Below are 53,951 nucleotides of genomic sequence, written 5' to 3'. Positions count from 1 at the left end.
ATCTCAACATCGACGTACAGATCGTCGGAGTTCCCATCGTCCGCGAATCCGACGGACTGGCGATGTCGTCGCGGAATCGATACCTGGACGCCGATGAACGTGAGCAGGCCGGGGCGTTGTCGGCGGCTCTGCTGGCCGGTAAGTACGCCGCGGCCGGCGGCGCGTCGGCCACCATCGATGCGGCCCGGGCCGTGCTCGACGAGGTACCCGCGATCGACGTCGACTACCTGGAGGTGCGGGACCCGATGCTGGGCCCCGCGCCGGGCGAGGGCCAGGCGCGGCTGCTGGTGGCGGCCCGGCTGGGCCGAACCAGGCTGCTGGACAACATCTCTGTCGACATCGGGGCGTCCGCCGGAATCGACGGACACCCTCGCGTCGGCGACGGCGACAATCACGAACTGCCCTGGAGGAACTGATGCAGCGCACCATGCTGAAATCCAAGATCCACCGTGCCACGGTGACGCAGGCCGACCTGCACTACGTGGGCTCGGTGACCATCGACGCCGACTTGATGGAGGCGGCCGACCTGCTCGAAGGCGAGCAGGTGACCATCGTCGACATCGACAACGGTGCCCGGCTGGTGACCTACGCCATCACCGGTGAGCGCGGCACGGGGGTGATCGGGATCAACGGTGCCGCAGCACATCTCATCCACCCCGGCGACCTGGTCATTCTCATCGCCTACGGGGTGATGGAGGACGCCGAAGCTCGCACCTACCAGCCGCGGATCGTGTTCGTGGACGCCGACAACAAGCACATCGACCTCGGTGAACACAGCCACGACCCCGCGTACGTCCCCGCAGATGCGTCCGAACTGATGTCGCCGCGATAATGCTGCTCGCCATCGACGTCCGCAACACCCACACCATGGTCGGACTGATCTCCGGTTCCGGAGACCACGCGAAAGTGGTGCAGCAGTGGCGGATCCGGACCGAATCCGAGGTGACCGCCGATGAGTTGGCGCTCACCATCGACGGCCTGATCGGTGACGACTCCGAGCACCTGACCGGGGCCGCGGGGCTGTCCACCGTGCCTTCGGTGCTGCATGAGGTGCGCTTGATGCTCGAGCAGTACTGGCCCTCTGTGCCGCATGTGCTGATCGAGCCCGGCGTGCGTACCGGTATCCCGTTGCTGGTCGACAACCCCAAGGAAGTCGGCGCCGATCGGATCGTGAATTGCCTTGCCGCCTACCACAAATACGGCACCGCGGCGATCATCGTCGACTTCGGCTCGTCGATCTGCGTCGACGTGGTGTCAGCCAAAGGTGAGTTCCTCGGCGGGGCGATCGCACCCGGTGTACAGGTGTCCTCCGACGCCGCGGCCGCCCGCTCGGCCGCGCTGCGCCGGGTCGAGTTGACCCGTCCGCGGTCGGTGATCGGCAAGAACACCGTGGAATGCATGCAGGCCGGTGCGGTTTTCGGGTTCGCCGGGCTGGTCGACGGACTGGTCAGCCGGATCCGCGAGGACGTCGACGGGTTCTCCGGCAGCGACGTCGCGGTGGTGGCCACCGGCTACACCGCTCCCTTGGTGCTGCCGGACCTGCGCACAGTCGAGCATTACGACCGCCACCTCACCCTCGACGGCCTGCGCCTGGTGTTCGAGCGCAACCGCGACAGCCAGCGGGGCAGGCTCAAGCCGGCCCGGTGACCGGTGTGAGGTTGTGCACACCTGGAGGGCGGTCTGACCCCCACCGGGGAGCGGGTATGCCCTTGAACCGCCAGTCCAGCGGCTCATGGTCGAGTGCCGCCACCTCGTCGGCGTGCAATTGAGCGCCCACGTGTTCATTTAAGCTGGCATTTTGTGAGCCCAGCCGATCGCGACGACGCGTCCCAGTCCCAGGCCGACCTTCCTGAACAATTCCGGATTCGTCAGGCCAAGCGGGAGCGCCTGCTGGCAGAAGGCCGCGAGCCCTATCCGGTGACCGTTCCGCGGACCCATTCGCTGGCCGAACTGCGCGCCGCCTATCCGGATCTGGCCGTCGACACCCAGACCGGCCAGATGGTCGGTGTCTCGGGTCGGGTGGTGTTCGCCCGGAATTCCGGCAAGTTGTGCTTCGCGACCCTGCAGGAGGGCGACGGCACGCAGTTGCAGGCGATGATCAGCCTGGCCCAGGTGGGGCAGGAGTCGCTGGATGCGTGGAAGGCCGACGTCGATCTGGGCGACATCGTGTTCGTCCACGGCGAGGTGATCAGCTCCAAGCGCGGTGAGCTGTCGGTGCTGGCCGATTCGTGGCAGATGGCGGCCAAGGCCTTGCGACCGCTCCCCGTTGCTCACAAGGAAATGAGCGAAGAGGCCCGCGTGCGTCAGCGCTATGTCGATCTCATCGTGCGTCCGGAGGCGCGCAGCATCGCGCGTCAGCGGGTGGCAGTGGTGCGCGCGGTGCGGGCGGCGCTGGAACGGCGCGGTTTCCTCGAGGTCGAGACGCCGATGCTGCAAACGCTGGCCGGCGGGGCGGCGGCACGGCCGTTCATCACCCATTCCAATGCGCTCGACGTTGATCTGTACCTTCGGATTGCACCGGAATTGTTCCTCAAACGCTGCATCGTCGGTGGTTTTGACCGGGTTTTCGAGTTGAATCGGAACTTTCGTAACGAAGGCGTCGATTCCACACACTCGCCGGAATTCTCGATGTTGGAGACATATCAGGCCTACGGTGACTACAACGATTCGGCGCAAGTCACGCGGGAACTCATTCAAGAGGTTGCCGACGAGGCGATCGGCACGCGTCAAGTGCCATTGCCTGATGGCACTGTCTACGATCTCGACGGCCAATGGGACACATTGGAAATGTATCCCTCGCTGTCTGAGGCGCTCGGTGAGGAGATCACGCCCGACACCTCAGTTGAGTACTTGTGGCGTATTGCCGAGGGACTCGAGTTGGAGATTCCGCGGGACCGTGGCTACGGGCACGGAAAATTGGTCGAGGAACTGTGGGAACACACCGTGGGAGAGAAGTTGTGGGCTCCCACGTTCGTGCGCGACTTCCCGGTCGAGACCTCGCCGCTTACCCGGGCTCACCGCAGCATCCCCGGAGTGACCGAGAAATGGGATCTCTACGTGCGGCGTTTCGAACTCGCCACCGGATATTCCGAACTCATCGACCCGGTAATCCAGCGGGAACGATTCGAAGCCCAGGCCCGTGCCGCCGCCGCCGGCGACGACGAGGCAATGGTTCTCGATGACGATTTCCTTGCCGCATTGGAGTACGCGATGCCGCCCACAACGGGTACCGGAATGGGTATCGATCGCTTGTTGATGGCGTTGACGGGGTTGTCTATTCGGGAGACGGTTTTGTTCCCGATTGTTCGCCGTCACAGTAACTAGCCAGTGCAACCGATCCGACTTGATCGACAGGTCGTTGGAAATGTTTGCGTTTTTGTGGCACATTGGGTCGCGGGTGCAGGATACTCAGGTGTAGTCACCAATGCGTATGCAGAAGGGTTCGGTGCGGGGTAATGGCGAAAAAAGTGACCGTCACGTTGGTCGATGATTTCGACGGTGAGGCCACCGCCGATGAGACGGTCGAATTCGGCCTCGACGGTGTTACCTATGAGATCGACCTTTCCTCCAAGAATGCCGCCAAGCTCCGTAACGATCTGAAGCAGTGGGTGGAGGCCGGACGCCGGGTCGGTGGGCGTCGACGCGGACGGGCGGCAGGCCCGGTCCGTGGCCGTGGCGCCATCGATCGAGAGCAGAGTGCCGCCATCCGCGAATGGGCCCGCCGCAACGGGCACAACGTGTCCACCCGTGGCCGGATCCCCGCCGACGTCATCGACGCTTTCCACGCCGCAACATAAACGACTGCAACTTAACCGATAGTTGCCAGCTCCGGACCGGTGAGAATTCCCGGTCCGGAGTTTTTCGCTAGTGGCGAACCGGAAAGCCGTGGATTTCGGAAACGATTCGCCGACCGGCGGCGTTGCTCATCTGCAGAACTACATGTGGACAGCTCGTACCGGGTGATCGCTCTGCGGAACGGACCGCCAACCTCCGCGCCCGGGACGGCCGCCCATTAGAGTGGACGGTAGGTACTACGTGCGGGCTACTGGAAAACCGATAGAACGTGGCCGTACGCGGGTATCGCTAGCGATGGAGAGCAGGTAACCACCGATGTTTGAGAGATTCACCGACCGTGCCCGCAGGGTCGTCGTCCTGGCGCAAGAAGAGGCCCGGATGCTCAACCACAACTACATCGGGACCGAGCACATCCTGTTGGGTCTTATTCACGAGGGCGAGGGCGTAGCCGCCAAGTCGCTGGAGTCGTTGGGCATCTCGCTGGAAGGCGTGCGCAGCCAGGTCGAGGAGATCATCGGCCAGGGCCAGCAGGCCCCGTCCGGGCACATCCCGTTCACGCCGCGCGCCAAGAAGGTGCTGGAGCTGTCCCTGCGCGAGGCGCTGCAGCTTGGCCACAACTACATCGGCACGGAGCACATTCTGCTCGGCCTGATTCGTGAGGGCGAGGGCGTCGCGGCCCAGGTGCTGGTCAAGCTCGGCGCCGAGCTGACCCGCGTGCGCCAGCAGGTCATCCAGCTGCTGAGCGGTTACCAGGGCAAGGAAGCCGCCGAGGCCGGCACCGGTGGTCGTGGTGGCGAGTCTGGCAACCCGTCGACCTCGCTGGTCCTCGACCAGTTCGGCCGTAACCTGACCGCCGCCGCCATGGAGGGCAAGCTCGATCCGGTCATCGGCCGTGAGAAGGAAATCGAGCGGGTCATGCAGGTGCTGAGCCGCCGCACCAAGAACAACCCGGTGCTGATCGGCGAGCCCGGCGTCGGCAAGACCGCCGTCGTCGAGGGCCTGGCGCAGGCCATCGTGCACGGCGAGGTTCCCGAGACGCTCAAGGACAAGCAGCTCTACACCCTGGACCTCGGTTCGCTGGTGGCCGGCAGCCGTTACCGCGGTGACTTCGAGGAGCGCCTCAAGAAGGTGCTGAAGGAGATCAACACCCGCGGCGACATCATCCTGTTCATCGACGAGCTGCACACGCTCGTGGGTGCGGGTGCTGCCGAGGGCGCGATCGACGCCGCGTCGATCCTGAAGCCGAAGCTGGCCCGTGGCGAGCTGCAGACCATCGGTGCCACCACGCTCGACGAGTACCGCAAGTACATCGAGAAGGACGCCGCCCTGGAGCGTCGTTTCCAGCCGGTGCAGGTGGGTGAGCCGACCGTCGAGCACACCATCGAGATCCTCAAGGGTCTGCGTGACCGCTACGAGGCGCACCACCGCGTCTCGATCACCGACGGCGCGCTGGTGGCCGCGGCCACCCTGGCCGACCGGTACATCAACGACCGGTTCCTGCCGGACAAGGCGATCGACCTGATCGACGAGGCCGGCGCCAGGATGCGCATCCGCCGGATGACCGCTCCGCCAGACCTGCGGGAGTTCGACGAGAAGATCGCCGACGCGCGCCGGGAGAAGGAGTCCGCGATCGACGCGCAGGACTTCGAGAAGGCCGCGAGCCTGCGTGATCGCGAGAAGCAGCTGGTCGCCCAGCGCGGTGAGCGTGAGAAGCAGTGGCGCTCAGGCGATCTCGACGTTGTCGCCGAGGTCGATGACGAGCAGATCGCCGAGGTGCTCGGCAACTGGACCGGTATCCCGGTGTTCAAGCTGACCGAGGCCGAGACCACGCGCCTGCTGCGCATGGAGGACGAGCTGCACAAGCGGATCATCGGCCAGGAGGACGCCGTCAAGGCCGTCTCCAAGGCGATCCGGCGTACCCGCGCCGGCCTGAAGGACCCGAAGCGTCCCTCCGGTTCGTTCATCTTCGCCGGCCCGTCCGGTGTCGGTAAGACCGAGCTGTCCAAGGCGCTGGCCAACTTCCTGTTCGGCGACGACGATGCGCTCATCCAGATCGACATGGGCGAGTTCCACGACCGCTTCACCGCGTCGCGGCTGTTCGGTGCCCCTCCGGGCTACGTCGGCTACGAAGAGGGCGGCCAGCTCACCGAGAAGGTGCGCCGCAAGCCGTTCTCGGTCGTGCTGTTCGACGAGATCGAGAAGGCCCACCAGGAGATCTACAACAGCCTGTTGCAGGTCCTGGAAGACGGTCGTCTCACCGACGGTCAGGGCCGCACGGTCGACTTCAAGAACACGGTGTTGATCTTCACCTCGAACCTGGGCACGTCCGACATCTCCAAGGCGGTCGGACTGGGCTTCAGCCAGGGCGGCGGGGAGAACAACTACGAGCGGATGAAGCAGAAGGTCAACGACGAGCTGAAGAAGCACTTCCGGCCTGAGTTCCTCAACCGTATCGATGACATCATCGTGTTCCACCAGCTGACACAGGACGAGATCATCCAGATGGTCGACCTGATGATCGGCCGGGTCGGAAACCAGCTCAAGGCCAAGGACATGGCCATGGAGCTGACCGACAAGGCCAAGTCCCTGCTGGCCAAGCGCGGCTTCGATCCGGTGCTGGGTGCCCGCCCGCTGCGGCGCACCATCCAGCGCGAGATCGAGGACCAGCTCTCCGAGAAGATCCTCTTCGAAGAGCTCGGCCCGGGCCAGTTGGTGACGGTCGACGTCGAGGGTTGGGACGGCGAAGGTGCAGGCGAGAACGCGAAGTTCACGTTCGCCGGCGCGCCCAAGGCGGCCGGCTCCGACGGTCCGGATCTGGCGAAGGCCGGAGCGACCGCCGAATAAGGTCCAAGACGAAAAATGCCCCCGCCGCAACGGCGGGGGCATTTTTCATGCCGGTTTCATACCTGCCGATGCGGAGAACTCCTGCGCGGTGTTTAGGATGCTGGTGTAATCGACAGGCAGAGGAACCTGGTGAGAATCCAGGACGGCCGCGCCACTGTTAACAGTCAGACCCTTACCTGTCACGACACGGACTGGGACGCGAATTCCCGGAAAGGACCGGTATGACTCCCACTGAGGCACGCAAGAGCCACGCCCCCGCGATCGAGCTGTCGGCCACCAAGGCGGTGCTCTGGCTGACCCTGACGGCGTTCATCGCGCTGCTGGCCCTCTACTTCGTCGGGATGGACCAAGGCGCAACCTCGGTTCTGGGCAATAACACCTACGTGCACGAGTTCGTGCACGACGCCCGGCACCTGCTCGGTTTCCCCTGCCACTGATACGCAGCGGAGATCCCGAACAAAATGGAAAAACAGATCATCGGGCGCGGCCTTCTGGCCGGCGCCCTAGCTGGCGTGTTCGCCTTCATCTGGGCCAAGCTGCTGATCGAGCCGATCATCGGTCGGGCAATCGACTTCGAGAACGGTGTCGGTGCAGCGCATGAAGCGGCAGAGCATTCACATGGCGCCGGGGGACATTCCCACGGCGGCGGCGAGAGCGCCGAGGTGTTCACCCGCGGCGTGCAGTCCAACATCGGCATGGGTCTTGGCGTACTGATCTTCAGCGTGGCGATGGGAGCGCTGCTGGCCGTCGTGTTCTGCGCGGTGTACGGCAGGGCCAACCTGTCCGCGCGGGCGTTGGCGGCGCTGACCGCCGGCGGCATGCTGGTCTCGCTGTGGATCGTCCCGGCGCTCAAATACCCGCCGAACCCACCTGCGGTCAGCCTCGAGGAGACCATCCAGCAGCGGACCCTGCTGTACCTGCTGTTGGTGGTGCTCTCGGCCGGGCTGTTCGTGGGCTCGGTCCTGCTGGCGCGTCGACTGACGCCGAGGCTAGGGGTGTGGAATGCCACCCTGGTCGGCGCCGCGGACTACGTGGTGTCGATGGCCGTGGTCTTCCTGATCCTGCCGGGCATCCATGAGACCCCGTCGACGTTCCCTGCCGATGACCTCTACCAGTTCCGGCTGTACTCGCTGGGCACCCAGGTGGTGATCTGGGCGACGATCGGACTGGTGTTTGGGGCGCTGGTGTCGAAGGTGCTCGAGGGCAAGCGACAGGAGCAACTGAACGCGTGAGTGAAGTCGTCCGGCTGACGTTGGTGTCTCATGCCATGACCGACGCCACGGCGGCCGGACGATTTCCCACCGATGAGCCGCTGAATGCGTTGGGCCATCGGCAGGCCGATGCGACCGTCGAACTCGGGGTCGTCGACGCCGCGCACTGCGGCCCCGAGAAGCGGGCCCGCCAGACCGCCGAACTGCTCGGCCTGTCGGCGGCGGTCGAACCCCAACTGGCGGATCTGGACTTCGGGAGCTGGCGCGGAGCTGTACTGAGCGGCGTACAGCCCGCAGACCTGGCGGTCTGGCTGACCGATCCGACCCGGGCGCCCCACGGCGGCGAGTCGGTGGTCGACCTCGTCAACCGGGTGCACGGTTGGATGGACAGCCTGGCCTCGGCGCGGGGACGGCTGGTCGCCGTCACTCACCCCGCGGTGATCCGGGCGGCTATCCTGGTGGCCCTGGATGCCCCGCCAAAATCGTTCTGGCGCATCGATATCGCGCCGATGAGCCGGACCGTGATGAATTTCCGTGGTCAGGCCTGGACGCTGCGGTGCAGCGCTACCTCGTGAGGCCGGTCAGGTCACTGGGGATCGAAACTGTCGATGCGCCACTGTCCGTCGACTTTCTTCAGGCCCACCCGCACGGCGCTCTGACTGGTGGAGGGGTCTGGGTTGTCCGTGCTGGTGGTGACTTGATTGAGGAACACCAAAGCCGCTGCTGTGACGGGGTTGTCGATGGAGATGACGCCGGACTGCACAACGGTTGTCGTGGTCTTGACGTTCTTCTGGCGCGCGGCAGGAAGGACGGTCTGCTGGGTGAAATTCTTGTAGTAGTCGGCGAATGCGCCCGTGGTGACCGCAAGTCCCGCAGCCAGGTCCTGCTCGATGGTGTCGGAGGAGTACGTCATGATCTTGACGGTGTTGGTCGCCGCGGCATCGGTGACGGCCTGCCGTAGGTCAGCCTGATCGGCGAGTGCGGTCGGTGCTGGGCGACTTTTCACGATCAGCTGGATGCCGCCGAGCGCAGTCACGGTGGCGACACCGATGATCAATGCGGCGTTGATGATCCACAGAACCGTCTGGCGGCCCGTCACGATGCGAACTCAACTTTCGAAGTCTTGAAGGTGCCGTCGACTTTCTCGATGGTCATGATCAGTCGCCAGCTTCGAGGGGTCTGGTCAGGGGCGGCGTTGCTCGCTGTCTGTGCGACTGCGGCAACGAGAATCATCGCGCTCTCGGCGCGATCGTCGAAGGACTTCAGCGCCACGGATTTGGTGGTCGCGGTCGTTGTGACACCGCTTCCTTTCAATGTCTGGACGAAAGTGTCACGCTGTGAGGCGAAGTCGTCGCGAAATGCTCCGGTCGAGTTGTCCAAGATCCAATCGACGTCGGTGTCACTGTTCTTTGCACTCACCGACATCATCCGTTCGGTGAAAGACTTGGCGAAATCGGTATACGGCTGCCACTGTGTCGACGTCGCGGCATGAGGGGTGGGGCGCGACCACTGCCACGCCGTGAACACGCCCGCGCCGGTGAGCAACACGAGGAGCGCCAGCATGACGGCCACCGCCGCGGCGGTCCCGCGAGGTGATGCCGCTGGGACGGCGAACTGCGTCGGTGCCTGCGCCATCGGCGCGATCGCGGCCGGCATCGTCATCTGCTGATGGATCGATTGCGGCGCACCGAACACGGCACCGCCGCCGACACTGGCAAGTGCCTGCGCAAGATCTGAGCACTTCGGGTAGCGGTCGGCGGGCGACTTCGCCAATGCTCGCGCGAAAACCGGGTCCAGCCGGGCCAGTTCGGGCCGGAACTGCGACAGGGGAGGCGGCGCCGCACTGAGGTGCTTGCCGATCACGACGGCAGGATTGGAATCGACGAACGGAGGTGTGCCGGCCAGAAGGTGAAACATCGTGGCGGCCAACGCATATTGATCGGCCCGGCCATCCAGTTGGTTACCCAACAGCTGCTCGGGGGCGGCGTAGGCGACGGTGCCCACGGTGGTGTTGGTTGCGGTCAGTCCGCTGATGTCCCCGGTGCGGCGGGCAATGCCGAAGTCGGCGAGCAGGATGCGTTGGTCGGCGTGGTCGCTCTCGCCGAGCAGAATGTTGGCGGGCTTGACGTCGCGGTGCAACATCCCGTGGCCGTGCGCGTAGTCCAGTGCTGAGGCGACCGCGGTGGCGATCGCCGTCGCCTGGGGCAGCGGCAGCCCCGCCGGATACGCCCGCGCCAGAACCGCAGCGTCCTGGCCGCGGACATAGTCCATCGAGATCCACAGTTGGCCGTCGGCCTCGCCGCGGTCGTGCAGGGCGACGATGTTGGGATGCCACAAACTCGAGGCCAGTTCGGCTTCTCGGGTGAACCGGTCGCGGTAGTCGGGATCCTGGGAGGCGCTGGCCGGCAGAATCTTGATGGCCTCCTGGCGGGGCAGGCGCGGGTGCTCGACCAGATAGACCTCGCCCATCCCGCCGGAGCCCAGCGGCTGTATCACCGTGAACCCAGCAAAATTCGACCCCGTCTGCAGCGGCATGCAGCGGATCGTACCGAGCTAACCCACAGGCGCCATGGCGAATGCCCGCTTGGCAATCTGCAACAACCAGCCCGCAGCGGTGGGGCTACGGAACTTCGGCCAGTTCAGCTGGAAACTGAACACCCACGGCTGCCCGGTGTAGTCCACCGCGTACCAGCTGAACGTCAGGTCGCCGGGCAGGTTGCCGCCCTTGGCGCCGATGTACTTCCACTTCGCCGGGTCGGGGTCGATGCCTGGCAGTGCGGAGAGGATGTCCTTCACCGGCGCGGCGGGCCCGTATGCCGAGGCCTGCAGTGCGGCATGCACCCGGCAGATGTCGGCGGCACTGGCGAACCACTCCAGGCCGTCGTTGGAGGCCGGGGTGTGGGTGCGGTACGGATCCGGTTCGTAGGGGCGGGAATTGGTCTGCTGCAGCAGTGCCACCCGGTCAGCGGGGGAGGCGGTCTTCCACTGGTCGCGAAGATTCGGCTCGCCCCAACCAACGGAGAACACCTCGTGCATGGTCGGGAACGGGGTCATGCTGGCCGGATCGTGATGACCTGCGGTCACCAGTGCGTGTTCCACCGCAGCCGGGCCCATCCGCCCGATCAGCAGATCGGTGGCCATGTTGTCGCTGGCCGAGATCATCTGCTGGGCGGCGGTCCGCACGGTGATCTGGGCGCCGGGGGGAAGCTTGTCCAGCCCGGCGGAACCGAGCTTCTTGCCTTCCTTGGTGATCGTGAGGTGGTCGTCCCAGCTCAGCGTCCCGGCCTTGACCGCGTCCGAAACCGCAAGCAGTACATACAGTTTGAAGATGGAGGCCAGAGGCAGCGACATATCGGTGTTGGTGCCCGCGACCTGCTCGCACTTACCGTTGTTGACCTTCGAGACCCGGTAGGAGTACCGCGCCCCCGACTTGGTCAGTTCGGCGTCGATGTCAGACCACTTGTCGATCTTCGGAGGCACGAGCGTGACCTCGAAGCGGTCGACGAGGCCCACGTCGTTGGTCCGCAGCTCGATGTCCTGGGCGACGTTGTAGGACGTCTGCACGTGCAACGTCGCCTGCGCGGCCCCGATGTCCACCGAGTTGACCGTGAACGGGCGGTCCCACCAGATGGAGTCCATCTTGGTGCCGACCAGATCGACCTTCTCGGGTACGGCGAGGGTGCGCACGCCGATGGGGCCGATCGGCCAGTCGGAGTTGAGCATGTCCATGGTCTGCTTGGCCCGCAGACCGGGCGGGGTGATGGTGTCGATGCGCGCGCCGTAGGACACTTCTGCCGCGGGCGCAACGCTCTGCGAACAGCCACAAGCCAGGGCCGCGACGACCGCGGTGATGGCCGTCAGGCCAACCGTGCGGTGCAGCGTCCGGCCGCGGCTACGCCTGGGCAGCGGGCCCTGCAACGTCCAGCACAACCTCGAACTCCAGCAGCGATGCGCCGGTGGCCACAGGGTTGGCGTGCTCGCCCTTGTGTGCCTCGGCGGCGCGGCCCGTGGCCCAGGCCTGGAAGGCCTCCTCGGTTTCCCACTGCGTGACCACGAAGTAACGGTCTTCGCCCTTGACCGGACGCAACAGTTGGAAGCCGAGGAACCCGGGCTGGTTGTCGACGGAGTGTGCACGGTTGGCGAACCGCTTCTCCAGTTCCGGGCCTGCGTTAGGCGGTACCTCAATGGCGTTGATCTTCACGACAGGCATGCCGTTCAGGCTACCGTGAGTGCCCGGCAAGATAACGGGATGGTCACAGATCTGCTCACCCACAGAGGGGGCCGCGGCGAGCCCATAGTCCTGGTGCACGGCTTGATGGGCCGCGGCAGCACATGGTCACGCCAATCGCCGTGGTTGACGGAGCTGGGTGAGGTGTACACCTACGACGCGCCGTGGCACCGCGGGCGCGATGTGGTCGACCCGTATCCGATCAGCACCGAGCGGTTCGTCGCAGATCTCGGCGATGCCGTGGCCGGGCTCGGGCGGCCGGTGATGTTCGTGGGACATTCCATGGGGGCGTTGCATTCCTGGTGTCTGGCAGCGGCCCGCCCGGAACTGGCTCGCGCGGTGGTGGTCGAGGACATGGCCCCCGATTTCCGGGGCCGCACCACCGGCCCGTGGGAGCCGTGGGTGCACGCTCTCCCGGTCGAGTTCGGTTCGGCACAGGAGGTTTACGACGAGTTCGGGCCCGTCGCGGGTCAGTACTTCCTGGAGGCGTTCGATCGGACGGCCACCGGTTGGCGGCTGCACGGGTATCCGCAGTGGTGGCTGGACATCGCTGCCCAGTGGGGGACGCGGGACTACTGGCAGCAGTGGCGGGACGTGCGCGTTCCGACCCTTCTCATGGAGGCGGGCAATTCAGTGGCGCCGCCCGGGCAGATGCGCCGGATGGCCGAGATCGGTCAGGACGCAAGGTATCTGCACGTTCCCGGTGCGGGTCATCTGATCCACGACGACGCGCCCCAGGTGTACCGCGAAGCTGTCACCGGGTTTCTAACGGCGCTCGCCTAGGACGCCTGCGCTCGGCCAGGCCGGCTGGTGTTCGAACCGGCTGCGTATCGCGTCGAGGTCATGGCCAGCGCGATACGTCTCGTAGTCGGGTTGGTCGATGTCGAACAGATCGAGGCGGAACCGCAGGATCTTGCTGCGCCGTGCCGCCCAGCCCACTGCCGCGGCGACCGCGAAGGGCGAGATCAGGATGATCAGAGCGAGTGCAACAGTCATGGCAGTAATGCTTGTCGGGGAAATATCCCGCCAACAGTGGCAGCGCTGACACCTTACGATAAAATGCTGCCATGCTGAGAAGCGTCTCCACGCTGGTGCTCGACGGTCTGGCTGTTTTCGAGTTCGGAGTCATCTGTGAGGTCTTCGGGATCGACCGATCCGCTGACGGCGTACCGAACTTCGACTTCAAGGTGTGTGGTCCCGAGCCGGGCAGGCCGGTGCGGACGTCGGTCGGCGCTACGTTGACGCCCGAACACGGCCTCGACGCCCTGCATGGCGCCGACCTGGTGGCGATCCCGGCGATCGGCACCTCCGATTACCTGCCCGAGGCGTTGGACGCCGTGCGGGCCGCCGCCGATGCGGGCTCGATCATCTTGACCGTGTGCTCGGGCGCGTTCCTGGCGGGTGCGGCGGGTCTGTTGGACGGCAGGCCGTGCACCACGCACTGGATGCACGCCGATGCCTTGGCCCGCAAATATCCCACCGCCAATGTGGATCGCAACGTCCTGTTCGTCGACGACGGCAATCTGATCACCAGCGCAGGCACCGCGGCGGGCATCGACGCGTGCCTGCATCTGGTACGCCGCGAACTCGGCAGTGAGGTGACCAACAAGATCGCCCGGCGAATGGTGGTCCCACCGCAGCGCGATGGCGGGCAGCGTCAGTTCATCGATCAGCCGATTCCGGTCAGGTGTTCGGAAGGCTTTGCGCCGCACCTGGATTGGATCATGGGCAACCTGGACAAGCCGCATACGGTGACGACGTTGGCCAGGCGATCGGCGATGTCCACCCGCACCTTCGCCCGCCGGTTCGTCGAGGAGACCGGTACCACCCCCATGCAGTGGATCACCGATCAGCGGGTGTTGTACGCGCGCCGGCTGCTCGAGGAGTCCGACCTGGACATCGACCGGATCGCCGAGGAGGCCGGGTTCGGCACCGCAACGCTGCTGCGTCATCACTTCCGCCGGCTCATCGGCGTGACACCTTCGGACTACCGGCGCCAATTCTCCTGCGGTGCGGGCGAAGACGCCGTCACGGCGTGATGTGTCAGCCGTCGGGCTGGCAGGCCACGTTGACGTAGACCGTGGTGTGCTGAGCCGAATCGATCCGGTACCCGTCCTCGTCGATGTTGGAATCGGCCAGTCCGTGCAACCCCGTGACCCGGCAGTTCGACAGGGCCGTATTGGCATTGGAGTTGATCTGCACCTGATAGCCGCGGCTCTGGAGGTCCCGCACGGTGTCGGCTGCCGAACCGGTGCCGGACGGTGCGGCATTGGCCGGGGCGGCCAGCCCCAGGCCGACGCCCAGGCCGATTGCCGTACACGCAAACGTCGTTGAGAATTTGCTTGACATGAATCCGTTCTATGTGATGCGCGGCCCAAATGGTGTGCCGCGGAACGGATTCATGCCGATCTCATGTAATTTCGCCTTCCCCGGCGAGTGCGAACCGACCGTCGAGAGTTTGCTCGACCAGGCCGTCGACCAGTAGTGAGTCCAGTGCGCGATCCCGTTGCCCCGTATCGGTGAGCCAGGCCACGTCCAGTTGGGCGCGGGTGACCGGAGTGCTGCTGTCGCGCAGCACATCCAGCAGCTTGCCGCGCACCTGCCGATCGGTTCCGGCGTAGCGCTGCACCTTTCGGGTCATCGTGCCCTCCGGATATCCGGCCGACCGCCAACTGCAGTGGCTCAGTGGGCAGCAGCCGCACTGCGGCGCGCGGGCCGTGCACACCACCGCGCCCAGCTCCATCAGGGCGGCCGAGAACGTCGGTGCGATGGCATCCTCAGGCAGCAGCGCGGCGACATCGTCGAGGTCGCGGGCGCGGGCGGGTGCATCGGCCTGCCCACGCAGAACCCTGGTGAGCACCCGGCGCACGTTGGTGTCGACCACCGGAACGCTGGCCGAATACGCGAAGCAGGCCACCGCACGCGCGGTGTAGGCACCGATGCCGGGCAAGGTCAGCAGGGTCTCGACGTCGGTGGGCACCTCGTCGCCGTATTCGCCCGCGATCACCACGGCACATTCGTGCAGGCGTTTGGCCCGCCGCGGGTACCCCAGCTTGCCCCAGGCCCTCAGCACCTCGGCCGACCCGGCGGCCGCCGTCGCAGACGGGGTGGGCCACCGGTCGATCCAGGCCAGCCAGATCGGCTCGACCCGGGCCACCGGTGTTTGCTGCAGCATGAACTCGCTGACCAGGATCTGCCAGGCGGTCACCCCTTGTCGGCGCCACGGCAGGTCCCGCTGGGCGTCTCTGTACCAGCCGACGAGCTGCTCCGCGTCGATGCTCATCGGCATCTCATGCAAAATGGCTGATATGCCCAATTCGAATCCGGTGTCCGCGTGGAAGGCACTCAAGGACGGTAACGCTCGCTTCGTCGCGGGCGAACCGCAGCATCCCAGCCAGGACATCGCCCGTCGAGCCAAGCTGACACACGGGCAGAAGCCCACCGCCGTGGTGTTCGGCTGCGGCGACAGCCGCGTTGCCGCCGAGCTTCTGTTCGACCAGGGCCTGGGCGACATGTTCGTGGTGCGTACCGCCGGCCACGTGCTCGACAACGCGGTGCTGGGCTCGATCGAATACGCGGTGTCGATCCTGAACGTGCCGCTGATCGTGGTCCTCGGCCATGACAGCTGCGGCGCGGTCCAGGCCGCCATCAACGCCCTCGACGAGGGGGCGATGCCCGGTGGCTACGTGCGCGACATCGTCGAGCGGGTGACCCCGTCGATCCTGATGGGTCGTCATTCCGGCCTGACCCGCGTCGACGAGTTCGAGGCCTACCACGTCAAGGAGACGGTCAACCAGCTGCAGATGCGGTCGGCCGCGATCTCCAACGGTCTCGCTGCGGGGACCCAGGCCATCGTCGGCGCCACCTACCACCTGTCCGACGGTCACGTGGAACTGCGCAGCCATCTGGGCAACATCGGCGAAGCCTGAGAATTTTGCCGCAGCCCCGACACGCCGAGTCGCCTCGGGCAACTGGGAATGACCTGGGCTTACCGTGAAAGCCGTGTTGGATCTCGAACCTCATGGGCCTCTGCCCTCGCAGATTTACTGGCGGCGCCGGGCGCTGGCCATCGGAATCGCGGTGGTCGTCGTGGGGATCATCGCCGCGATCGTCGCGGTGATCGTGACCAGCAGCTCCGGAGCCGAGACCAAGCCCGCCGACGAATCCTCTGCCGCGGCCGCCCCGCCGACGCCGCTGCCGGGCGAGAACCCCGAGGTCAAGACCCCGGTGGTGCCGCCGGCCCAGCACGCGCCGCCGCCGACGGCCACCCCGACCGCTGCCGTCACGCCGCCGCCGCTGCTCAAAGAGGGCGACGACTGCCCCGATTCGACGCTCGCGGTGAAGGGCATCACCAGCCAGCCCGAGTACGTCGTGGGCGATCAGCCGAAGTTCACCATGGTCGTGACCAACATCGGCCTGGTGGCCTGCAAGCGTGACGTGGGCGCCGCGGTGCTGGCCGCCTACGTGTACTCGCTGGACAACAACCGGCTCTGGTCGAACCTGGACTGCGCGCCGTCCAACGAGACGCTGGTGAAGACCTTCAACCCGGGTGAGCAGGTGACCACCGAGGTGACCTGGACCGGTATGAGTTCGGCGCCGCAGTGCCCGATGCCGCGTCAGCCGATCGGGCCGGGCACCTACAACCTGATGGTCCAGCTGGGCAATCTCAGATCAGCGCCGGTGCCGTTCATCCTGGCTCAGGCCAATCCGCAACAGCCGGGGCCGCCGCCCGAGGGTGCACCGCCGGCTGAGCCGGCGGCACCGGGTAACTGACGCTCAGGCCAGCCGGTCGGCGATCGTCGACTCGGCCAGCAGGGACAGGCCCTCACGGATGTGGCGGGCCCACATCGATCCGATGCCGTCCACGGACTGCAGATCGTCCGCGCTGGCGGCCAGCAGCCCCTGCAGTGAGCCGAACGAGCGGACCAGTAGATCCACGTGGGCGAACTGCAGTCGCGGTATCCCCGCCATGGCGCGGTAGCCGCGTGAGCTCATCGCCGAATCCTGTGCCTCCGACGTCGACGGGTAACCGAAAACCCTTGCCAGCGTGGTGAAGTCGAGCAATTCACTGTCGGTCAGGGCGTCCAGCTCATCGAGTGTCGCGCCGACCTGAGCGGCGGTCGGCGGATCCGGCAGCGCGTGGTAATCCCGCACGATCAGCTCACGCGCGGCCTCGTTGTCGCCCACGAGCTCGTCGAGCTGCAGCTTGAGCTGGCGTCCGTCGGTGCCGAGTTCGACGACGTCGGCGTCGATCTCGAGGCTGATCCGGCGCACCATCTCCAGGCGCTGCACCACGGTCATGACGTCGCGCAGCGTCACGAAGTCTTCGATCTCTGCGGTGGACAACTGCTTGCTGACCTCGTCGAGGCGGCCCTTGTAGCGCTCCAGTGTGTTGATGGTCTGGTTGGCTCGCGACAGGATGGTCGCCGAATCGGGCACCACATGCCGCTCCCCGGCGACGTAGACGGTCACGATGCTCATCGAATGGCTCACCGAGATCACCGGATAGCCGGTCTGGATGGCAGTGCGCTCGGCCGAACGGTGACGGGTTCCGGATTCGTCGGTGGGGATCGATGGATCCGGCACCAACTGGACGTTGGCCCGCACGATCCGGCCGCCGTCGCTCGACAACACCACCGCGCCGTCCATCTTCGACAGCTCACGCAGGCGGGTGGGGGCGTAACGCACGTCCAGGGCGAACCCGCCGTCGCAGATGCCCTCGACGCTGTCGTCGTAGCCGAGCACGATCAGCGCGCCCGTCTTGCCGCGCAGGATGCGTTCCAGGCCGTCACGCAACGGCGTACCGGGGGCCAGCCGGCCGAGGGTTTCTCGTAGCGTCGGCCGAGCCAGATGCACGACGGTGCGGCTGGTCCTGGCGCCGGAGTTCACGGCCATCGGTTCTCCTAGGGTCGGCCGCTATTGTCCATGCTGCCCACGATTGCTGGCAATCGCGATGTCCTTGAGTGCCCGTAATGCCGCGCCGATGTGATCGACGGTGATGATGCGCAGCCCCGCCGGTGCACTGGTGGCCCCCGGTGGCACCACGGCAATGTTGAAGCCCAGCCGGGCGGCCTCGGCCAGCCTGCGATCCATGCCGGTGACCCGGCGCAGATCGCCGACCAGCCCCACCTCGCCGATAACCACCGCGTTCATCGGCAACGCGATGTCGAGATAGGCCGACGCGATGGCGACGGCCACGGCCAGGTCCGAGGATGGATCGGTCAGCCGCATGCCGCCGACGGTGGACAGGTAGATGTCGTTGTTGCCGATCGGCAGGCTGCAGCGGGTCTGCAGTACCGCGCCGATCATCGCCGCACGGGCCGAATCGATCCCGCTGACGACCCGCCGAGGAGGCCCGACCGGCGGGGCGACGAGCGCCTGTATCTCGCCGATCATCGGGCGCTTGCCGTCGAGGGTGACCGTGATGGCGGTGCCGGGTACCGCCGCCGGACGCTGGTCCAGGAACAGTCCGGACGGATCGCTGACACACTCGATTCCGTTGTCGTGCATCTGAAAACAGCCGACCTCGTCGGCTGCGCCGAACCGGTTCTTGACCCCGCGCACGATGCGCAGGCTCGACGCGTGATCACCTTCGAAGTGCAGCACCACGTCGACCAGATGCTCCAGGGAACGCGGCCCCGCGATGGCGCCGTCCTTGGTCACGTGCCCGACCAGGATCATGGCCACCGCCGGGTCTCCCACGGCGGTCTTGGCGTGGCCGGTCAGCGCCGTGGTCACCGCACGCACCTGGGTCACCCCACCCGTCACGCCGTCGGCTTCGGTGGTGGACATGGTCTGCACCGAATCGACGATCACCAGGCTCGGTTTGACCTCCTCGATGTGACCGAGCGCTATCTGCAGGTCGGATTCGCCTGCCAGATAGACGTTGTCGTGCGTACAGCCGGTGCGTTCGGCGCGCAGCCGGATCTGGCCCGCGGACTCCTCGCCGGACAGGTACAGCGCCCGTCGGCCGGTGTGCGCCCAGCGGTTGGCGACCTCCAGGAGCAGGGTGGACTTGCCGACGCCGGGTTCACCGGCCAGCAGCGTGACCGAGCCGGCCACCAGGCCGCCGCCCAGAACCCGGTCCAGTTCAGTGACCCCGGTCGCGTAATGCCGGGTGATTCCGGGGTCGATCGAGGTGATCGGAACCGCGGGCGAGGTCGGGGCCACCGAGCGGCGGACTGACCCGCCCACTCTGTCGGAGAGAGCGAGCACGGCCACCTCATCCACCGTGCCCCAGGTACCGCAATTGGCGCAGCGGCCGACCCATTTGGGTGTGGCGTGCTGACACTCCGAGCAGCGGTATTGCGAACGTACTTTCGAAGCGGCCACGCCGTGACAGTAACGGGTGCCCCCGACATCGGTGCCGTGTACGCGCCGGTGGGGACCCCGGTGGGTCAGAGGTTCAGATCAGTGATGGCCACCGGCTGCGGCGCCCTCGGCGGGCTCCTCGCCGGCGTTGTCGCGCCGGGGCGTTTCGCCTGCCGAGATCGGCACGGCGACCGTGGTCTCGCCGTTCTCGAACTTGAACGTGAAGTCGTAGAGCAGCCCGTTGGTGACCGGCTTGGTCAAGGTGACCTTGGCGGTGACGGCCTCGGCGGGCTCGGCCTTCTCCAGCGGCTTCGTCTGACCATCGGGCTCGCCCACCACGAGGACGCCGCCTGCCGGGATGGTCTGATCCCCGGTCAGTGCCACGTCGCCGACGGTGGTCTTGATCGAGACGAGCTTGTTGGGCGCCTCGGTGGATTCGTTGGCCGCGACGAACAGCAGCTCGGTCTCGGAGCCGGGCTCGACGTAGTCCTTCTGCTGCGGCGCGCGCAGGTGCACGTTACGTAGCGCGATCGCGCCGGCCTGCGCGTTGACACCGTTGACGGCGGGCTCCTGGGTTGCCGTCTGGGAGACCTGCCCGGCGCTGCAACCGGTGAGAACGGCTGCGGTCAGGCCACATGCGGCCAGACCGGCCGAGGTGCGCATTGCGAAGCGGTTCACTCAAGCCTCCTGAGCTGGGTCGGCGTACTTCGACTATGCACAGTAGTAGGTGGCCTCGGTGGGCGGAATGCGAGGGCTTGGCAGAGCGCTTCGCCAGGGGTGTTTCAGGCCCGCAACGGCCTTGCGGTCGGGCCCGGTTCGGGTGTCCGACAGGCGCTTTGGTTGCACGCTTTCGTCACCATGTCAACCCCTGTTCTTCATCTGCAGTGCCCCTGACCTGCGCAGTTGGTGCGCATGTGATCTGGGCCCGTGTTAGGATGGACTAGCGAAAGGGGCTCGAATCAGATGATTTTTAAGGTCGGAGACACCGTCGTCTATCCACACCACGGTGCTGCGTTGATCGAGGCGATCGAAACCCGGACTATCAAAGGCGAGCAGAAGGAATATCTCGTCCTGAAAGTATCCCAAGGGGATCTGACCGTTCGAGTGCCCGCAGATAACGCCGAATACGTCGGAGTCCGCGACGTCGTGGGCCAAGAAGGCCTCGACAAGGTTTTCCAGGTGTTGCGTGCTCCGCACACCGAAGAGCCGACCAACTGGTCGCGCCGCTACAAGGCCAATCTCGAGAAGCTGGCCTCCGGTGACGTGAACAAGGTTGCCGAGGTTGTCCGGGATCTGTGGCGTCGGGATCAGGAACGCGGTCTGTCCGCGGGTGAGAAGCGAATGCTGGCCAAGGCCCGGCAGATTCTGGTCGGCGAACTTGCGCTGGCTGAGAACACCGATGACGCCAAGGCCGAGACCATCCTCGACGAGGTTCTGGCTGCCGCGTCCTGACGCGTCGTGGCAACAACTGTCGCGGTCGTCCCGGCCGCCGGCTCTGGTGAGCGGCTAGGCGCGGGCAGGCCGAAAGCATTCGTCAATCTGGGGGACAAACCCCTGTTGGAGCATGCCCTCGAAGGCCTTCTGGCTTCAGGGGTGATCGACAAGGTCGTGGTCGCGGTGCCGCCCGCGCTCACCGATGAAGCCATCATGGTGTTCGGTGGCCGCGCGCAGATCGTGGCCGGGGGAGCCGATCGAACCGAATCGGTCGGGCTGGCTCTTGCGGCCGCTGGCGACCCCGATTTCATCCTTGTGCACGACGCTGCCCGGGCATTGACTCCTCCTTCGCTGATCGCCCGGGTAGTGGCTGCCTTGGCCGACGGTCACGCTGCCGTCGTTCCCGGCCTTCCGTTGGCCGACACAATCAAGGCGGTCGACGCCAACGGTGCGGTGCTGGGGACACCCGAGCGGGCCGGTCTGCGGGCCGTACAGACCCCGCAGGGTTTCCGTACCGACGTATTGCGCCGCGCCTATCAGCGGGCCGGGGCCGGAGTGGTCACCGATGACGCCTCACTCGTCGAACAGATCGGTACGCCGGTGCAGATCGTCGAGGGCGACCCGTTGGCTTTCAAGATCACCACGCCTCTGGACCTGTTGCTCGCCGAGGCTGTCATGGCGCGTGGCGCGTGAGGATTCCCAGGGTCGGGCTCGGCACCGACGTCCATCCGATCGAGTCGGGGCGCCCCTGCTGGTTGTTGGGGCTGCTTTTCGACGGCGCGGACGGCTGCGCCGGCCATTCCGACGGCGACGTCGCCGCGCACGCATTGTGTGACGCCCTGCTCAGTGCGGCCGGACTCGGCGACCTGGGCGGCGTCTTCGGCACCGACCGGCCGGAATGGCGCGGGGTCACCGGCGCGGACATGCTGCGTCACGTCCGCGGATTGGTGCAGGCGGCGGGCTTCGAGATCGGCAATGCCACGGTGCAGGTGGTCGGCAACCGGCCCAAGATCGGGCCACGCCGGGAGGAGGCCCAGCAGCTTCTCTCGGAGCTGATCGGGGCGCCGGTATCGGTGTCGGCCACCACCACCGACGGGCTCGGGCTGACCGGCCGGGGTGAAGGATTGGCCGCGATAGCCAGCGCTTTGGTGGTTCCTGCCGAATAGGCCGGTAAGCTGGCACGTCGTGACCGATCGCGCTCAAGCCGTCGCGTCGGGGTTTGCCTCCGATTTGCGGCTGTACGACACCATGGCGGGTGCCGTACGAGATTTCGTACCGCTGCGGCCGGGGCACGCTTCGATCTACCTGTGCGGTGCTACCGTCCAGGGCTTGCCGCATATCGGTCATGTCCGTAGCGGAGTCGCGTTCGACGTGTTGCGCCGCTGGCTGACCGCCAATGGATATGACGTTGCGTTCATCCGCAACGTCACCGATATCGACGACAAGATCCTCAACAAGGCGGCCGATGCGGGCCGGCCGTGGTGGGAGTGGGCCGCGACCTACGAGCGGGCGTTCAGCGCCGCGTACGACGCGCTGGGCGTGCTTCCGCCGTCGGCTGAGCCGCGGGCCACCGGACACATCACCCAGATGGTCGAGCTCATCGACCGGTTGATCGCTCGAGGACACGCGTACGCCGCCGGCGGGGACGTCTACTTCGACGTGCTGAGCCTGCCCGATTACGGCGCGCTGTCCGGCCACCGGATCGACGATGTGCACCAGGGTGAGGGCGCGGCGACGGGCAAGCGCGATCAGCGCGATTTCACGTTGTGGAAGGGCGCCAAGCCGGGCGAGCCGTCGTGGCCGACGCCCTGGGGCCGGGGACGTCCCGGCTGGCACACCGAGTGCGTGGCGATGTGCGAGGCCTATCTGGGCGCGGAGTTCGACATCCATGCCGGCGGTATGGACCTGGTCTTCCCGCACCACGAGAACGAGATCGCCCAGGCGCAGGCCGCGGGCGATGGCTTCGCCCGGTACTGGCTGCACAACGGCTGGGTCACCATGGGCGGCGAGAAGATGAGCAAGTCGTTGGGCAATGTGCTCTCGATTCCTGCTGTGCTGCAACGGGTTCGGGCTGCCGAGCTGCGCTACTACCTGGGCAGCGCGCATTATCGGTCCATGCTGGAATTCTCCGAGAATGCGCTGCAGGACGCGGTCAAGGCCTACAGCGGCATCGAGGATTTCCTGCACCGGGTGCGTAACCGGGTCGGCGCCGTCGCCGTGGGTGACTGGACGCCGAAGTTCGCGGCCGCCCTGAATGACGACCTCGCGGTGCCGATCGCACTGTCCGAGGTGCATGCCGCCCGGGCGGTGGGCAACCGCGCGCTGGACGCCGGCGATCACGAAGGCGCGATGGCGCAGGCCACCTCGATCCGGGCGATGATGGGCATCCTGGGCTGCGATCCGCTCGACGAGCGCTGGGAATCCCGCGACGAGACTTCGGCCGCGCTGGCTGCCGTGGATGAACTGGTGCAATGGGCACTGGCCGGCCGGGCCGAGGCCCGGACCAATCGTGACTGGGCGGCGGCCGACGCCATCCGCGATCGGCTCAAGGCGGCCGGTATCGAGGTCACCGACACCGCCGACGGTCCACAGTGGGCCCTGGTGGACGGGAACGGAGCGTAGATGGCCGGGAATTCGCAACGGCGCGGCGCAGTGCGCAAGCCGGGGACCAAGAAGGGGCCGACCGTAGGGTCCGGCGGCGTGCGTCGCCGAGGGCTCGAGGGTCGCGGGGCCACACCCCGTGCAGATCAGCGCCCGCACCATCCGGCCGGCAAGAAGGCCGCGAAGGCGGCGCGTCAGGCGCAGGGGCGACACAAGAAGACCGACGACACCGAGTTGGTGCTGGGCCGCAACCCGGTGGTGGAATGCCTGCGGGCCAAGGTTCCGGCCACTGCGCTGTACGTGGCGCTGGGTACCGAGGCCGATGAGCGCCTCACCGAATCCGTCCAGATTGCGGCCGACCGCGGTATCTCGATCCTTGAGGTGCAGCGCCACGATCTGGACCGGATGAGCTCCAACGCGTTGCACCAGGGCCTGGCCCTGCAGGTGCCGCCGTACAACTACGCCCATCCCGACGATCTGCTGAAGTCGGCCCGGGAGTCCGGGGAGCCCGCACTGTTGGTGGCTCTGGACAACATCTCCGATCCGCGCAACCTGGGTGCCATCGTGCGTTCGGTGGCCGCGTTCGGCGGGCACGGTGTGGTGATCCCGCAACGGCGTTCGGCCTCGGTGACCGCGGTGGCGTGGCGCACCAGTGCCGGCGCCGCGGCCCGTACGCCGGTGGCGCGGGCGACGAATCTGACTCGCACGCTGAAGAGCTATGCCGACGCGGGTCTTCAGGTGGTCGGCCTGGATGCCGGTGGTGACACCACACTCGACGAGCTTGAGGGCACCGGCCCGATGATCGTGGTGGTCGGCTCGGAGGGCAAGGGTCTTTCCCGGCTCGTGCGCGAGAACTGCGATGCGGTGGTGTCGATCCCGATGGCGGGGCCGACGGAGTCGCTGAACGCCTCCGTGGCTGCCGGTGTGGTGCTGGCCGAGATCGCCCGTCAGCGCCGGGTCTAGGCGCATGTCGAAAGGGCGAAGCGCCAGCAATCCCGCGGACTTTCTCGCCGCCCGGCCGTTCACCCGGGAGGAGGTGTTCAGCGAACCCTGCCCGGTTCCCGAGCTGCCCGGAGCCAACGGTTGGTGGTTTCGCACGGTGCCCGCGGGCATTGACGCTTCGGGATGCCGGCAGCGGGATGGCCTGACACTGCTCTACGTGGGGATAAGTCCGACCCGCCCGCCGGTCGGCGGGAAGCCACCGAGCACCCAGAATCTGCGCAAGCGGGTGAAGTACCACTACGGGGCCGCCAATGCGGACGCTGACGGCTCGACGCTGCGCAAGACGCTCGGCATACTGCTTGCCGATGAGCTCGGCTTCAAGTTGCGCCGGATCGGCTCGGGCGACAGGCGGACTTTTGCCGGTGGAGAGGCCGTTCTGACGCAGTGGATGGCCGAGAACGCCCTGGTGTCCTGGATGGTGCACCCCGAGCCGTGGTTCCTGGAGGAAAAGCTGATCGCCACGTTCGATCTGCCGCTCAACGGCCAGGAGTCCAACAAGGGCAACGCCTTCTACCCGGAGCTGAAGCGCCTGCGGCGCGAAGCGATGAACAAGGCGAACAAGCTGCGGGTGCTCAAAGAGTGGTGAGCTGCTTCCTAGCCATTGAAGAGTCGCAGGCTCAGCCATAATCCGAGTACCGAGGCCGCCAGGGTCAACGGCACGGTGGCCAGGCCGATTCGGCTGAACTCGGTGAACTTCGCCGGCAGGCCTTCGCGGTGAACAACATTGCGCCACAGCAGATTTGACAGTGATCCGACGTAGGTGAGGTTGGGGCCTACGTTGACCCCGATCAATACGGCCAGCACCGCGCCCGGTCCGGCGCCGGCCACCAACGGCAGCAGCACCAGCACCGCGGGCAGGTTGTTGACCACATTGGCCAGCACTGCGGCCACAGCCGCCAGGCCCAGCAGCGCAGGCAGTGAGTCACCGACCGGAAGCACCTCACGCATGGCGTCGCCGAGACCGTTGTGCACCACCGCATTCACCACCACACCGAGGCACAGCACGAACACCAGGAACGGCACGTTGACGGCGCGCACGATCCCGCCGACCGTGCTGCGGCGCTGGGCCAGACTGCGCACCCCCAGCACCACCGCGCCCGCCAGTGCCGCCCAGGCCGGCGACACATCGACGACCGAGGTGACGACGAAACCCGCCAGCGTCAACCCCAGCACCACGAGCACGAACACCGGAACCTCGGGCGGCGGGGGAGCCACCTCGGCCGCCGGGCGGCTCAGCTCACGGCGGAAAAGCCAACGCAGTAAGACGAATTCGGCGCCGATGGCGGCCAGCCAGGGCAGCGCCATGACGGCACTGAACTGAGTGAAGGACAGCCCCGCCACGGTGAAGGCCAACAGGTTGGTCAGGTTCGACACCGGAAACAGCAGCGACGCGGAGTTGGCCAGATGTGCGCTGGCGTAGGCATGCGGCCGCGGCGGTATGGCGAGTGTGCGGGCGGTGGACAGCACCACCGGCGTCAACAGCACCACGGTCGCGTCCAGGCTCAGCACGGCGGTCGTCGTCGCCCCGATCAGGAACACCCGGGTCAGCAGCCGCCGGGAATCACCCCTGCTCGCCCGGGCCATCAGTGTGCCCGCGGCGTGGAACAGGCCCTCGTCGTCACACAGGTGGGCCAGCACCAGTACGGCGGCCAGGAATCCGACCACGGGCAGCAGGCGGTTCACCTCGGCCAGGGCATCGTCCGGCGAGATCACGCCGAGCGCGATCAGCAGCCCGGCGGCCGGGATCGCCACGACGGCCTCGGGCCAGCCCTCGGGCCGCGCCAGCGCGAACACCAGCACGACGGCCAGCAGCACCAGGGCCAGAATCAATGGCGTGGGTCCTTTCGGCCAGTCGAACATTCGATGACGATTCGCGTATCGGGCCTAGCGGACCTGACCGTACCCGGGTGACTCGCTAGCGTTGGTGACCATGCGTCCGGCTGCTCCGATGGTCCTGTTGTTCGCTCTGGCTGCCGCGTTCCAGTCTGTCCCGCCGGCCGTCGCGGCGCCCACCGGGTTCGACCTGCAGTCACACCGTGGCGGACGTGGCGAGACGACCGAGGAGTCGCTGCGGGCCTTCGCGAAGTCGTTGGAGCTCGGGGTGAGCACGCTCGAGCTCGACATCGTGCTCACCAAAGACAAGCAACCCCTGGTGTGGCACGACCCCCGGATCGACGAGACCAAATGTGCCGACACAGCCCCGGCGTTCCCGGGCGACCCGATGTACCCGTACGTGGGGAAACTGGTGCACGATCTCACGCTCGAGCAGATCCGCACGCTCGACTGCGGCAAGTTGCTGAGCGGCTTTCCCGACGCTGAGGTGGTGCGCGGCAACAAGATTGCCGTGCTGCCCGAGGTATTCGCGCTGACCGATGCCTACAACGCTGACGTGCGTTTCAACATCGAGACGAAGATCGAGGCGGACAAGCCTGAAACCTCGGCCACGCCGCAGGAGTTCGTCGACGTCATCCTCGATGCCGTGCGCGTGGCGGGCAAGGTCGACAAGGTGGACATCCAGAGCTTCGACTGGCGCACACTGCCATTGGTGCAGCGGGCCGAGCCGTCGCTGCCGAGGGTGGCGCTGTGGGATGACACGACCTGGGTGCCCGACTCTCCGTGGCTCGGTGGGGTCAATCCGGCAGTGGACGGCGATCCGATCGCCGGCGCGATATCGGTGGGCGCCACGGTCCTCTCGCCCCAGCATCAGCTGGTGGACCGCGGATTCGTGGAGCGGGCACACGCGCTGGGCCTCAAGGTGACTCCGTGGACCGTCAACGATCCGGCCGCCATGCGGGCGTTGATCGCGGACGGCGTCGACGGCCTCATCACCGACTACCCGACGCGGCTACGTGGCGTGCTGGCGGAGCTGGGTCTGCCGCTGCCGCCGTCGTTTCAGCGGCTCAATTGACCCAGGGATCGGAGCGCTCCCACAGCGTCGGCAGGTGCAGGCTGACACCGTCCTGCTCGGCCAGTCCGGTCAGCACGCGCATCGAGACGTCCAGGTCATCACCGGCGTACGGCAGTGCGCGCAAGGGCTTGTGCAGTGGCCGGAAGAAGTCGTCCCAGTGGATCAGCACCACGCGCCGCGCGCCGACCGTGCGGACGGTGTGGGTCCAGTAGTCGATCAGGTAGTGCCTGGGTTGCAGGCCGAGTTGGCCGATCCCCAGGTAGACCACCTCGGCGTGCTGCCCGTCCAGTGCGCCTGGCACCGCACCGGCGCTGCCGACGATCAGCAGGCTGCGGTCGCTGGGCCGGTGGCGGACCAGGGTCGACCAGGCCTCGCCGCACTTGTACGCCGATGTCTTCACCGGCGGAACGACGGGCGCGGTGATGACACCGGGGAAGCGGTCCGGTGGGCAGTGCTCGGATTCGAACAGCGTCACGTCGTACGCGCCCAGAGCGACGGCTTCGCCCGGGGTGACCGTGACGATCCGATCGGGCGCCAGTCCGCCCCCGGCGCCGACCTGGGCGGTCGAGGTGCCGCCCACCAGTCGGGCGCCGGTGCGCTCGGCCACGACGGCCGAGTCCATGACGTGGTCGAAGTGGGTGTGGACCGGCAGCACGGCTTCGAGCTTGTCGACGCCGAGGCGGGCCAGGCTGCCGTCGATGCGGGGCAGTGACGGCGTCAGCTTGCCGAAGACGATGCTCGGCAGTGCGGGCCGGGAGAAGAATCCGTCGGTGAGCACGGCCGAGGTGCCGTCGTCGACCAGGAGCGTGCTGACCCCGGCCCAGGTGACACTGACCGGGGATTGCGGTGTGACCGACGGTGCGTCGAAGAACCGCGCATAGGAGGCCAGGTCGGGTCTGCCGGGCTTGAGCCGCATGGCCCCACCCTAGGGCTAGACCTGTCCGTAGCGACGGCGGAACTTCTCCACCTGCCCGGCCGAGTCGAGGTGCCGTGCGGTGCCGGTCCAGAACGGATGCGAGTCGCTGGTGACGTCGACGACGATCAGCGGGTAGGTCTGGACCCCGTGCGGGCCTGCCCACTCGATGGTGCGCTCACTGGTTGCCGTCGACCGGGTCAGGAACTGGCTGCCGGTCGCGGCGTCCTGGAACACCACGGGGTGATAGTCGGGGTGGATTTCGGGTTTCACTGGTATTCCCCTTCTGTGTGGGCGGATGTTGCGGGTTCTTCGACCGCGGGCTGGCACGGTTCTTCGTGCCAATCCCCGAACGGGTCGGGATAGTGGGCCCACTCGTCGGGCCGCGCCAGCTCGTCGTCGGTGAGCAGCGCGCCGCGCAGCGCGTCGATGACCTCGCCCGGCCGGGCGCCGCAGACCAGTACCGTCAGCGAGATGTGGCGATCACCGAACTGGTGATGCCAGTCGATCGCGGCGATCGCCAGGCGTTCCGGGTCGGTGTAGGCCCTCTCGGTGGAATCCATTGCCGCCAGCCATTTTCCGGCGTTGCTGAAATGCATTCCGCCGCCTGCGGATTCAATCCACATGACGTCGGTCGGCCGGTTGGCCAGCCAGGCGCGCCCCCTGGTGCGCACCACGCCGTAGAGCAGCAGGTCGACGGCGGTGTGCAGGCGTAGCGGGTGAAACGGTCGGCGCGCGGCGAATTCGACGATGATGACCTCGTCATCGGGCTCCAGCGGCGGTTCACCGGCCAGGAGTGGATCGTGCGGTGTCGCGGTGCGCCCGCGCCGGCTGTTCGGTTCCAGATGCGCCAGGCCGAGCTCCACCCGGTCGGGGCCGACGGTGATGCGGGCGCGGGGAGCGAGCCGGCGCAGGACCGCCAGCGTGGTGGCCTCGGCCTCGTTGAGCACCAGCATGTCGGCGAACTCGGCCTGCCCGACGACCACCTGGGCGACAGTGCGCCCGTCGGGCAGTTCCTCGTCGCCGACGGACTGTTGCAGCCAGACCGTCGCGTCGAGGCACGCGATCACCGCGTCGATGGTGACGTCGCGGGAGGCGGGCCCGTCGATGTATCCGGGCCCGACATGGACCCGGATGGTGTTGATCGCCCAGCACACGGGCTCGGCTTCCAGCCAGGGCATCAACTGCACGACGATGCGGTCCACGTCGCCGCGTCGGTGCAGACGCCGCAACAGGATGAGCAGATCGTCGCGGACCGTGCAGGACACGCAACCGTGGGCGAGCTCGAGGGCGAGTTCGGATGTCCCGCTGCTGTCGGACACCGTCCGCAGGACCACCTGGCCGTCAAAGGTGTGGCGCACCAGCACGGTTCCCGGCCTGCGGCCCAGTTCTTCTGCTACGCCGTCGCTGTCACCTTGACCGGCGATCAGCACCACAGGGGTTCGCACTGCACCTCCCGATGGAGTTGTTGTTGAAAATGATTATCATTATCGTGAGGCTACCCCATCCGAAGGAGACCGATGTCTGCCCACTGCCAAGTCACCGGGCGCTCGCCCGGGTTCGGCAACACGGTGTCGCACTCGCACAAGCGCAGTCGCCGCCGCTGGAACCCCAACATCCAGACCAAGACCTACTACCTGCCAGGCGAAGGGCGCCGGATCCGGCTTCGGGTCAGCGCCAAGGGAATCAGGGTGATCGACCGCGACGGCATCGAGGCCGTTGTGGCCCGCCTGCGTAGCGCAGGGGAGAAGATCTGATGGCCAGCACCGATATCCGGCCGATCGTGAAGCTGAAATCGACCGCGGGGACCGGGTACACCTACGTCACCCGCAAGAATCGCCGCAACGACCCGGACCGGATCGTGCTGCGAAAGTACGACCCGGTCGTCCGCCGCCACGTCGACTTCCGCGAGGAGCGCTGATGGCCAAGCGATCCAAGATCGTCAAGAACGAGCAGCGCCGGGAACTTGTGGAGCGCTACGCCGAACGGCGGGCCGAGCTCAAGGCGATCATCAGCAATCCGGCCGGCACGCGTGAACAGAAGGCCGCGGCCGTCTCGGCATTACAACGGCTGCCCCGGGATTCGAGCCCGGTGCGGCTGCGCAATCGAGACGCGGTCGACGGCCGCCCCCGCGGTCATCTGCGCAAGTTCGGGCTGTCGCGGGTCCGGGTGCGCGAACTGGCACACCGCGGTGAACTGCCGGGCGTGCGGAAGTCGAGCTGGTGATGGCGTCGAACTCCCGGAAGAACACCAAGAGGCGCCCGCCGGCCACCGAACTCAAGAAGCCGAGGCGCAATCAGCTGGACGCCCTCGGGGTGACCGAGGTCGACTACAAGGACATCCACCTGCTGCGCACCTTCATCAGTGAGCGGGGCAAGATCCGGTCCCGGCGCATCACCGGGCTCACCCCGCAGCAGCAGCGTCAGGTCGCCACGGCGATCAAGAACGCCAGGGAGATGGCGCTGCTGCCGGTGGTCGGCCCGGCTTGACCTACCATTCGAGGCGATAGGGCGACTGCGGATCGTGGAAGCCGGTGAGAATCCGGCGCGGTCCCGCCACTGTGAAAGCCAGATACACACCGCAGTCGCCACCTCGCACGTACTGGGGCGGATCTCCCCGGAGAGGATGGGTACGCCCATGGCTGCACGTTGGCTGACCGCCGGACTGGCGTCAGCGCTACTGGTATCGGGGTGCGCCTCGACCGCAGCGCCCGACGCCGACGGTGACGTCCCACCGGGATTCCCGGTCACTGTCGACAATTGCGGCGTCAGCGCCACCTATGACCGGCCGCCGGCCCGCGCGGTCGCGCTCAATCAGCATGCGATCGAGACGCTGCTGGCTCTGGGGCTCGAAGAATCCATGGTCGGCACGTCCTACCTCGACGACCGGATCCTGCCCGAATACCAGACTGCCTACGACAGCGTTCCGGTGCTGGCCAAGGAATACCCGTCCTACGAGTCGCTGCTGGCTGTCGAACCCGACTTCGTCTACGGCGGCTGGGACAGCGCGTTCGACGAGAAGGAGGGCCGCGGCAGGCAACGGCTGACCGATGCCGGGGTTCACACCTACCTCAACATCGAGGATTGCCGGTCCGAGCCCGTCACCATCTCCACCTTGGATGACGAAATGCGAAACATCGGAACCATTTTCGGAATCACGGACCGGGCTGAGCAGCAGATCGAGAAGCTGCATCGCGAGCTGGCGCAGACCGAAGCGAAGCTGCGTGGCGCGCAACCCGTACGGGTCGCGGTCTACGACAGCGGTGAGGCGACCGTGTTCACTTCGGGCGGTAAGGGCATCGGCAACCTGATGATCGAGGCGGCCGGCGGCGTCAACGTGTTCGCCGATGTCCCGAAGGTATGGGGCGACGTATCGTTCGAACAATTCGCCGAACGCGCGCCCGAAGTCATCGTGATCTACGACTACGGAGACCAGCCGGTCGCCGACAAGAAGAAATTCCTCACTGAACATCCTCTGCTGCAGCATGTTCCGGCGGTCCAGCACCAGCGGTTCGCGGTGCTCCCGTTGTCCTCGGTGGTGGTCGGCGTGCGGGTGGGCGGGGCGGTGGACACCCTGGCCCGGCAGCTGCACCCGGACCGGTTCGTGTGACGCCCTACCGCCTGACCCTGGCTGCGCTGGCCGGGTTGTTGCTGATGGCGATGACCGCCGGTGTGGCAATCGGCTCGGTGTCCATCCCGCCGGGACAGGTGTGGGCCATCGTGTTGCACGCCGTCCACCCGGGCCTCGTCGAGCAGAGTTGGCCTGCGGCAAGGGAATCCATCGTGATCGACGCCCGGCTACCTCGGGTGGTCCTGGGCGCGGTGGTCGGTGCCGGCCTGGCGGCGTGCGGTATGGCGCTGCAGGCGGTGGTGCGCAATCCGCTCGCCGATCCCATGCTGCTGGGTGTCTCCTCGGGAGCGTCGGTCGGTGCCGTGGTGATCCTGGTGTTCGGCGCCGGCGCGTTGCAGGTGTTCACCGTGCCGCTGGCGGCGTTCCTGGGAGCCTTCCTCGCGCTCGTCGCGGTGTACTTCCTGGCCCGCTCGGGCGGGAGGATGACGACCGCGCGGTTGATCCTGGCCGGCGTCGCGGTGGCCGAAGTGCTGTCCGCGTTGGCCAGTCTGCTGATCGTCACCTCGGACGATCCGCACAAGACCCAGGCGGCTGTGCGGTGGATGCTCGGCGGCCTGGGCGGCGCCACCTGGCGCATGGTGTGGGTGCCCGCCGTGGCGGTGTTCATCGGCGTGGTGGTGCTGCTGGCCTTCACCAGATCACTGAACCTGCTCTACACCGGCGAGGAGGCGGCCGCTTCGCTCGGGCTCGACGTGCACCGGTTCCGGGCGGGAATGTTCTTGGTCGTGGCGCTCATGGTCGGGGCCATGGTCGCGGTCAGTGGCACGATCGGGTTCGTCGGGCTGATCATGCCGCATGTGGTGCGTCTGCTGGTCGGTGCTGATCACCGTCGAGCGCTGCCGGCCGCCGCCTTGTTGGGCGCGGCGTTTCTGGTGCTGTGTGACATCGTGGCTCGCACCGTGGCCGCGCCGGAGGAACTGCCGGTGGGGATTCTGACCGCGCTCGCCGGCGGGCCGTTCTTCCTGTGGCTGATGCGGCGGAAGGCCGTGACATGACGGCGGCAGTGTCATTCGAGGCGGTCTCGGTGTCGGTGCGCGGAACACCGTTGATCGCCGATGTCTCGTTGTCGGTCGCCCCGGGTGAGATGCTGGCCGTCGTGGGTCCCAACGGCGCGGGCAAGACCACACTGCTGCGCACGTTGTACCGGGCGCAGCGGCCGAGTGCCGGACGGGTGCTGGTCGACGGCACCGATGTGTGGAAGCTGCCGGGCAAGCAGGCCGCGCGCTGGGTCGCGGCCGTATTGCAGGAAGCCACCGGCGATTTCGAGCTCACAGTGTTCGACATGGTGGCGATGGGGCGCACACCGTACAAGCGATCCTTCGAGGCCGACAACCGTGAGGACCGGCAGATCGTCGGCGCGGCGCTGGCGGCACTGGACGTCGCGGAGCTGAGCGGGGCTGGCTACGGCCGGCTGTCGGGAGGGCAGAAGCAACGCGTGCTCATCGCCCGTGCGCTGGCGCAGCGCACCGAGGTGATCGTGCTCGACGAACCCACCAACCACCTCGATCTGCGACATCAACACGAGGCCCTGCACCTGCTGCGGGAGACCGGTGCGACGGTGGTCGCCGCGTTGCACGATCTGAATCTTGCTGCGGCTTACTGCGACCGGATCTGCGTGCTCGACGATGGAGGGCTGGTCGCCGTCGGCCCGCCGGCCGATGTGCTCACCGAGGGGCTGCTGTCCGACGTGTACGGGGTCGAGGCCCGGATCACCCTCGATGCCGATACCGGCAGACCGCAGGTCACCGTCCCGCCCAAGGTGGGGGTGAGGCCGTGAACATCGGTGACGAACTCAGCGAAATCGCCTCGTACGGAGGCTTCTTCGCTATCACCGTCGGCGGGGATCCGGGCGACTGGATTCCGGTGCACCGTTGTTACGAGCAGGGCTGCGCCGACCTCGTCGCCTCGACCGCCGCACGCAGTGATACGACGGATCTACGCATCGGTGCGTCCCTGGTCCAGTTCAGTCACGCCTCTCGCTTGTGGTCGCCGCTGCTGGCCTGTGCGCTGCAATACGGTGTGCTGCCGGACCTCACCGATCTGCAGCGCCATGCCGCCCGTACCGAGCTCAGGCTGCCGGTGCCGGTGGGAGGACCCGTCGACGGCCGTCGTCCGCTGGTACAGCAGCTGTACCAGACGGTGATCACCGAACACCTCGAACCACTGGCCGCCGGGCTACGGGTCAAGATGGCAACGCGGCTGCTCTACGGCAATGCCGCGGCCGCCCTGGTCGCCGCGGCGGCCGACCTGGCCCGAGCTAGACCGGAATTGGATGACGACCTCCGCGGAGTCGCCGAATCGCTGTTGGCCACCGGGGATCTGGCCGGCACCGGCGTCCTGACCGGGTGGGCGTTCCGCCGGCGCAGCTGTTGCCTGTACTACCGCGTACCGGGCGGATCGAAGTGTGGTGATTGTGGACTCGCGCGGCCACGCGGGTAGGCCTCAATAGGCGTAGGGACGTGCCGGGGGATCGGTGCGCGCCATACTCATGGCCGTCATCGTCGGGATGGTGCGCCGGCTCGAATCGCTTTGTCCCGCAGGGATCGTGCCCACCACCTTGATCCAGGTGTCGTCCGGATAACCGGCCGCCTGAGCCGCCGCAGGCCCGGAGAGACGAATGCGGGCCAGCTGAGCATCGGCCGCGCAGCAGATGATCACCACCCGGGCCAGGTCGCTGCGGTCACCGTCGCGCATCGTGAACCCGGTGACAGTGATCGTGCGGTTGTCCAGGGTGCCCGCGGAGTCCTGCGCCACGCGGATCAGTGCGTCGGGCAGGGAGATCTCCGGAGCAGTGCCGTCGGGCAGCGGCGGAAACGGACGGCGCAGCACATCGGTGGATACCGCGGTCACCGATGCGGCGTCGGGACGTATCGCCGGGGGTACGACGAAGGCCAGCAGCGCGATCGGGACCAGCAGTAGCCACGCGACGCCGGGGGAGTGCGGATGATCATGAGCTTCGTCCGTCCCGTCCTCGCGACGGCCGTGCCGGATATCGCGCACGATCGCGGCGAGGGCCAGCGCGATGAGCAACACCGCGGTCGCGGCGAGGTAGGGCAACAGCCCCGGCTTGACGTACCGGGTGTATGCACCGGAAATGGTGATGATCGCGGTGCTGACCCCGATCAGCAGCAGCAGAGCGTTCTCGGTCTCGCGGCTCATTGTGGCCCCAGGATCAGCAGGCCGACGCCGGTCGCGACCAGGGTGGCGACCACGAGGGTGGTGGGTGCGAACCGGACGGCGAACGCGCGGCCGAACATTCCGGCCTGCATCGCGAACAACTTGAGATCGACAGCCGGCCCGACCACCAGGAACACCAGCCGCGGCAGCAGCGGCAGCATGGTCAGGCTGGCCGCGACGAAGGCGTCCGCTTCCGAGCACAACGCCAGCACCACCGCCAGCGCCGCCATGGTGATCACCCCCAGCACGATCTGCCCTGCCAGGTGTTCGTACACCCATAGCGGAACCAGCACGTGCAGGGCGGCCGCGGCAGCCGCACCGACGACCAGATAGGAGGCCGCCGAAAGGAAGTCGTGACGTGCCGCTTCGGTGAACACGGCCCACCGGGAACTCTCGCCGTCGTGCGGCTTGGGTAGGCGACGGGTGATCCAGTCCGGGCTGCCGAACCGGGCCCAGAGCGCACCCATGATCAGCGCGGTGAGCAGTGATGCCGCACACCGGGCGGCGACCATCTGCGGGTGTCCGGGGAACGCGACGGCGGTCGCCACCAGCACAACGGGGTTGATGGCCGGTGCCGCAAGCATGAATGTCAGCGCGGCCGCGCCCACGGTGCCGTCCCGGGTGTCGTCGCCGAAGAGCCTGCGCGCCACCGGCACTGAACCGCATTCGCAGCCGGGGAGTGCCGCACCGCCGACCCCGGCGGCCAGGATTGCCGTGCTGCGACGTCGGGGAAGCCAGCGGGCCAGACGCTCGGGCGTCACGAAGACCGCGATAAGCCCGCTGATCACCACGCCGAGTGCCAGGAACGGCAGCGCTTGGACGAACACGCCGCAGAACACCGTGGCCGCCGTCGACACATCGGGGGTGCCCTCGACAAACGCCCGCAGCGTGGTGCCGGCCAGGGCCAACGCGATGATGCCGGCCACGAGAACCTGCATGGAACTCGGCCGCCACCGCGTCACCGCCGGGTTCGCCACCACGCGGCCATCATGCCAGGCGAACCTGTCAGCAGAACGCGCTCAGTGTGACCCCTTCGGCGGACAGACGCTCGCGCACCGCCGTGGTGATCTCGACGGCTCCCGGTGAATCACCGTGTACGCAAACCGATTCCACCGTGACGGGGATGACGGATCCGTCCACGGCGGTGACGTGTCTCCGCATAACCATGCCCGCCACTCGTTCGGCGATCTCCGAGGCATCGTGCAGTACGGCGCCGGGGTCGCGTCGCGACACCAGCGTGCCGTCGGGTTGGTAGGCGCGGTCGGCGAAGGCCTCGGCCACGGTGCGCAGCCCGCGCCGCCCGGCCTCCTCGAAGAACGCTGAACCCGACAGGCCGAGCACCGGCAGTCCGGCGTCCACCGCTGCCACCGCGGCCGCCACGGCGGCGGCCTGTTCGGGGTGGCTGACGATTGTGTTGTACAGCGCGCCATGGGGTTTCACGTAGGTCACCGTCGTACCCGCGACATGGGCGATGCCCTGCAGCGCGCCGATCTGATAGATCACGTCGGCGGTCAGGTCCTCGGGGGTGACGTCGATGAAGCGCCTGCCGAATCCGGCCAGGTCCCGGTAGCTCACCTGGGCGCCGACGCGGACACCCCGGGCCGCGGCCTCGCGGCACGTTCGCAACAGAAGCGTGGGGTCGCCGGCGTGGAAACCGCAGGCCACGTTGGCGCTGGTGACCAGGCCGAGCATGGCCTCGTCGTCACCGAGTTTCCACGCCCCGAAGCTCTCACCGAGATCGGCATTGAGATCGACGGAGGTAGCCACCTGCCCAGCCTAAGGCGATGCCTCGCTCGGCCAGCCGTTCTCGGCCACGAATTCGGGCAGCGGGCGTGCAGTTGTCCAGTGCTCGATCTCCAGCACCGGCCGGTCCGGGAATTCGGGTACCGGGCCCAGACACAGGATCGCGACGGGTTCCGCGTCGGCGGGCATGCCCATGAGTTGGGCCAGGGGCAGCGGCTTGAATATCGACACCCAGCCCATGCCGAGGCCCTCGGCGCGGGCGGCCAGCCACATGTTCTCGATGGCGCAGGACACCGAGGCCAGGTCCATCTGCGGCAGCGTACGGCGGCCGAAGATGTGTCGGTCGCGGTTTTCGCCGAGTGCGACGACGAACAGTTCGGCGCAGTCGAGGATGCCTTCGACCTTCAATGCCAGGAATTCATCGCCGCGGGTGCCGAGTGCGTCGGCGGTATGGATGCGTTCCTCGTCGACCAGCGCGTGGATCTTGCCGCGCAGCGCGTCGTCGGTGATCCGGATGAAGCGCCACGGCTGCATCAGGCCGACGCTCGGCGCCGCGTGGGCAGCGTGCAGCAGCCGGCTGAGGACCTCGGGCGGCACCGTGCTGCCGGGGACGAAGCGGCGCATATCCCGACGTTCGGCGATGGCCCGGTAGACGGCACGGCGCTCGTCGGGGCTGAAGGCGTGCTCAGACACGGGTCGAGCTTATGGGGTGGCGAGTCTGTGACCGAGTTCCGTCATGGTGAGAATGGTCTGGTGACAGGCGCAACAGGGGACGGTGGCTACTTCGCGGCCGACTACGAGACGAACGAAGAACTGGCGCGGCTGCGTGTGCTCGAGTCGCTCTGTGATCCGTGGACGATCCGCGTTTTCGACACCGTCGGTGTGGCGCCCGGCTGGTCCTGCCTGGAGGTGGGTGCAGGTGCGGGATCCGTGGCGCGCTGGCTGGCCGATCGCGTGGGGCCGTCCGGGCATGTCGTCGCCGCGGATCTGGACCCCCGCTTTCTCGGCGACCTACCGGCGTTGGGCGTCGAAGTACGGCGCCTTGACATCACGGTCGATGAAATCGAGTCGGGCCGTCACGATTTGGTGCACAGCCGGACACTGATGTTGCACCTGCCCGACCCCGTCGCGGCGATGCGGCGCATGGTTTCGGCATTGCGTCCGGGCGGTTGGCTCGTGGTCGAGGAGCCGGACTACAGCACCACCGCGCCCGTCGACCGGACCCATCCGCTGGCTGCGGGGTACGAGGACTACCTGAACGTCCGCACGCAGTTCCTGGCCGCGGCCAATGTGATGAACCTGGGCTACGGCTCGATGTTGCCGGTTGACGTCGATCAACTCGGACTCACCGAGGTGGCCAACGAAGGCAGGCTGACCGTGGAGCGCGGTGGCAGCCGGCAGGCGCACTTCCTCATACAGACCTTCCAGCAGGTCGACGACCTCATGGTGGCCGCCGGGGTGCTCTCGGAGACGGCGGTGGCCGCCGCCAGGGCCGCGCTGGAGGATCCGACCTTCGCCTACCGCTCCGCGGCGATGCACAAGGTGTGGGGACGCAAGCCCGTCAGTGCGCGTGGGTGACGTTCCAGGCCGGTAGCGGATCGGGATAGCGGAGCCAGGCCCGCTCACCCTGGGCCAGCTCGGCGTCGGTCAGCAGGGCCCCGCCGAGTAGCCGGTGGACCTTGTGCCGGTCGAGCTTGATCCCGATGAACACGATCTCCTGACCCGGCGCGATCTCGGTGCCCGACCAGTATTGCGCCGGCTCGATCACCAGGTTCGGGCCGGCCTGTGACCAGATGGCGGCGATCGTCGGGCGGCTGGCGATCCAGCAGAATCCCTTGCTGCGCAACACCCTTGTCACCTGACCGAGCGCGTCGCCGAGGCGCTTTGGGTGAAACGGCCGGTCGGAGCGGAAGGTCATCGAGCTGATGCCGTACTCCTCGGTTTCGGGTGTGTGCCCGTCGGCGATCTCCTCGTCCCAGCCCGGCGTCTGCGCGGCGGCCTCCGGGTCGAACAGCCCGGTGCCCAGCACCTCGCCGATATCGACGACGCCGTGGTCGGTCCGGATGAGCTTGGCGGTCGGATTCAGCCTGCGCAGCAGTGTTTGGACGGTGTCGAGGGTCGGCGGGCTCACCAGATCGGTCTTGTTGAGCAGGATGACGTCGGCGAACTCCACCTGATCGGTGAGCAGGTCGGCGATGCTGCGGGCATCGCTCTCGCCGGCGGCCAGCTCCCTGTCGGCCAGGCCTTCTCCGCGGACAACCTCGGTCAGGAAGGTCGAGGCGTCCACCACGGTCACCAACGTGTCCAGCCGGGCCAGCTCGCCGAGCCGGAAGCCGTCCTCGAACTGCCAGCTGAAGGTGGCTGCCACCGGCATGGGCTCGGAGATCCCCGTCGACTCGATCACCAGGTGGTCGAACCGGTTCTGTCGCGCCAGCGCGCCGACCGCCTCCACCAGATCCTCGCGGAGTGTGCAGCAGATGCAGCCGTTGGTCAGCTCGACGAGCTTCTCCTCCGTGCGGTCGAGGTGACCCTGTCCGGCGATGAGCGCGGCGTCGATGTTGACCTCGCTCATGTCGTTGACGATCACGGCGACGCGCCTGCCGTCTCGGTTCGCCAGGATGTGGTTCAAAAGCGTGGTCTTCCCGGCGCCGAGGAAGCCGGACAGGACGGTGACGGGCAGCAGGTCGGACATCGCACTCCTTAATGAAAACGATTTTCAATAAATCATCATCCGGGCGTGCATCTGCTAATGCAAACGGTTATCGTTATCGCCGTGCTCCCGCCCCTGAATCTCCGCGCCATGGCAACCGCGTTGCTGCTGGCCACCCCATTTGCCCTTGCCGCCTGCGCCTCCGAAGGGGCTCAACAGCCCGAGTCCGGCGGGAACTGCGTGACCACACCGGTCAACGTGGTTGTCAGCGTCGATCAGTGGGGCGACATCGTGTCGGCGCTGGGCGGTGACTGCGCCAAGGTGACCACGGTGGTGGCCGGGTCGTCGGTCGATCCGCACGACTTCGAACCTTCGCCCGCGGATGCGGCCAAGTTCCAGGGCGCGCAGCTGGTCGTCATCAACGGCGGGCACTACGACGAGTGGGCGGCCAAGCTGGCCCAGAGCACGGCGCCGAATGCCACCGTGCTGCGGGCCGTCGGCGAATCCGACGACCCCGCCGCCAACCCGCACGCCTGGTACAACCCGGCCGCGGTGACCGGCGTCGCCGATGCGGTGAGCGAGGAACTGGGCCAGATGGCTCCCGAGGCACGGGACTACTTTGCCCAGCGCCGCGCCGAGTTCACCACCTCGATGCAGCCCTACCAACAGCTGATCACCGACATCAAGACCAAGGCGCCCGGCAAGCGCTACGCCGCCACCGAGACCGTGTTCGACGACATGGCGGCCGCCGTCGGCCTGGTCAACCAGACGCCGGCCGGCTACCAGGCGGCCTCGTCCAACCATGCCGACCCGTCGCCGGCCGACTTGGACGCGTTCCTGCGCCTGCTCGCCGACCACGGGGTCGACGTGCTGATCTACAACACCCAGACCGAAGGTTCGCTGCCCAAACAGATCCGAGCCGCCGCCGAGAGTGCCGGAATTCCGGTCGTCGATGTCACCGAAACGGTGGCGCCGGGTGCGGAATCGTTCGAGGCTTGGCAGGTGAACCAACTGACCGCGCTGGCCAAGGCGCTCGGAATCCAGGCCTAGTGTCACCGCGCAACGCAGAACCGGCTCTCGTCTTCGATGACGTCAGCGCCGTGCGCGGGGGACGGCTGATCTGGTCGGAGGGCACCTTCGAGATCCCGACCGGTGGCATCGTCGCACTGATCGGCTCCAACGGATCGGGCAAGTCGACGATGCTGCAGGTCATGCTGGGCCTGCTGCCCGCGGCGTCGGGTTCGGTCCGGGTGCTCGGTGGTGCGCCAGGTGAGCACAACGACCTGATCGGTTACGTGCCGCAGGATTACGCGGCAGGTGCGGGGGAGGCCATTCGGGCCCGGGGTGCGGTGACCCTGGGGCTCACGGGGCGGCGGTGGGGCTTCACCCGAACCTCGGCCGCCGACCGGGCCCGGGTCGACGAGGCGTTGGAGTGGGTCGAGGCCACCGGGTTCGCCAATATGCGGCTGTCGGAACTGTCCGGAGGGCAACGCCAGCGCATCGCCCTGGCGAATGCCCTTGTCGGACATCCCAAGATGCTCATCCTCGATGAACCGTTGGCCGCGCTCGACCTGCGCAACCAGCACGAGATCGTGCAGTTGCTGGCCCGGCTCAATCATGACCTCGGCGTCACGATTCTTGTTGTCGCCCATGACCTCAACCCGCTGCTGAGCGTGCTCGACAGCGCCATCTATCTGCTCGACGGGCACGCTCACCATGCGGCCATCGACGAGGTGGTGGATGCCGAGTTGCTGACCCACCTGTACGGGACCAAGGTGCAGGTGGCCAACACCCCGCTGGGGCAGATGTATATGAGGAGCGGGTGATGTCGGCGGGTCTGCTGGCGCAGGGCACTTTCGCGATGGGCTACCAGCACAACTGGTGGCAGATCCTGACCTCGGCGTTCATGCGTAACGCGTTGATCGGCGGCACGCTGGTGGCGCTGGCCGCCGGGCTGATCGGCTATTTCGTCATCGTGCGCAACACCGCGTTCGCCGCCCACGCACTGGCCCACATCGGTCTGCCCGGTGCCACCGGTGCGGCGCTGCTCGGGCTTCCGGTCGGGTTGGGGCTGGGGGCATTCTGCGTCGGTGGAGCGCTCGTCATCGGGGCGCTGGGCAGCCGCGCCCACGACCGCGAGGTGGCCACCGGCACGGTACTGGCGCTGGCCACCGGCTTCGGTCTGTTCTTCAACTCGTTGGCCACCAAGAATTCGTCGACGCTGACCAACGTCTTGTTCGGCAACCTGCTCGCGATTACCCATCAGCAGCTGCTCATGTTCACCGCATTGCTGGTCGTGTTGGCCGCCACGGTCGTATTCGTTTTCCGCCCATTGCTGTTCGCATCGGTCAACGCGCAGGTGGCCGAGGCCAAAGGCGTACCGGTCCGCGCATTGTCGGTGCTGTTCATGGTCCTGCTGGGGATCGCGGTGACGATGGCGGTGCTGGCGGTGGGCACGCTGCTGCTGTTCGCGCTCGTCGTCACCCCGGCCGCGACGGCAATCATGGTGACGGCCCGGCCGATCCTCGCGATGACGATCTCGACCGGCATCAGCGTCGTGTCGGTGTGGGCGGGGCTGGCGGTGTCCGCAATCTTCAACATGCCGCCGAGCTTCGTGATCGTCACGATTGCCTGCGGATTCTGGCTGGCGGTATGGACGGTTGACCGGGTGCGGAATTCGGCGATCCACTAGCCTCAGACAGCATGCCCAGGAGTCCCCACCCGCCACGGCGGGCCACCCTGGCTTCCTTGGCGGCTGAACTCAAGGTTTCGCGGACCACTATCTCCAACGCCTACAACCGTCCTGACCAGTTGTCCGCCGAGCTTCGCGACCGGATCTTCGATGCGGCGAAGCGGTTGGGCTATGCCGGGCCCGACCCGGTGGCGCGCTCCCTGCGGACCCGCAGGGCCGGCGCGGTCGGGTTGATCATCACCGAGCCGCTGAACTATTCGTTCAGTGATCCCGCGGCGTTGGATTTCGTTGCCGGACTTGCCGAATCCTGCGAGGCGGTGGGGCAGGGGCTGCTCCTGGTGGCGATCGGACCCAACCGCAGTTTCGAGGACGGTTCGGCGGCGGTGCTCTCGGCGGGCGTCGACGGATTCGTGGTGTATTCGGCCTCCGACGATGATCCCTATCTGCCGGTAGTGCGTCAGCGCCAGTTGCCGGTCGTGGTGGTGGATCAACCCAAGGACGTTCCCGGGGTGTCGCGGGTCAGCATCGACGATCGCGGCGGGATGCGCCGGCTCGCCGAGCATGTGTTGGACCTGGGCCACCGCGACATCGGCCTGCTGACCATGCGGCTGGGCCGGGAGTGGCCGCACGAGGGCACGAAACCCGCACTGGCAGACCCAGATCGGGTGTTGTCACCGCATTTCCATGTGCAGCGCGAGCGGATTCACGGTGTGTACGACGCGATGACGGCCGCCGGTCTCGCGCCGGACCGGCTGACGGTGGTGGAGAGCTACGACCATCTGCCGACGTCCGGAGGGGCGGCTGCCGAGGTGGCGCTGGATGCCAATCCCCGTATCACCGCGCTGATGTGCACCGCCGATGTGCTGGCGCTGTCGGCCATGGATTATCTGCGCTCGCGTGGCATCTACGTGCCGGGGGAGATGACGGTGACCGGTTTCGACGGGGTGCCCGAAGCGTTGCGCCGCGGTCTGTCCACCGTGGTGCAGTCCAGTGTGGCCAAGGGGCGACGGGCCGGCGAGTTGCTGCACAATCCGCCGCGGGACGGGCTGCCGGTGATCGACGTGCTCCCCACCGAAGTGGTGCGCGGCCGGACGTCGGGCCCGCCGGCCTAATCCGTTTCGACGGAGCGGCGCGCGTCCAGCAGGTACTTCAGTGCTGCCACAACATCTTCGGGCTCGTCGACCCGGTATTCGGCGAGCGTCTCGCCCGGTCCCACCTTGACGCCGACGTCGCCGTCACGCAGCCGGCGGAACGCCTTCTCGTCGGTGACGTCGTCGCCGAAGTAGATCACCGCCGATGCCCGGTGCTCGTCGCGCAGGATGTCGATCGCCTCGCCCTTGTCGGTGGTGATGACCGCGAACTCGAGCACCGCCTTGCCCTTGGTCAGCTGGGCATCCCACGCCTGTGCGGATCGCAGTGCTTGCGCGCACGCGGCTTCGGCGTCGCCGGCCTCGGCGTTGCGGACGTGCAGGGCCACACTGGCGGGTTTGACTTCGACGGTCACCCCGGGCCGGATGGCGGCGATCGCGGTGAGTTCGGCGGCGATCCGATCGAGCAGGGCACGGTCGATGGGGTGGGCGAATCCGGAGTCGAATTCGGCGCCGTGGCTGCCGACCATGTGCACGGCCGCGGGCATCCCCGACAGCTCCCGCAGCACTTCCAGTGCGCGGCCGGAGATGAGCGCGGTCGAGGTGTCCGGATATTGAGACAACGCCACGAGCGCGTCAGCGCCGTCGCGCAACGGGCGCGCGTCGGCGGGGTTGTTGACGATCGGCGCGAGGGTGCCGTCGAAATCCGAGGTGATCAGTAGCCGTGGTGCCTGTGCGGCCCGGGCCAGTGCGTCCTGGAGTTCGGCGGGAAGGCTCACCCGCTAGATCTTAGGTTTGTCCTCAGCGCCGATCAGCAGCCGCACGGCCAGGTCCAGTCGCTTGCTGACGTCGGTGGCCGAGGCCCGCCGGGTCAGCCAGGCCAGCAGGTTGGAAAGCCACACGTCCGAGATGACCCGCGCGATGTGGTACTGGTCCTCGGTCGGCTCGCCGTCGCTCATGGCCCGGGCGAACATCGAATCCATCAGCTTGCCGACGTGGTCGACCTCGCCGGCCGCCGAGGCGTCGGCGAAGACGAAGGCCCGCGTCATGGCCTCGGTGAGCAGCGGGTTGCGCTGCATGGCCCGGTTCAGCTTGCCGACCATGAAGCTCAGCCGCTGGTAGGGCGTGCCGCCGGCGAGTGCGGCCCGGTCGGTCTTGGCGTCGATGCGCTCGAACTCCCGGCCGAGGGCCGACACCAGCAGATGGACCTTGGACGGGAAGTAGCGGTAGAGGGTGCCGACGGCGACATCGGCGCGCTCGGCCACCGCGCGCATCTGGACGGCCTCGTAGCCGCCCTTGGATGCGATGGCCAGGGTTGCGTCCAGGATGCGCTTGCGGCGCTCCCGCTGTGCTTCTGAGCCGAGTTCGGATTCGGCGAGAACAGCCACGTTCAGAACCTCACGCGGTCGGGTGTCCGAAGCGGACGATTCGCTGCCTGCCTGCTGTGGTGCGCTGGACATGCGGTGTGTGGCCCCCTCTCGTCGCGTACCTTGACGAAAACGATACGCACGGCGATCTCCTTCTACGCACCTCCGCGCCGGTAAACACACGGACGTGTCCTGCTGTGATGCGGGTCGACTTGACGGTCGAACACTGTCACCATTAGAACACGTTCTAGTGGGAAGCACGGACTTCTCGCTTTAGGGGCTAGGAGGTCCACCATGGCCGGCGCATCCGCCACCATCACCGACGAGCAGTTTGCCGCCCGTGACCTGGTAAGGAGCTGGGCTGGCTCAACCGACACCGCCGCGGCGGTCCGATCCGGCGAAAACGATGCCGATGCATGGCGCAGGCCGTTTCAGGGTCTCGCCGAACTAGGGATCTTCAGCGTTGCGGTCCCGGAGGAGCAGGGTGGCGCCGGCGGCACGGTCGAGGACCTGTGCGCGATGGTCGACGAAGCCGCCGCGGCGCTGGTGCCCGGTCCCGTGGCCACCACTGCCCTGGCCACCCTGGTCGTGACCGATGAGGCCGTGCTGGAGGCCCTCGTGTCGGGTGAGCGCACCGCCGGTGCGGCGCTGAGCGCGGACCTTACGCTGTCCGGTGACTTCGAAACCGGCACCGTCTCGGGCACCGCCGAGCACGTCCTGGGCGCGGATGCCGCCGGTGTGTTGCTCCTTCCGGCCGGGGACCGCGTGGTCCTGGTCGACGGGAGTGCCGCCGGGGTGAGCGTCGAATTGCTCACCGCCACGGACTTCTCGCTGCCACTGGCCCGGGTCACGCTCGATTCGGCGCCCGCGCAGGTGCTCGACGTCTCACGGCAGCGGTTCGAGGACATCACCGCCGCCGTCCTGGCCGCTGAGGCCGCCGGCCTGGCGCGGTGGACCCTGCAGACCGCCACCGAGTACGCGAAGGTGCGCGAGCAGTTCGGCAAGCCGATCGGCAGTTTCCAGGCGATCAAGCACATGTGTGCCGAGATGCTGCTGCGCTCCGAGCAGGTCTCGGTGTCGGCGGCCGACGCGGCACGCGCGGTGTCCGAATCCGATGATTCCCAGCTGTCGATCGCCGCCGCGGTGGCGGCGGCCGCGGGTGTGGACGCGGCCGAGGCCAACGCCAAGGACTGCATCCAGGTGCTCGGCGGTATCGGCATCACCTGGGAGCACGAGGCGCATCTGTATCTGCGTCGCGCATACGGGATTTCGCATGCCCTCGGTGGCCGGCGCCGGTGGATCCGCCGGGTCTCCGCACTGACCCAGCAGGGTGTGCGCCGTGAGCTCCGTATCGATCTGGAGTCGGTGGCGGAGCTGCGCCCGGAGATCAGTGCCGCGGTCGCCGAGGTGGCCGCACTGTCGGTGGAGAAGCGCCAGGTGGCCCTGGCCGAGTCCGGGCTGCTGGCCCCGCACTGGCCACGTCCCTACGGCCGCAACGCATCTCCGGCCGAGCAGCTTCTGATCGATCAGGAGCTCGCGGCGGCCGAGGTCGAGCGCCCGGACCTGGTGATCGGCTGGTGGGCGGTGCCGACCATCCTGGAGCACGGCAGCGCCGAGCAGATCGACCAGTTCGTACCGGCCACGCTGCGCGGTGACCTGGCCTGGTGCCAGCTGTTCTCGGAGCCGGGCGCCGGGTCCGACCTGGCCGCCCTGCGCATGAAAGCTGTTCGCGCAGAAGGCCCCAACGGTAAGCCCGGCTGGAAGTTGACCGGCCAGAAGGTGTGGACCTCGGCGGCGCAGAAGGCGCACTGGGGCGTGTGCCTGGCGCGTACCGACGCCGACGCGCCGAAGCACAAGGGCATCACCTACTTCCTGATCGACATGAAGACGCCCGGCATCGAGATCCGCCCGCTGCGGGAGATCACCGGTGACGAGCTGTTCAACGAGGTGTTCTTCGACGACGTGTTCGTGCCCGACGAGATGGTGGTGGGCACTGTCAACGACGGCTGGCGGCTGGCCCGCACCACGCTGGCCAACGAGCGGGTGGCGATGGCCGGCGGGACCGCGCTGGGCAATCCGATGGAGGAACTGCTGCGCACCCTCGGCGCGCAGCCCGACGTCGACCCGGCCGATCTGGACCGCCTCGGCGGCTTGATCCTGACGGCCCAGGTGGGTTCGCTGCTGGATCAGCGGATCGCCCAGCTGGCGGTCAGTGGTCACGACACCGGTGCGCAGGCCAGCGCCCGCAAGCTGATCGGTGTGCGCTACCGCCAGACGCTGGCGGAGTTCCGGCTGGAACTGTCCGACGGCGGGGGTGCGGTGCGCAACCGTGAGGTGCACGACTTCCTCAACACCCGCTGCCTGACGATCGCGGGCGGCACCGAGCAGATCCTGCTGACCCTCGCCGGTGAGCGGTTGCTGGGCCTGCCGCGCTAGGTCACTAACCTCCAAGGCGTGATCATCGTCGTCACCGGTGCAATGGCGTCGGGTAAATCCACTGTGGCGCAGCTACTGGCCGAACGGTTCGAGCGATCGGCGCACGTGCGCGGAGACGTATTTCGCCGTTTCGTCGTCGGTGGCCGGGCGGAGCCGACCGAGCAGATGAGCTCCGAAGCGCAGGCACAACTGTCGCTGCGCTATCGGCTCGGGGCGGCGAGCGCCGACGCATACGCCGAGGCGGGCTTCGTGACGATCTGGCAGGACATCATCGTCGGCCCGTACCTGGCCGATGTCGTCGGCATGCTTCGGACCCGTCCGCTGTTCGTAGTGGTACTCGATCCTGCCCCGGAGGTCATCGCGCAGCGGGAGCACGCGCGCAACAAGGTTGGTTACGACACCGACTGGGACTGCACGGGTTTCGTCGAGACGATTCGGTCGACGACGCCTCGATTGGGACTGTGGCTGGACACCTCAGCCATGACCGCGGAGCAGACGACGCAGGCGGTGCTCGACGGCCTCGACCGCGCGAAGATCCCGGCTTAGCGCTGGTTCGACAGGCTTCAGAACCCGGTCTGGGTGCAGGCGGTCGGCGTGGTGAGGTTGACCCCTCCGAAGACCACCTGGATCACTGAGCAGATGATGAACTGGTCCTTCGTGTTGGGCTGGCCGGTGCGCCACTCGGTGGGGGTCGACACGCCCTCGATGCGGAACCGTTCGATCGGTCCGCCGCCGAAGTAGGTCGCCGAGATCTCGACCTTGTTGACCGACCGGTACAGCTTCGACAGCACGTTGTCGTGATTGGAGCCCTTGATCTCCCGGGGCATCCCGGCCGGCGCGCTGTACGAGGCCTCCTGCCAGGTGTCCTTGTTCGTGCTGCGCAGAGTGATGGTCTGCCGCGCCCACGCGTCACCCGGGAAACCGATGGGGCCGTCCGGCGTCAGCAGGTTGGCCTGCGTGTTGAACGTGCACTGTGTGCCCGCGCAGTCGGCGTTGACGTGCATCTCGATCGTGCCCTGGGGGCTCGGGACCGAGGTGACGGCCGAGTTCGCGGCCGCCGTGGCCGACGTGGGGAACGTCAGCGCCGCCGCGGTCAGCACTGCTGCCGCGCTCGCTGCGGGGAGCCTGTTGATCGTCATCGTCAAGAAAGGTATCCGCTCGTTACTCGTCGTAGGTGACTTCGACCGAATCCGACACCGGCGTGGCCTGGCAACCCAGGATCAGGCCCTCGTCGAGATCGGAGGGTTCGAGCACGTCGTTGATCTTCATCTCGACGTCTCCGGACTTCTTGAGTACCGCGCATGCGCCGCAGTGGCCTTCGCGGCAGGAGAACGGCGCATCCAGGCCCTTGTCGAGCAGGACGTCGAGCAGCGTGGCCGAGCGCGGCCAGCGGACCTCGTGGGTGGTGCCGTCCAGGGTGACGATCGCAGTGGCCGGCCCCTGGTCGCTGTCGTCTTCTTCGATCACGACGGCGGCGAACGGGTCGGAGTCCAGCGACTTGAACACCTCGATGTGGATGCGCTCGTCGGCGGCACCGGCCTGCTGCAGCGCCCGCTCGGCCGCGGCCATGAACGGTCCGGGCCCGCAGATGAAGGCCTCGCGAGCGGCGTAGGGCGCGACGAGCCCGGCCAGCGCGGCGGGGCTGGGCAGCCCCTGCACGGTCTCCAGCCAGTGCACGACGGTGAACCGGTCGGGGTATTTGGCGGCCAGTTCGCGCAGGGTGGCGCCGAAGATGACCGAGTTCTCGTCGCGGTTGGCGTAGACGAGGACGACGTTGCCGGTGCCCTCGGCGAGTGCGGACTTGCAGATCGCCATCATCGGGGTGATACCGCTGCCCGCGGCCAGCAGCAGGAAGTCGCTGTCGAGATTCTTGGGCACGAACGTCCCGGACGGGGCCAGCACGTGCATCCGCATCCCGGCGTGTGCGTTGTCGCACAGCCAGTTTGACGCGTAGCCGTCAACGGTTCGCTTGACCGTGACGGTCAGCTGATCGTCGGTCACCGGCGAGCTGGACAGCGAGTAGCAGCGGGCCACCGAGCCGGTGCGATCGCTCGGTACCCGCAGGGTCAGGAACTGCCCCGGGGCGTAGCGCAACCGGTCGGCAGGGATGTCCGAACCTTCGGGGACGGCGAACACCAGGGACCGCGCGTCGGCCGTCTCCTCGATGACCGCACTCACCTGCAGTTCGAGCACATGGCTGCCCAATGGCTCATCAGTCACGGCTGGACCCTCTCATCACTCATAACTAGAACATGTTACAAAAACGTACTTGCCCAGGTCCAGCCCCGCATTACAAGGCCCTGCTCGACACAAATCGTAACGTGTTCTAATCTCTGTCTAGGCGGTCAGCTCGCGCTTATCGCAGTCCGAATCTTGGGAGGCATTTCCGTGACATCCATTGAACAGCGTGACGTGCAGGCGGTTCTGGCCGGCATCGATGAACTGCTGCCTACGCTGCGTGAGCGCGCTCAGGAGACCGAGGATCTGCGCAAACTGCCCGATGCGAACGTGAAGGCGCTGGAAGACATCGGTTTCTTCAAGCTGCTGCAGCCCGAACAGTGGGGTGGCCTGCAGTGCGACCCGACGGTCTTCTACGAGGCGGTCCGGCGGCTGGCCAGTGCCTGTGGTTCCACCGGTTGGGTCGCCGGCATCATCGGTGTCCACAACTGGCACCTGGCGCTGTTCGACCAGCAGGCCCAGGAAGACGTCTGGGGCGAGGACACCTCGGTTCGGATCTCCTCCTCCTACGCCCCGATGGGTGCTGGCACCGTGACCGAGGCCGGCGACGGCTACATCGTCAACGGCGCCTGGAACTGGTCCTCGGGTTGTGACCACGCCACCTGGGCCTTCCTGGGTGGCCCGGTGATCAAGGACGGCCGGCCGGTCGACTTCGGCAGCTTCCTGATCCCGATCAGCGACTACAAGATCGACGACGTCTGGAACGTCGTCGGCCTGCGCGGCACCGGCAGCAACACCGTCATCGTCAAGGACGCGTTCGTGCCCAAGCACCGCTTCCTGTCCTACAAGGCGATGAACGACGGCACCGCCGGCGGGTATGAGACGAACACCGCCCCGGTGTACAAGATGCCGTGGGGCACAATCCATCCCACCACCATCTCGACCCCGATCGTGGGTATGGCCTACGGCGCCTACGACGCACACGTCGAGCACCAGGGCAAGCGCGTCCGCGCCGCCTTCGCCGGCGAGAAGGCCAAGGACGATCCGTTCGCCAAGATCCGGATCGCCGAGGCGGCCAGCGATATCGACGCCGCCTGGCGTCAGCTGTCGGGCAACGTCGCTGACGAATACGCGCTGCTGGTCGCCGGCGAGGAGATCCCGTTCGAGCTGCGGGCCCGCGCCCGTCGCGATCAGGTGCGTGCCACCGGCCGCGCGATCGCCTCGATTGACCGGCTCTTCGAGGCCTCGGGTGCCACCGCGCTGTCCAATGACGCTCCGGTGCAGCGGTTCTGGCGTGATGCGCACGCCGGCCGGGTGCACGCCGCCAACGATCCCGAGCGTGCCTACCTGATCTTCGGCAACAACGAGTTCGGCCTGCCCCCGGCCGACACGATGGTCTGATACATGACCGCCACGCAGGAGATCACATTCGAATCCACCTCGCGGTACGCCCAGGTCAGAGATGACATGCGGCTGCACTACCACGAGGCCGGTGACCCGAACGCGCAGACGATCGTGCTGTTGCACGGCGGTGGTCCCGGCGCCTCGAGCTGGTCGAACTTCGGCCGCAACATCGCGGTGCTGGCCGAGCACTACCACGTGCTCGCGGTCGACCAGCCCGGCTACGGGCACTCCGACAAGCACACCGAGCACGAGCAGTACAACCGTTACAGCGCCAAGGCGCTGCTCGGGCTGTTCGACCACCTCGGTCTGCAGGGCCGGATCCCCCTGCTGGGCAACTCGCTCGGCGGCGGCACCGCGGTGCGGTTCGCGCTGGACTACCCGGACCGGGCGGGCAAGCTCATCCTGATGGGCCCCGGCGGACTCAGCGTCAACCTGTTCGCGCCGGACCCGACCGAGGGCGTCAAGGCGCTCGCCAAGTTCAACTTCGAACCGACGCGCGAGAACCTCGAAACCTTCATCCGGATCATGGTGTTCGACCAGAAGCTGGTCACCCCTGAGCTGGTCGACGAGCGGTTCGCGATCGCCAGCACGCCGGAGTCGCTGGCCGCCACCCGGGCGATGGGTAAGTCGTTCGCCGGTGCGGACTTCGAGCTCGGCATGATGTGGCGCGAGGTGTACAAGCTGCGTCAGCCGGTGCTGCTGATCTGGGGCCGCGAGGACCGGGTCAATCCGCTCGACGGCGCACTGGTCGCGCTCAAGCAGATTCCGCGGGTACAGCTGCACGTCTTCGGGCAGTGTGGACACTGGGCTCAGGTCGAGAAGTTCGACGAGTTCAACAAACTCACCATCGATTTCCTTGGGGGTTAGCAGATGAGCATCAAGGCACTGGGCTACATGCGCATCGAGGCCACCGACGTGGCGGCATGGCGTCAGTTCGGCGTGAAAGTGCTCGGCATGGTTGAGGGCGAGGGGGCCATCCCCGACGCGCTCTACCTGCGGATGGACGACTTCGCGGCTCGCCTGGTGATCGTGCCCGGCGATCAGGACCGGCTGTTGATCTCCGGCTGGGAGGTCGCCGACGCACCCGCGCTGCAGAGTGTGCGGGAGAACCTGTCCAAGGCGGGCGTCGATTTCGTCGAGGGCACCAAGGATGAGATCCGCGAGCGCCGGGTCGAGGGCCTGATCCGGTTCTCCGACCCCGCCGGCAACGTGCTCGAGGCGTTCTACGGTGCGCAGTACCTGGGCCGCCGTTTCGTCAGTCCGTACGGCCACAAGTTCGTCACCGCTGAGCAGGGCCTCGGGCACGTGGTGCTGACCTGCAACGACGACGCGGCAGCACAAGCGTTCTACCAGGACGTGCTCGGCTTCAAGCTCCGCGACTCGATGCAGCTGCCCCCGCAGCTCGCGGGCCGCCCGGCTGACGGCGATCCGGTCTGGCTGCGCTTCTACGGCTGCAACCCGCGTCACCACGCGCTGGCCTTCATGCCGATGCCCAACCCGACGGGCATCGTGCACCTGATGGTCGAGGTAGAGAACTCCGACGACGTCGGCCTGTGCCTGGACCGCGCCAATCGCCGGAACGTGAAGATGTCGGCGACGCTGGGCCGGCACATCAACGACAAGATGCTGTCGTTCTACATGAAGACCCCGGGTGGGTTCGACATGGAATTCGGTTGTGAGGGACTGGAAGTCGAGGACGAGAGCTGGATCGCCCGCGAGAGCGTCGGCATCAGCCTCTGGGGCCACGACTTCTCCGTCGGATTCAAGTGATGACACAGGCTCAGCCGCTCGACCCACGCACGTTCCGAAATGTGCTCGGCCAGTTCTGCACTGGCGTCACGGTCATCACGACCCTGCATGACGACGTGCCGATCGGCTTTGCCTGCCAGTCGTTCGCCGCGTTGTCGCTGGACCCGCCGCTGGTGTTGTTCTGCCCCACCAAGCAGTCACGGGCGTGGCAGGCCATTGAAGCCAGCGGGAAGTTCTGCGTGAACATGCTGCACGAGAATCAGCAGCATGTGTCCGCGCAGTTCGGCTCCAAGGCCCCGGACAAGTTCGCCGGGATCGACTGGACGCCTTCGGAACTCGGTTCCCCGGTGATCGACGGCAGCCTCGCCCACATCGACTGCAACGTGCACTCCGTGCACGACGGCGGCGACCACTTCGTGGTGTTCGGTGCGGTGCACTCGTTGTCCGAGGTCCCCAAGCGCAAGCCTCGGCCGCTGCTGTTCTACCGCGGCGAGTACACCGGGATCGAGCCGGACAAGAACACCCCGGCGCAGTGGCGTGATGATCTGGAAGCGTTCCTCACGACCACCACGTCCGACACCTGGCTCTGACTTTTTGTCGTTGACACACTGGGCCCCCTCCTGACGGAGGGGGCCCAGTTTTGTGTTGCCGACCTATATTTACGCAATGGGAAGTCAGGGTAGGCATACCTATTGATATTTAGGGAAACCTAAGCTAATTTTTGGTCGTTCCTCAGTCAACTATCAGCTTTCAGGAGTTTTCGTGCCCCAACCTGCCCTTCCCTCGGGCCATACCCCGGCGGCGAGTCGCAAGGACAAGTTCCTTCTTGCCGGCGTCGCAATGGTCAGCGCCAGCGCCATGGTGGTGACCCCGGTTGCCCAGAACGCGCCCGTCATTCAGCAGGCCAAGACGCTTGCGTATGACTTGACCGCCGTGATGGATGCGACCGCCTCTCCGCTCGAAATCTACGGAGCGCTGGCCAACAACACCTTCACGAACCTCACCGCGCTGGGCTCTGCGCTCGCCAACAATCCGGCACCGTTGCTGAGTCAGGTGCTGGAGAACCAGGTGGGTTACGCAGCGAAGTTCGGCGCGGCGTTCGAGGCCATCCCCACCTCGCTGAAGACCTGGTACGAAGGCGCGAATGGGAAGGCGCGCTTGGAGCAGGCCCAAGCCGAACTCGAGGCCGGGAACATCGCCGAGGCGTACCGGTGGTTCAACCATTCCATGCTGTACGCGTTCCAGGGCGCCTTCGGTCCGCTGATCGCCCCCGGGTTCATCTTGTCCGGTATTCCGCGTGGCGGGACCGAGTATCTGACCGGCATCCCCGAGCAGATCGCCCAGAATTTCACGAAGCTGGTCGCCGCGACGTTTACGTCGAGCGTCGTCGTCAGTCACGTGTTCCAGGGCGCCTTCGGAACGATCAGTGGCCCGATCTTCGAGCTGTCTCGTGTTGGTGAGACGCTAACCAGCAGCATCGCCGCCGGTGATGTCCAGGGGGCGGTCAACGCCGTGGTGAATACCCCCGGAATCCTGGCAAACGCGTTCCTCAACGGATTCGACTACGCTGACGCTGACCCGGAGTCGGGC

General features: G+C 67.0%; 64 protein-coding genes and 1 riboswitch (2 of these 65 running past the window's edge). Of the genes, 40 read left to right on the top strand and 24 right to left on the bottom strand.

Translation table 11 applies throughout. The features are described from left to right. The 3 genes in view from panC to EYZ64_RS28665 are tightly spaced (each overlapping or abutting the next) and all read left to right on the top strand, a layout consistent with a single transcriptional unit that may run on beyond the window. Nucleotides 1-416, top strand: partial view of a pantoate--beta-alanine ligase gene (gene panC, locus EYZ64_RS28675; protein WP_135458975.1) — the final stretch only. The gene continues 529 nt to the left of window position 1, outside the view; 416 of the gene's 945 nt are visible here — the last part of the coding sequence; the start codon falls outside the window, past its left edge; the stop codon is at nucleotides 414-416. Beyond that, a complete protein-coding gene (gene panD, locus EYZ64_RS28670; RefSeq protein WP_135458973.1) occupies nucleotides 416-832 on the top strand; it encodes an aspartate 1-decarboxylase in 417 nt (138 codons plus the stop codon). The genes panC and panD overlap by 1 nt, the downstream gene beginning before the upstream one ends. Beyond that, nucleotides 832-1,647 carry a type III pantothenate kinase gene (locus tag EYZ64_RS28665; protein ID WP_135458971.1) on the top strand — a complete coding sequence of 272 codons (816 nt, stop codon included), beginning with the start codon at nucleotides 832-834 and terminating at the stop codon, nucleotides 1,645-1,647. The genes panD and EYZ64_RS28665 overlap by 1 nt, the downstream gene beginning before the upstream one ends. Here the strand turns inward: EYZ64_RS28665 and EYZ64_RS32135 are convergent. Continuing rightward, a complete protein-coding gene (locus EYZ64_RS32135) occupies nucleotides 1,631-1,777 on the bottom strand; it encodes a hypothetical protein (RefSeq protein WP_167857648.1) in 147 nt (48 codons plus the stop codon). The genes EYZ64_RS28665 and EYZ64_RS32135 overlap by 17 nt on opposite strands. Nucleotides 1,778-1,800: 23 nt before the next feature. On the opposite strand from EYZ64_RS32135, the gene lysS reads away from it, so the two are divergent. The 6 genes from lysS to EYZ64_RS28635 all read left to right on the top strand — a co-directional run bounded on the left by lysS (nucleotide 1,801) and on the right by EYZ64_RS28635 (nucleotide 8,425). Continuing rightward, the gene (lysS, locus tag EYZ64_RS28660) at nucleotides 1,801-3,324 is read left to right on the top strand and encodes a lysine--tRNA ligase (RefSeq protein WP_135458969.1); all 1,524 of its coding nucleotides are present in this window, start codon (nucleotides 1,801-1,803) and stop codon (nucleotides 3,322-3,324) included. Nucleotides 3,325-3,455: 131 nt separating this feature from the next. Next, entirely contained in the window at nucleotides 3,456-3,797 is a 342-nt protein-coding gene (gene lsr2, locus EYZ64_RS28655) for a histone-like nucleoid-structuring protein Lsr2 (RefSeq protein ID WP_135458967.1), read from the top strand. Between the two features lie 313 nt (nucleotides 3,798-4,110). Further along, nucleotides 4,111-6,639, top strand: coding sequence for an ATP-dependent protease ATP-binding subunit ClpC (clpC1, locus tag EYZ64_RS28650; RefSeq protein WP_135458965.1), 2,529 nt, complete (start codon nucleotides 4,111-4,113; stop codon nucleotides 6,637-6,639). A gap of 221 nt (nucleotides 6,640-6,860) precedes the next feature. Next, the gene (locus EYZ64_RS28645; RefSeq protein WP_135458963.1) at nucleotides 6,861-7,076 is read left to right on the top strand and encodes a CbtB domain-containing protein; all 216 of its coding nucleotides are present in this window, start codon (nucleotides 6,861-6,863) and stop codon (nucleotides 7,074-7,076) included. 24 nt (nucleotides 7,077-7,100) lie between these two features. Beyond that, complete coding sequence (locus EYZ64_RS28640) at nucleotides 7,101-7,871, top strand: CbtA family protein (protein WP_135458961.1); 771 nt, start codon at nucleotides 7,101-7,103, stop codon at nucleotides 7,869-7,871. After that, a complete protein-coding gene (locus EYZ64_RS28635) occupies nucleotides 7,868-8,425 on the top strand; it encodes a histidine phosphatase family protein (RefSeq protein WP_135458959.1) in 558 nt (185 codons plus the stop codon). The genes EYZ64_RS28640 and EYZ64_RS28635 overlap by 4 nt, the downstream gene beginning before the upstream one ends. 11 nt (nucleotides 8,426-8,436) lie before the next feature. On the opposite strand, the gene EYZ64_RS28630 is transcribed toward EYZ64_RS28635, so the two are convergent. From EYZ64_RS28630 to EYZ64_RS28615, 4 genes are read right to left on the bottom strand one after another with little or no spacing between them, the layout of a single operon-like run. Next, nucleotides 8,437-8,949 carry a hypothetical protein gene (locus EYZ64_RS28630; protein WP_135458957.1) on the bottom strand — a complete coding sequence of 171 codons (513 nt, stop codon included), beginning with the start codon at nucleotides 8,947-8,949 and terminating at the stop codon, nucleotides 8,437-8,439. Then, nucleotides 8,946-10,385 carry a serine/threonine-protein kinase gene (locus EYZ64_RS28625; RefSeq protein ID WP_135458955.1) on the bottom strand — a complete coding sequence of 480 codons (1,440 nt, stop codon included), beginning with the start codon at nucleotides 10,383-10,385 and terminating at the stop codon, nucleotides 8,946-8,948. The genes EYZ64_RS28630 and EYZ64_RS28625 overlap by 4 nt, the downstream gene beginning before the upstream one ends. Nucleotides 10,386-10,403: 18 nt before the next feature. Next, complete coding sequence (locus EYZ64_RS28620) at nucleotides 10,404-11,768, bottom strand: serine hydrolase (protein ID WP_210115592.1); 1,365 nt, start codon at nucleotides 11,766-11,768, stop codon at nucleotides 10,404-10,406. Beyond that, nucleotides 11,743-12,060: an antibiotic biosynthesis monooxygenase family protein gene (locus EYZ64_RS28615; protein WP_064883921.1), complete on the bottom strand. Its 318-nt coding sequence runs from the start codon at nucleotides 12,058-12,060 to the stop codon at nucleotides 11,743-11,745. The genes EYZ64_RS28620 and EYZ64_RS28615 overlap by 26 nt, the downstream gene beginning before the upstream one ends. Nucleotides 12,061-12,099: 39 nt before the next feature. On the opposite strand from EYZ64_RS28615, the gene EYZ64_RS28610 reads away from it, so the two are divergent. Continuing rightward, a complete protein-coding gene (locus EYZ64_RS28610) occupies nucleotides 12,100-12,861 on the top strand; it encodes an alpha/beta fold hydrolase (RefSeq protein ID WP_135458953.1) in 762 nt (253 codons plus the stop codon). Here EYZ64_RS28610 and EYZ64_RS28605 read toward each other — a convergent pair. Then, nucleotides 12,844-13,074 (bottom strand): hypothetical protein, encoded by a 231-nt coding sequence (locus EYZ64_RS28605; RefSeq protein WP_135458951.1) that lies wholly within the window; start codon nucleotides 13,072-13,074, stop codon nucleotides 12,844-12,846. The two genes, EYZ64_RS28610 and EYZ64_RS28605, sit on opposite strands and share 18 nt — an antisense overlap. 71 nt (nucleotides 13,075-13,145) lie before the next feature. On the opposite strand from EYZ64_RS28605, the gene EYZ64_RS28600 reads away from it, so the two are divergent. Further along, entirely contained in the window at nucleotides 13,146-14,117 is a 972-nt protein-coding gene (locus EYZ64_RS28600) for a GlxA family transcriptional regulator (RefSeq protein ID WP_135458949.1), read from the top strand. Nucleotides 14,118-14,121: 4 nt separating this feature from the next. On the opposite strand, the gene EYZ64_RS28595 is transcribed toward EYZ64_RS28600, so the two are convergent. Further along, complete coding sequence (locus EYZ64_RS28595) at nucleotides 14,122-14,427, bottom strand: hypothetical protein (RefSeq protein ID WP_135458947.1); 306 nt, start codon at nucleotides 14,425-14,427, stop codon at nucleotides 14,122-14,124. A gap of 61 nt (nucleotides 14,428-14,488) precedes the next feature. Then, nucleotides 14,489-15,361, bottom strand: coding sequence for an HhH-GPD family protein (locus tag EYZ64_RS28590; protein WP_135458945.1), 873 nt, complete (start codon nucleotides 15,359-15,361; stop codon nucleotides 14,489-14,491). A gap of 25 nt (nucleotides 15,362-15,386) precedes the next feature. Between EYZ64_RS28590 and EYZ64_RS28585 the strand changes: the two genes are divergently transcribed. Both EYZ64_RS28585 and EYZ64_RS28580 read left to right on the top strand, forming a co-directional pair. Further along, complete coding sequence (locus EYZ64_RS28585) at nucleotides 15,387-16,007, top strand: carbonic anhydrase (protein WP_135458943.1); 621 nt, start codon at nucleotides 15,387-15,389, stop codon at nucleotides 16,005-16,007. Nucleotides 16,008-16,080: 73 nt separating this feature from the next. Then, complete coding sequence (locus tag EYZ64_RS28580; protein WP_210115591.1) at nucleotides 16,081-16,851, top strand: hypothetical protein; 771 nt, start codon at nucleotides 16,081-16,083, stop codon at nucleotides 16,849-16,851. 3 nt (nucleotides 16,852-16,854) lie between these two features. Here EYZ64_RS28580 and disA read toward each other — a convergent pair whose 3' ends face one another. The 3 genes from disA to EYZ64_RS28565 form a co-directional block, all read right to left on the bottom strand. Then, nucleotides 16,855-17,934 (bottom strand): DNA integrity scanning diadenylate cyclase DisA, encoded by a 1,080-nt coding sequence (gene disA, locus EYZ64_RS28575; RefSeq protein WP_210115708.1) that lies wholly within the window; start codon nucleotides 17,932-17,934, stop codon nucleotides 16,855-16,857. 60 nt (nucleotides 17,935-17,994) lie between these two features. Next, nucleotides 17,995-19,410, bottom strand: coding sequence for a DNA repair protein RadA (gene radA, locus EYZ64_RS28570; protein WP_135458939.1), 1,416 nt, complete (start codon nucleotides 19,408-19,410; stop codon nucleotides 17,995-17,997). A 78-nt stretch (nucleotides 19,411-19,488) separates the two neighbouring features. Next, complete coding sequence (locus EYZ64_RS28565; protein WP_135458937.1) at nucleotides 19,489-20,067, bottom strand: copper chaperone PCu(A)C domain-containing protein; 579 nt, start codon at nucleotides 20,065-20,067, stop codon at nucleotides 19,489-19,491. 285 nt (nucleotides 20,068-20,352) lie between these two features. On the opposite strand from EYZ64_RS28565, the gene carD reads away from it, so the two are divergent. Genes carD through EYZ64_RS28535 form a run of 6 tightly spaced genes read left to right on the top strand, consistent with a single transcriptional unit; the run spans nucleotide 20,353 to nucleotide 25,012 of the window. Beyond that, nucleotides 20,353-20,841 carry an RNA polymerase-binding transcription factor CarD gene (carD, locus tag EYZ64_RS28560; RefSeq protein ID WP_003882506.1) on the top strand — a complete coding sequence of 163 codons (489 nt, stop codon included), beginning with the start codon at nucleotides 20,353-20,355 and terminating at the stop codon, nucleotides 20,839-20,841. A gap of 6 nt (nucleotides 20,842-20,847) precedes the next feature. Then, nucleotides 20,848-21,516, top strand: coding sequence for a 2-C-methyl-D-erythritol 4-phosphate cytidylyltransferase (gene ispD / locus EYZ64_RS28555; protein WP_135458935.1), 669 nt, complete (start codon nucleotides 20,848-20,850; stop codon nucleotides 21,514-21,516). Beyond that, nucleotides 21,513-21,989, top strand: coding sequence for a 2-C-methyl-D-erythritol 2,4-cyclodiphosphate synthase (gene ispF, locus EYZ64_RS28550; RefSeq protein ID WP_135458933.1), 477 nt, complete (start codon nucleotides 21,513-21,515; stop codon nucleotides 21,987-21,989). The genes ispD and ispF overlap by 4 nt, the downstream gene beginning before the upstream one ends. Nucleotides 21,990-22,008: 19 nt before the next feature. After that, nucleotides 22,009-23,445 (top strand): cysteine--tRNA ligase, encoded by a 1,437-nt coding sequence (gene cysS / locus EYZ64_RS28545; RefSeq protein ID WP_135458931.1) that lies wholly within the window; start codon nucleotides 22,009-22,011, stop codon nucleotides 23,443-23,445. Continuing rightward, nucleotides 23,446-24,387, top strand: a complete 942-nt coding sequence (gene rlmB, locus EYZ64_RS28540) for a 23S rRNA (guanosine(2251)-2'-O)-methyltransferase RlmB (RefSeq protein WP_135458929.1) — start codon at nucleotides 23,446-23,448, stop codon at nucleotides 24,385-24,387. Between the two features lie 4 nt (nucleotides 24,388-24,391). Then, nucleotides 24,392-25,012, top strand: a complete 621-nt coding sequence (locus EYZ64_RS28535; protein ID WP_135458928.1) for a GIY-YIG nuclease family protein — start codon at nucleotides 24,392-24,394, stop codon at nucleotides 25,010-25,012. Between the two features lie 8 nt (nucleotides 25,013-25,020). Here the strand turns inward: EYZ64_RS28535 and EYZ64_RS28530 are convergent, their stop codons facing one another. Further along, nucleotides 25,021-26,286 carry an SLC13 family permease gene (locus EYZ64_RS28530; RefSeq protein ID WP_135458926.1) on the bottom strand — a complete coding sequence of 422 codons (1,266 nt, stop codon included), beginning with the start codon at nucleotides 26,284-26,286 and terminating at the stop codon, nucleotides 25,021-25,023. Nucleotides 26,287-26,356: 70 nt separating this feature from the next. Between EYZ64_RS28530 and EYZ64_RS28525 the strand changes: the two genes are divergently transcribed. Then, the gene (locus EYZ64_RS28525; RefSeq protein ID WP_135458924.1) at nucleotides 26,357-27,334 is read left to right on the top strand and encodes a glycerophosphodiester phosphodiesterase; all 978 of its coding nucleotides are present in this window, start codon (nucleotides 26,357-26,359) and stop codon (nucleotides 27,332-27,334) included. Here EYZ64_RS28525 and EYZ64_RS28520 read toward each other — a convergent pair. Genes EYZ64_RS28520 through mrf form a run of 3 tightly spaced genes read right to left on the bottom strand, consistent with a single transcriptional unit; the run spans nucleotide 27,327 to nucleotide 29,695 of the window. After that, nucleotides 27,327-28,250, bottom strand: a complete 924-nt coding sequence (locus EYZ64_RS28520) for an MBL fold metallo-hydrolase (RefSeq protein WP_135458922.1) — start codon at nucleotides 28,248-28,250, stop codon at nucleotides 27,327-27,329. The genes EYZ64_RS28525 and EYZ64_RS28520 overlap by 8 nt on opposite strands. A gap of 15 nt (nucleotides 28,251-28,265) precedes the next feature. Further along, the gene (locus EYZ64_RS28515) at nucleotides 28,266-28,520 is read right to left on the bottom strand and encodes a type B 50S ribosomal protein L31 (RefSeq protein WP_135458921.1); all 255 of its coding nucleotides are present in this window, start codon (nucleotides 28,518-28,520) and stop codon (nucleotides 28,266-28,268) included. Next, the gene (gene mrf, locus EYZ64_RS28510) at nucleotides 28,517-29,695 is read right to left on the bottom strand and encodes a ribosome hibernation factor-recruiting GTPase MRF (protein ID WP_135458919.1); all 1,179 of its coding nucleotides are present in this window, start codon (nucleotides 29,693-29,695) and stop codon (nucleotides 28,517-28,519) included. Before mrf ends, EYZ64_RS28515 begins: the two co-directional genes overlap by 4 nt. 72 nt (nucleotides 29,696-29,767) lie before the next feature. Here mrf and rpmB point away from each other — a divergent pair, with 72 nt between their 5' ends. The 8 genes from rpmB to EYZ64_RS28470 all read left to right on the top strand — a co-directional run bounded on the left by rpmB (nucleotide 29,768) and on the right by EYZ64_RS28470 (nucleotide 34,316). Next, complete coding sequence (gene rpmB / locus EYZ64_RS28505; protein ID WP_135458917.1) at nucleotides 29,768-30,004, top strand: 50S ribosomal protein L28; 237 nt, start codon at nucleotides 29,768-29,770, stop codon at nucleotides 30,002-30,004. Continuing rightward, nucleotides 30,004-30,168, top strand: coding sequence for a 50S ribosomal protein L33 (gene rpmG, locus EYZ64_RS28500; RefSeq protein ID WP_029108302.1), 165 nt, complete (start codon nucleotides 30,004-30,006; stop codon nucleotides 30,166-30,168). The genes rpmB and rpmG overlap by 1 nt, the downstream gene beginning before the upstream one ends. Next, entirely contained in the window at nucleotides 30,168-30,473 is a 306-nt protein-coding gene (gene rpsN, locus EYZ64_RS28495; RefSeq protein WP_135458915.1) for a 30S ribosomal protein S14, read from the top strand. Before rpmG ends, rpsN begins: the two co-directional genes overlap by 1 nt. After that, on the top strand, nucleotides 30,473-30,736 hold the full coding sequence (gene rpsR, locus EYZ64_RS28490) for a 30S ribosomal protein S18 (RefSeq protein ID WP_167858010.1): 264 nt from the start codon (nucleotides 30,473-30,475) through the stop codon (nucleotides 30,734-30,736). The genes rpsN and rpsR overlap by 1 nt, the downstream gene beginning before the upstream one ends. Before the next feature lie 11 nt (nucleotides 30,737-30,747). Continuing rightward, a riboswitch (cobalamin riboswitch) is annotated at nucleotides 30,748-30,844 on the top strand. A gap of 40 nt (nucleotides 30,845-30,884) precedes the next feature. Then, entirely contained in the window at nucleotides 30,885-31,856 is a 972-nt protein-coding gene (locus EYZ64_RS28485; RefSeq protein ID WP_135458913.1) for an ABC transporter substrate-binding protein, read from the top strand. Beyond that, complete coding sequence (locus tag EYZ64_RS28480; RefSeq protein ID WP_135458910.1) at nucleotides 31,853-32,872, top strand: FecCD family ABC transporter permease; 1,020 nt, start codon at nucleotides 31,853-31,855, stop codon at nucleotides 32,870-32,872. The genes EYZ64_RS28485 and EYZ64_RS28480 overlap by 4 nt, the downstream gene beginning before the upstream one ends. Beyond that, nucleotides 32,869-33,654, top strand: coding sequence for an ABC transporter ATP-binding protein (locus EYZ64_RS28475; RefSeq protein WP_135458908.1), 786 nt, complete (start codon nucleotides 32,869-32,871; stop codon nucleotides 33,652-33,654). Before EYZ64_RS28480 ends, EYZ64_RS28475 begins: the two co-directional genes overlap by 4 nt. Beyond that, nucleotides 33,651-34,316 carry a (2Fe-2S)-binding protein gene (locus EYZ64_RS28470; protein WP_135458906.1) on the top strand — a complete coding sequence of 222 codons (666 nt, stop codon included), beginning with the start codon at nucleotides 33,651-33,653 and terminating at the stop codon, nucleotides 34,314-34,316. The genes EYZ64_RS28475 and EYZ64_RS28470 overlap by 4 nt, the downstream gene beginning before the upstream one ends. A gap of 3 nt (nucleotides 34,317-34,319) precedes the next feature. On the opposite strand, the gene EYZ64_RS28465 is transcribed toward EYZ64_RS28470, so the two are convergent. The 4 genes from EYZ64_RS28465 to bluB all read right to left on the bottom strand — a co-directional run bounded on the left by EYZ64_RS28465 (nucleotide 34,320) and on the right by bluB (nucleotide 37,490). Beyond that, nucleotides 34,320-35,036: a TIGR03943 family putative permease subunit gene (locus EYZ64_RS28465; protein WP_135458904.1), complete on the bottom strand. Its 717-nt coding sequence runs from the start codon at nucleotides 35,034-35,036 to the stop codon at nucleotides 34,320-34,322. Beyond that, entirely contained in the window at nucleotides 35,033-35,992 is a 960-nt protein-coding gene (locus EYZ64_RS28460; protein ID WP_167858196.1) for a permease, read from the bottom strand. The genes EYZ64_RS28465 and EYZ64_RS28460 overlap by 4 nt, the downstream gene beginning before the upstream one ends. A 67-nt stretch (nucleotides 35,993-36,059) precedes the next feature. Next, nucleotides 36,060-36,821 carry a LamB/YcsF family protein gene (locus EYZ64_RS28455; protein ID WP_135458900.1) on the bottom strand — a complete coding sequence of 254 codons (762 nt, stop codon included), beginning with the start codon at nucleotides 36,819-36,821 and terminating at the stop codon, nucleotides 36,060-36,062. A 9-nt stretch (nucleotides 36,822-36,830) separates the two neighbouring features. Continuing rightward, nucleotides 36,831-37,490 carry a 5,6-dimethylbenzimidazole synthase gene (bluB, locus tag EYZ64_RS28450; RefSeq protein ID WP_135458898.1) on the bottom strand — a complete coding sequence of 220 codons (660 nt, stop codon included), beginning with the start codon at nucleotides 37,488-37,490 and terminating at the stop codon, nucleotides 36,831-36,833. Nucleotides 37,491-37,550: 60 nt separating this feature from the next. Here bluB and EYZ64_RS28445 point away from each other — a divergent pair, with 60 nt between their 5' ends. Continuing rightward, on the top strand, nucleotides 37,551-38,375 hold the full coding sequence (locus EYZ64_RS28445) for a class I SAM-dependent methyltransferase (RefSeq protein WP_167858009.1): 825 nt from the start codon (nucleotides 37,551-37,553) through the stop codon (nucleotides 38,373-38,375). Here the strand turns inward: EYZ64_RS28445 and EYZ64_RS28440 are convergent. Then, on the bottom strand, nucleotides 38,359-39,489 hold the full coding sequence (locus EYZ64_RS28440; protein ID WP_135458894.1) for a GTP-binding protein: 1,131 nt from the start codon (nucleotides 39,487-39,489) through the stop codon (nucleotides 38,359-38,361). The two genes, EYZ64_RS28445 and EYZ64_RS28440, sit on opposite strands and share 17 nt — an antisense overlap. 108 nt (nucleotides 39,490-39,597) lie before the next feature. Between EYZ64_RS28440 and EYZ64_RS28435 the strand changes: the two genes are divergently transcribed. The 4 genes from EYZ64_RS28435 to EYZ64_RS28420 are packed head-to-tail and all read left to right on the top strand — an operon-like array spanning nucleotide 39,598 to nucleotide 43,251. Further along, nucleotides 39,598-40,497 carry a metal ABC transporter solute-binding protein, Zn/Mn family gene (locus EYZ64_RS28435; RefSeq protein ID WP_502702992.1) on the top strand — a complete coding sequence of 300 codons (900 nt, stop codon included), beginning with the start codon at nucleotides 39,598-39,600 and terminating at the stop codon, nucleotides 40,495-40,497. Further along, complete coding sequence (locus tag EYZ64_RS28430; RefSeq protein WP_135458890.1) at nucleotides 40,497-41,273, top strand: metal ABC transporter ATP-binding protein; 777 nt, start codon at nucleotides 40,497-40,499, stop codon at nucleotides 41,271-41,273. Before EYZ64_RS28435 ends, EYZ64_RS28430 begins: the two co-directional genes overlap by 1 nt. Further along, on the top strand, nucleotides 41,273-42,139 hold the full coding sequence (locus tag EYZ64_RS28425; RefSeq protein WP_135458888.1) for a metal ABC transporter permease: 867 nt from the start codon (nucleotides 41,273-41,275) through the stop codon (nucleotides 42,137-42,139). The genes EYZ64_RS28430 and EYZ64_RS28425 overlap by 1 nt, the downstream gene beginning before the upstream one ends. Nucleotides 42,140-42,150: 11 nt before the next feature. Continuing rightward, nucleotides 42,151-43,251: an Rv3575c family transcriptional regulator gene (locus EYZ64_RS28420; RefSeq protein ID WP_135458886.1), complete on the top strand. Its 1,101-nt coding sequence runs from the start codon at nucleotides 42,151-42,153 to the stop codon at nucleotides 43,249-43,251. On the opposite strand, the gene otsB is transcribed toward EYZ64_RS28420, so the two are convergent. Next, on the bottom strand, nucleotides 43,248-44,006 hold the full coding sequence (otsB, locus tag EYZ64_RS28415) for a trehalose-phosphatase (protein WP_135458884.1): 759 nt from the start codon (nucleotides 44,004-44,006) through the stop codon (nucleotides 43,248-43,250). The two genes, EYZ64_RS28420 and otsB, sit on opposite strands and share 4 nt — an antisense overlap. A gap of 3 nt (nucleotides 44,007-44,009) precedes the next feature. Then, nucleotides 44,010-44,615, bottom strand: a complete 606-nt coding sequence (kstR, locus tag EYZ64_RS28410) for a cholesterol catabolism transcriptional regulator KstR (RefSeq protein ID WP_164480958.1) — start codon at nucleotides 44,613-44,615, stop codon at nucleotides 44,010-44,012. Nucleotides 44,616-44,888: 273 nt separating this feature from the next. Here kstR and EYZ64_RS28405 point away from each other — a divergent pair, with 273 nt between their 5' ends. Further along, on the top strand, nucleotides 44,889-47,030 hold the full coding sequence (locus EYZ64_RS28405; RefSeq protein ID WP_135458882.1) for an acyl-CoA dehydrogenase family protein: 2,142 nt from the start codon (nucleotides 44,889-44,891) through the stop codon (nucleotides 47,028-47,030). An 18-nt stretch (nucleotides 47,031-47,048) separates the two neighbouring features. Further along, nucleotides 47,049-47,576 carry an AAA family ATPase gene (locus EYZ64_RS28400; protein ID WP_286175177.1) on the top strand — a complete coding sequence of 176 codons (528 nt, stop codon included), beginning with the start codon at nucleotides 47,049-47,051 and terminating at the stop codon, nucleotides 47,574-47,576. 17 nt (nucleotides 47,577-47,593) lie between these two features. Here EYZ64_RS28400 and EYZ64_RS28395 read toward each other — a convergent pair whose 3' ends face one another. After that, the gene (locus tag EYZ64_RS28395; protein WP_167858195.1) at nucleotides 47,594-48,163 is read right to left on the bottom strand and encodes a hypothetical protein; all 570 of its coding nucleotides are present in this window, start codon (nucleotides 48,161-48,163) and stop codon (nucleotides 47,594-47,596) included. 28 nt (nucleotides 48,164-48,191) lie between these two features. Beyond that, nucleotides 48,192-49,250, bottom strand: coding sequence for a ferredoxin--NADP reductase (locus tag EYZ64_RS28390; protein WP_135458879.1), 1,059 nt, complete (start codon nucleotides 49,248-49,250; stop codon nucleotides 48,192-48,194). 168 nt (nucleotides 49,251-49,418) lie between these two features. On the opposite strand from EYZ64_RS28390, the gene hsaA reads away from it, so the two are divergent. The 5 genes from hsaA to EYZ64_RS28365 all read left to right on the top strand — a co-directional run. Beyond that, entirely contained in the window at nucleotides 49,419-50,609 is a 1,191-nt protein-coding gene (gene hsaA, locus EYZ64_RS28385; RefSeq protein WP_135458877.1) for a 3-hydroxy-9,10-secoandrosta-1,3,5(10)-triene-9,17-dione monooxygenase oxygenase subunit, read from the top strand. Nucleotides 50,610-50,612: 3 nt separating this feature from the next. Then, entirely contained in the window at nucleotides 50,613-51,479 is an 867-nt protein-coding gene (hsaD, locus tag EYZ64_RS28380) for a 4,5:9,10-diseco-3-hydroxy-5,9,17-trioxoandrosta-1(10),2-diene-4-oate hydrolase (protein WP_135458875.1), read from the top strand. A 3-nt stretch (nucleotides 51,480-51,482) separates the two neighbouring features. Further along, complete coding sequence (gene hsaC / locus EYZ64_RS28375; protein WP_135458873.1) at nucleotides 51,483-52,382, top strand: iron-dependent extradiol dioxygenase HsaC; 900 nt, start codon at nucleotides 51,483-51,485, stop codon at nucleotides 52,380-52,382. Then, nucleotides 52,382-52,951, top strand: coding sequence for a 3-hydroxy-9,10-secoandrosta-1,3,5(10)-triene-9,17-dione monooxygenase reductase subunit (gene hsaB / locus EYZ64_RS28370; RefSeq protein WP_135458871.1), 570 nt, complete (start codon nucleotides 52,382-52,384; stop codon nucleotides 52,949-52,951). The genes hsaC and hsaB overlap by 1 nt, the downstream gene beginning before the upstream one ends. Before the next feature lie 172 nt (nucleotides 52,952-53,123). Beyond that, on the top strand, nucleotides 53,124-53,951 hold the 5' portion of the coding sequence (locus tag EYZ64_RS28365; RefSeq protein ID WP_135458868.1) for a hypothetical protein. Its footprint extends 669 nt past the window's final position; only the first 828 of its 1,497 coding nucleotides appear in the window; its start codon is at nucleotides 53,124-53,126; the stop codon falls past the right edge of the window.

Source organism: Mycobacterium sp. DL99, from assembly GCF_004762045.1.
Lineage (GTDB): Bacteria > Actinomycetota > Actinomycetes > Mycobacteriales > Mycobacteriaceae > Mycobacterium.
This window is presented reverse-complemented; position numbering and strand designations above follow the sequence as displayed.

What these genes read in the sequence shown, in the direction of transcription:
- EYZ64_RS28420 (WP_135458886.1), top strand. Translation starts at nt 42,151, where the DNA reads ATGCCCAGGAGTCCCCACCCGCCACGGCGGGCCACCCTGGCTTCCTTG.
- EYZ64_RS28460 (WP_167858196.1), bottom strand. Translation starts at nt 35,992, where the DNA reads ATGCAGGTTCTCGTGGCCGGCATCATCGCGTTGGCCCTGGCCGGCACC.
- EYZ64_RS28485 (WP_135458913.1), top strand. Translation starts at nt 30,885, where the DNA reads ATGGCTGCACGTTGGCTGACCGCCGGACTGGCGTCAGCGCTACTGGTA.
- hsaB (WP_135458871.1), top strand. Translation starts at nt 52,382, where the DNA reads ATGACACAGGCTCAGCCGCTCGACCCACGCACGTTCCGAAATGTGCTC.
- EYZ64_RS28585 (WP_135458943.1), top strand. Translation starts at nt 15,387, where the DNA reads ATGCCCAATTCGAATCCGGTGTCCGCGTGGAAGGCACTCAAGGACGGT.
- EYZ64_RS28525 (WP_135458924.1), top strand. Translation starts at nt 26,357, where the DNA reads ATGCGTCCGGCTGCTCCGATGGTCCTGTTGTTCGCTCTGGCTGCCGCG.
- clpC1 (WP_135458965.1), top strand. Translation starts at nt 4,111, where the DNA reads ATGTTTGAGAGATTCACCGACCGTGCCCGCAGGGTCGTCGTCCTGGCG.
- EYZ64_RS28425 (WP_135458888.1), top strand. Translation starts at nt 41,273, where the DNA reads ATGTCGGCGGGTCTGCTGGCGCAGGGCACTTTCGCGATGGGCTACCAG.
- carD (WP_003882506.1), top strand. Translation starts at nt 20,353, where the DNA reads ATGATTTTTAAGGTCGGAGACACCGTCGTCTATCCACACCACGGTGCT.
- EYZ64_RS28595 (WP_135458947.1), bottom strand. Translation starts at nt 14,427, where the DNA reads ATGTCAAGCAAATTCTCAACGACGTTTGCGTGTACGGCAATCGGCCTG.
- rpmG (WP_029108302.1), top strand. Translation starts at nt 30,004, where the DNA reads ATGGCCAGCACCGATATCCGGCCGATCGTGAAGCTGAAATCGACCGCG.
- EYZ64_RS28645 (WP_135458963.1), top strand. Translation starts at nt 6,861, where the DNA reads ATGACTCCCACTGAGGCACGCAAGAGCCACGCCCCCGCGATCGAGCTG.
- panD (WP_135458973.1), top strand. Translation starts at nt 416, where the DNA reads ATGCAGCGCACCATGCTGAAATCCAAGATCCACCGTGCCACGGTGACG.
- EYZ64_RS28530 (WP_135458926.1), bottom strand. Translation starts at nt 26,286, where the DNA reads ATGTTCGACTGGCCGAAAGGACCCACGCCATTGATTCTGGCCCTGGTG.
- rlmB (WP_135458929.1), top strand. Translation starts at nt 23,446, where the DNA reads ATGGCCGGGAATTCGCAACGGCGCGGCGCAGTGCGCAAGCCGGGGACC.
- EYZ64_RS28440 (WP_135458894.1), bottom strand. Translation starts at nt 39,489, where the DNA reads ATGTCCGACCTGCTGCCCGTCACCGTCCTGTCCGGCTTCCTCGGCGCC.
- EYZ64_RS28610 (WP_135458953.1), top strand. Translation starts at nt 12,100, where the DNA reads ATGGTCACAGATCTGCTCACCCACAGAGGGGGCCGCGGCGAGCCCATA.
- EYZ64_RS28625 (WP_135458955.1), bottom strand. Translation starts at nt 10,385, where the DNA reads ATGCCGCTGCAGACGGGGTCGAATTTTGCTGGGTTCACGGTGATACAG.
- rpsR (WP_167858010.1), top strand. Translation starts at nt 30,473, where the DNA reads ATGGCGTCGAACTCCCGGAAGAACACCAAGAGGCGCCCGCCGGCCACC.
- EYZ64_RS28520 (WP_135458922.1), bottom strand. Translation starts at nt 28,250, where the DNA reads ATGCGGCTCAAGCCCGGCAGACCCGACCTGGCCTCCTATGCGCGGTTC.
- EYZ64_RS28475 (WP_135458908.1), top strand. Translation starts at nt 32,869, where the DNA reads ATGACGGCGGCAGTGTCATTCGAGGCGGTCTCGGTGTCGGTGCGCGGA.
- EYZ64_RS28600 (WP_135458949.1), top strand. Translation starts at nt 13,146, where the DNA reads ATGCTGAGAAGCGTCTCCACGCTGGTGCTCGACGGTCTGGCTGTTTTC.
- lsr2 (WP_135458967.1), top strand. Translation starts at nt 3,456, where the DNA reads ATGGCGAAAAAAGTGACCGTCACGTTGGTCGATGATTTCGACGGTGAG.
- EYZ64_RS28465 (WP_135458904.1), bottom strand. Translation starts at nt 35,036, where the DNA reads ATGAGCCGCGAGACCGAGAACGCTCTGCTGCTGCTGATCGGGGTCAGC.
- rpsN (WP_135458915.1), top strand. Translation starts at nt 30,168, where the DNA reads ATGGCCAAGCGATCCAAGATCGTCAAGAACGAGCAGCGCCGGGAACTT.
- hsaD (WP_135458875.1), top strand. Translation starts at nt 50,613, where the DNA reads ATGACCGCCACGCAGGAGATCACATTCGAATCCACCTCGCGGTACGCC.
- EYZ64_RS28665 (WP_135458971.1), top strand. Translation starts at nt 832, where the DNA reads ATGCTGCTCGCCATCGACGTCCGCAACACCCACACCATGGTCGGACTG.
- EYZ64_RS28590 (WP_135458945.1), bottom strand. Translation starts at nt 15,361, where the DNA reads ATGAGCATCGACGCGGAGCAGCTCGTCGGCTGGTACAGAGACGCCCAG.
- rpmB (WP_135458917.1), top strand. Translation starts at nt 29,768, where the DNA reads ATGTCTGCCCACTGCCAAGTCACCGGGCGCTCGCCCGGGTTCGGCAAC.
- EYZ64_RS28605 (WP_135458951.1), bottom strand. Translation starts at nt 13,074, where the DNA reads ATGACTGTTGCACTCGCTCTGATCATCCTGATCTCGCCCTTCGCGGTC.
- EYZ64_RS28640 (WP_135458961.1), top strand. Translation starts at nt 7,101, where the DNA reads ATGGAAAAACAGATCATCGGGCGCGGCCTTCTGGCCGGCGCCCTAGCT.
- EYZ64_RS28615 (WP_064883921.1), bottom strand. Translation starts at nt 12,060, where the DNA reads ATGCCTGTCGTGAAGATCAACGCCATTGAGGTACCGCCTAACGCAGGC.
- EYZ64_RS28435 (WP_502702992.1), top strand. Translation starts at nt 39,598, where the DNA reads ATGGCAACCGCGTTGCTGCTGGCCACCCCATTTGCCCTTGCCGCCTGC.
- hsaC (WP_135458873.1), top strand. Translation starts at nt 51,483, where the DNA reads ATGAGCATCAAGGCACTGGGCTACATGCGCATCGAGGCCACCGACGTG.
- EYZ64_RS28535 (WP_135458928.1), top strand. Translation starts at nt 24,392, where the DNA reads ATGTCGAAAGGGCGAAGCGCCAGCAATCCCGCGGACTTTCTCGCCGCC.
- EYZ64_RS28405 (WP_135458882.1), top strand. Translation starts at nt 44,889, where the DNA reads ATGGCCGGCGCATCCGCCACCATCACCGACGAGCAGTTTGCCGCCCGT.